The sequence below is a fragment of the Sulfitobacter sp. AS92 genome (genome assembly GCF_038900015.1).
Classification (GTDB): domain Bacteria; phylum Pseudomonadota; class Alphaproteobacteria; order Rhodobacterales; family Rhodobacteraceae; genus Sulfitobacter.
On sequence record NZ_JBBMQL010000002.1, the window covers coordinates 1 to 55319 of the forward strand.

A 55319-nucleotide genomic window follows, 5' to 3' on the forward strand; every position below is an offset into this window, starting at 1 on the left:
CATCCGAACGATGCGCTGCCGTTTTTATGTCTGGAGGGGGGTTGGCGCAAGGCGCTGCTAAGTATCGCTCGCCTCTTGTTCGATATGCCCGCGTTTGGCCAAACTGCGCGCGACGAGAAGACACAGCACCGCCCAAGCGCCGCCGCCCAGCCATCCGGCTGCCACATCAGTGGGCCAGTGTACCCCCATATAGACCCGGCTCATGCCCACCAGCAATGTGAGCATCACAGCGACAGCGAGCGTATAGGCTTTGAGCGCCCATCGCTTTTGCGCCCGCGCCACCATGGCCCCAAGCGTCAAATACGCCACCGCCGCCATCATCGAATGCCCCGAAGGAAAACTTGCCGTATGCACAAGCGACCCATGCGGCACGAGGTCGGGGCGTGGCCGGTCGAAAAATTCCTTGGCGATGCTGCTCAGCACGATTCCGCCGCCCACGGTCGCGAGGATATAAAGCGCAGTGGACCACCGCCGCTGCAGCATGAAAAATACCGCGACCACCACCGTCGTCATCACCAAGACCGCCACGCCGCCCAAGGCTGTCAGGTCGCGTCCGATCTCCTCCACCCACCAAGGGCCGATGGGGTCAGAAAGGTCGCCGGGGGTGCGGAGGAATAGTAGTATCTCGCGATCAAGATTGCTCGTGCTGCCAGCCACGACTTCTTCGGTCAATTCGGCCAAAGTCCAAACCGCGATGATAGATAGGCTCATTAAGGCGAGCGTGGTCACCTCCACATGGCGGCGGCACCACTGGGCGAAGGCGGATATGCGGTCGAGGTTCATATGGTTCAACCTCAGTTTAGGGGGAAGGTTCCAGTAGGAAAAGCAAAGCGCCCCGCCTATTTGCTGGCGAGGCCGCTCCGATCATTCGTCGGTTTCGACGATCATCAATTCACGCTCAGACGCGCCGCGCGCATGGCTCAACGCCGCTTGGTAAGCGTCGGAGTGGTAGCATTTTTCTGCGGTTTCGACATCAGGGAAACGGGCCACAACATTGCGCGGCCGTTCTTTGCCCTCAAGCTGAACAAAACGCCCGCCACGTGCGATGAACTTGCCACCATGGGCAGCAATTGCTTGCGTGGCACCGGCGGCGTATTTCTTATACGCCTCTTCGTCGGTGACGGTGACATGTGCAATCCAAAGTGCGCCCATGGGTCTTATCCTTTCAAAATGTTTTCAGCTGCGGCAATCGCCGCATCCGCATTCTCAACCGAGGCACCGCCGCCCTGAGCCATGTCAGGCCGACCACCGCCGCCCTTGCCGCCCAGTTCCGCGACCGCCGCCTTGACCATGTCGACCGCCGAAAGACGATCTGTCAAATCCTTGGTGACGCCGCCCGCAACTGCCGCTTTGCCACCGGTGTCGGCGATCAACAGCACCGCGCCCGAGCCGAGCTTGGCTTTGTGCTCATCCACCAACCCCGGCAGGTCTTTGCCCGTCACACCGCTCAGAACTTGGCCAACGAATTTAACGCCATTTACCTCGCGGGCCTCTGGCGCTGCTGCGCCGCCACCCGACATCGCCAATTCACGACGCAATTGCGCCACCTCATTGGACAGGCTGCGGCGTTCATCAAGCAAAGCACGCACACGATCAGGAACGTCCGCGGTTGATGTTTTAAGTTCCGCCGCGACACGGCTCAGCGCCGCCTCTTGGTCTCGGAGCCAAGCCAGCGCTTCGGTCCCGGTAAGTGCTTCGATCCGGCGCACGCCAGAACTGCTGGCGCTGTCGCCCAAGAGCACAAAGGCACCGATGTCGCCCGTCTGGCGCACATGCGTGCCGCCACAAAGCTCCAAGGAATAGGTCGATTTGTTACTTCCCTTGCCAGAGCCTTCAAGCTGCCCCATCGACACAACCCGCACTTCGTCGCCGTATTTCTCACCGAAAAGCGCCTGCGCGCCCATGGCCCGCGCGTCGTCCGGGGTCATGATCCGTGTCTCAACAGGCGTGTTCTGGCGAACATAGTCGTTCACCTCACGCTCAACTTGGGTCAACTCCTCGGGCGTCAGCCCTTTTGCGTGCGAGAAATCGAACCGCAAACGGTCATGTGCGTTTAGCGAGCCGCGCTGCGAAACATGATCGCCAAGCGCGTTACGCAGCGCCTCATGCAGCAGGTGCGTCGCCGAGTGGTTAGCCCGGATTGCACTGCGCCGGGCGCGATCGACTTCCAACACGGCAGACTGACCCGGCTTAACTTCGCCTTCGATCACATGCCCGAAATGTACGAAAACACCCGCCGACTTGCGCGTATCGGTCACGTTAACGATGCCGGTCTGCGTGCGGATCACGCCCGTATCGCCAACCTGCCCCCCGCTTTCGGCATAGAAAGGTGTCTGGTTCAATGCGACCTGAACATCGCTCCCTGCAGATGCGGCTTCGACCTTATCGCTGCCCTGCACCAATGCAACGATCTGTCCCTCGGCGCTTTCGGTATCATACCCCAAGAATTCAGTGACGCCGCTTTTATCAGCCACGTCGAACCAGACGGTCGCATCCGCCGCTTCGCCCGACCCAGCCCAAGCCGCGCGGGCTTTGGCCTTTTGCGCCTCCATCGCGGTGTTGAAGCCATCAGTATCCACAGCGCGGCCCTTTTCGCGCAACGCATCCTGCGTAAGGTCCAGCGGAAAGCCAAAGGTGTCGTATAGCTTAAACGCGGCTTCGCCCGGCAAGGTCGCCCCCTCAGGCAGGCCGTGCAGCTCATCGTCCAACAGTTTCAGACCCCGATCTAGCGTCTGTCGGAAACGGGTTTCTTCCAGTAACAATGTCTCGCGGATCAGCGACTGCGCCTGACCCAGCTCGGGATAGGCCGCGCCCATCTGCTGTACCAAAGACGGTACCAATTGATGCATTAATGGGTCTTTAACGCCCAGCAAATGCGCATGCCGCATGGCGCGGCGCATGATACGGCGCAACACATAGCCACGACCCTCGTTCGAGGGCATGACCCCATCGGCGATCAAGAAAGACGTCGACCGTAGGTGGTCCGCAATGACCCGGTGGTGGGTTTTACCCGGCCCATCGGGGTCGGTGGAAGACGCATGGGCGCTGGCTTCGATCAAGCTGCGCATCAGGTCTGTGGCGTAGTTGTCGTTGGTGCCTTGCAAAAGTGCCGCAACCCGCTCGATGCCCATGCCGGTGTCAATCGATTGGTTCGGCAGTGGCTGGCGCGTGCCATCCTCAAACTGCTCGTATTGCATGAAGACGAGGTTCCAGATCTCCACAAACCTGTCGCCATCTTCCTCTGGCGATCCTGGAGGGCCGCCCCAAATGTGGTCGCCGTGATCGTAGAAGATTTCGGTACACGGCCCGCAGGGACCGGTTGGGCCAGCGGACCAGAAGTTATCATCAGTGGCGATGCGGATAATTCGTTCGTCTGGCAGGCCAGTATGGGCTTTCCAGATTTTTACCGCTTCTTCATCTGTGTGGTAGACAGTGACCAGCAAGCGGTTCGGATCAATGCCGAACTCTTTGGTCAACAAGTCCCAGGCAAAGGGGATCGCTTCTGATTTGAAGTAGTCACCAAAGCTGAAGTTGCCCAGCATTTCGAAGAATGTGTGATGGCGTGCCGTATAGCCCACATTGTCGAGATCGTTGTGTTTGCCGCCTGCGCGCACACATTTCTGCGCCGATGTGGCGCGGCTGTAATTGCGCGTCTCGACCCCGGTGAAGAGGTTCTTGAACTGCACCATACCGGCAGCGGTAAACATCAGCGTCGGGTCGTTGCGCGGCACCAGCGGGCTGGAGGGCACAACCTGATGCCCCTGCGCATCGAAGTAATTCAAAAAGGTTGAGCGAATTTCATTCAGCGTCTTCATGGGCGAGGCCTTCCGGGGCAGATTGGGTCGATTCCAAATACCCCTCAGCCCCGGCGCTGTCTACCGTTGCTGCCAACGAAAAAGGGGGCGCAGCCCACGGCCACGCCCCCTTTGTAAGCTCGGAACCCAAAGTAAGTTCAGGCTTCGAGGATATCAGCGTCATCCTTGGCTGGGCCGGCAGAATCCAACCCATGTGCGGCGCGGATTTTGTCTTCGATCTCCGCGGCCATGGCAGTATTCTCTTTTAAGAAGTTCTTGGCATTTTCACGCCCCTGCCCGATCCGCTCGTCGCCATAGCTGAACCACGAGCCCGATTTATCGACCACGCCAGCTTTCACCCCAAGATCAAGTAGCTCACCCATCTTGGAAATGCCTTCGCCATACATGATGTCGAACTCGACCTGTTTGAACGGCGGGGCGACTTTGTTTTTGACGACCTTTACCTTGGTCGCGTTGCCCACGACTTCGTCACGGTCCTTCAGCGCACCAATGCGGCGGATGTCGAGCCGGACAGAAGAATAGAACTTCAGCGCATTGCCGCCGGTCGTTGTCTCGGGCGAGCCGAACATGACGCCGATCTTCATCCGAATCTGGTTGATGAAGATAACCATACAGTTGGATCGGCTGATCGACCCTGTAAGCTTACGCATGGCTTGGCTCATCAGACGCGCCTGCACGCCGACACTGCTGTCGCCCATCTCACCCTCAAGCTCAGATTTGGGCGTCAAAGCCGCAACCGAGTCGACGATGACCATGTTTACCGCGCCGGACCGCACAAGCGTGTCCGTAATCTCAAGCGCTTGCTCGCCCGTATCGGGTTGCGAGATCAGCAGCTCGTCAATGTCTACGCCAAGTTTTTTGGCATATTGCGGGTCAAGCGCATGTTCCGCATCAACAAAGGCACAGACGCCACCGGTTTTTTGCTGTTCTGCAACGCAGTGCAGTGTCAGCGTGGTCTTACCGGAAGACTCTGGGCCATAAATTTCGATAATACGCCCCATTGGCAAGCCGCCAATGCCAAGCGCGATATCAAGGCCAAGCGAGCCAGTGGAGCTCGCTCTAATATCCTGGACTGCCCCTTCGGCGCCCAGCTTCATGATCGACCCTTTGCCGAACTGACGTTCGATCTGGGCCAGCGCGCTGTCGAGCGCCTTTTGCTTTTCTGCGGTTTTCTTGCTGTCCATTGTCAAAAGATCTGCCGTTGCCATTAGGTTCATCCCTTAGTGTCACAGTGGCGTCCCGGCGGCAATCGCCTGCACGCCGCGCTGCGCATGTTCTTCTAATGTTCTCTATGAGGGTAAACGAAGAACATTTCAATCATTTTGTTTGTGCTTTAAGTTTTCTCTGGAATGGTAAAGAAATGGTTTACCCTACAAAAATTGATCCGTGCGCAGCAGGGGATAAGACACGCGTGATAATTTTCTTCAAAGAACGGCTGGCCTTTCTATCGGTGCCCAAGACTGGAACCACCGCGTATGAAAAGGCTCTTGCCCCGCGCGCGGACATGATAATATCGCAGCCCCCGATGCTGAAACATGCGCCCGTTTATCGGTATAACCGTTTCATTCGGCCCATGTTCCTCAAGGTCTGCGATGCAGAGCTAGAGCTCATGGCCGTGATGCGTGAGCCAATTTCATGGTTGGGTAGCTGGTACCGCTATCGCCAGCGCCCCTTTATGGAAGGTAAGCCCAACAATACATTCGGGATTACATTCGATGAATTTGTGATGGCTTATATGAAAGGAGATAGGCCGGGATTTGCCGATGTGGGGAGCCAATTGAAGTTCATGGAAACCCAACCCAATGGCACCGGTATCACCCACCACTTTCGCTATGAAGATCAGCAACGGCTACGCATTTTCTTGGAGGACCGGTTGGAATTAAGTCTATCCCTCGGTCAAGAGAATGTCTCCCCGAAGATGACGCTTGAGCTCTCGCCAAATGTGGAAAAGCGGTTTCGTCGGAAATTTGCGACAGAATTCGAGCTTTACGAGTCGATCCCTTAATCGACGTTAATCACCCTTTGGTTTGATAACAGAGTTAGTGCAGCTGGTTATGTACCGTATTGGTCAGATCGGTCAGCGAGAATGGCTTTGGCAGGAAGACTGAGTTCGGAATCTTTGATTGCTCTTCGCCGAAATTATCCTCCGCATAGCCTGAGACGAAGACGACGCGCACATCTGGACGCTGTTTGAGAGCTTGGCGCACCCAGCTTGGGCCATCCATCCCCGGCATCACAACATCTGTTACGAATACATCGATATCAAGATCCTTATCCTCAAGTGTCTTCAGCGCGGCTTCGGCGGATTCTGCTTCCAGCACAGTATAGCCGCGCAGGCGCAGTGCGCGGCTGGCGAATGCGCGCACCGGGGCCTCATCTTCAACCAGCAAGATCACCCCGTCCGACCGTGGTGGCGGCCCCTTATCGGGTGGGGATACTACTGCACGCGACACGGTCGTGGGTTGCCCTTCAAGTACAGGGAAGTAGAGGGTGAACGACGTCCCCCTGCCCACCTCGCTATCAACAAATATAAAACCGCCGGTTTGTTTGACGATGCCGTAAGCTGTTGAAAGGCCGAGGCCTGTGCCCTCGCCTGTCCGCTTTGTCGTAAAAAACGGCTCAAATATCTTTTGCAGCTTATCCCGCGGGATCCCGGTGCCATCGTCGTTCACCTGCACCGTCACAAATCGCCCGGCTGGGACGCTGACGCGGTCCCGTTCTAGCGGATGGTCAAGAGTGGTCACTTCCGTCACGATACGGATCTCGCCCCCGGCGGGCATCGCGTCGCGCGCGTTTACGACGAGGTTCATCAAAACCTGCTCCAACTGACGCTTGTCTGCGCGAATGGGGGCAAGCACTGGGTCGTGACTAAGGGTGAGGGTCACCTTTTCCCCGACCAAGCGATTTAGCAGATGAGTTAGATCAGCCAGCGTATCGCGCATGTCGAGCGTTTCTGGCCGCAGGGTCTGTTTTCGGGAAAATGCCAGCAATTGGCCCACCAGTGCTGCAGCGCGGTTGGCATTCTGGTTGATCTGGACGAGATCGCTGAAATCCGGATCGCCTTGATCATGGCGCAGCAAAAGCAGGTCGCAATGGCCAGAAATCGCAGTAAGAAGATTATTGAAATCATGCGCCACGCCGCCGGCCAATTGCCCAATCGCCTGCATCTTCTGGCTTTGTACGAACTGGGCCTCTAGCGACTTTAACTCAGTCGCGTCTTGCAGAACCGCAATTAATGCCGCCTCCCCGGACTCGGAAATCCGGTTAAGCGAAACCTGCACGAAAATTTCGCGATCCGTGCGGGTCAGCCTTAGAAACTCTGACTTTTGCACCAGCCGCCCCGCCAGACTGTCGTCTAACCAATCTGAAATTGAGCGCCCTAAACCTTCCATAAGCTGCGAAAGGTGAGCTTCGCGTCGCAACGACACGCCCAGCAATTTCGCGGCCATGCGGTTGAATGCTAGTACGGTCCCGTCCGGGCCAAGTTTGATCAGGGGCACGGGCAGGTCTTGAAAAGTTTCCCATCCGAGTTCGCTGGGCGAGATGATTTCATCCGGGGGCGGCAGGAGGTAGAGCGCGCGGCGGTTGGCACCGGCATCGATTTCCGCCACCAACACCTGTCTACTACCTTCAGATGTTAATAATTCGGTCACCGCACCGGGCGTTAACGGAAGGGAATTGAACAATCTGTCCAGAGACTTCACCCGGTGCCCGACGAGGGTCCGTGCGGCATCATTCATGAACAGTATGGCTCCGCTGCGACCAACCATTACCATCGGTAGAGCCACACCTTCTTGAGAGCTGCGAGGGCCGTCCCGGGCAGGGACCGGGTCAATGCGCCATAAAAATCTTTCGTTGGTAAGTTGGTGTACGGATATTCTGACTGGCCCCTTGCGGGTGATCACCTCTTCGCGCGCATTACCGCTGGCCGTTGCCCGCGACTGCAAGCGATAGAGAAGTCCGACAGGATTAGAAAAATGTGCCTGCAGAGCCCGTGCAAGGGTCTCTGCATTCAGTTCACCAAACTGCACCTCCGCCGCCTGATTGCGGTACAAAATTTGCCTGTCTGTTGTTACAATAAAACTAGGGGTGCCGTCCTTTGCTATGAAATCTGCCACCCCGTTGCTGGTTGCCTGATCCCGCGCCTGAGCGCGCAGGTGCAGGCCCAAGTAACCCAATGATATTATAACAAGTGTTACGGCGGAGGCGGCAAGGCCGATTGTCATTACCGCATCGGTGCTCTGGAGCGCGAGACCGCCGGTAGCCAAAGCCATAATGCCCGGCAACCATAGCCGCCCGAGGCCTGTCTGGCCGCCAATCGCTGAATGCCGGACGTCCTGCTCCACACAAATCCCCTCACAACCGAATCACACGACTATTACGTGCGATAGAGGTTAAGCGGGCTTTAACTCAGATCGCTTTGCACGCATTGGTTGATTATGAGGAAGTTTAGTCGCGCGTCAACTGTGCTGAAAAGAAGCCGTCGCCATCAGGGGTTACATCATAACGGTCCATCCGCGCGATTTTCCACGCCGGATGTCGGGTCAAAAAGGCTTCAACCCGCGCCTCATTCTCTTCGCGGAACAACGAACATGTTGCATAAGCCAACACACCCTGCGGCGCCGTAAGTGCCGCTGCAGTCTCGAGAATCTGATCCTGAATGCCGGTCAGCTCTGCTAGGCGATCGGGGGTCAACGTCCACTTCCCTTCCGCAGCACGTCGCCATGCACCCGAGCCCGAACAGGGCGCGTCACATAGAACAAGATCGTAGGGACCGCCTGCCTTGGCCTGTTCGGTATCGGCCAGAGTAATCGAAACGCCTGCTCGCTCAGCGCGGGGGGTAAGATCGCTCATCCTGCGCGGGTCAATGTCATGAGCGGTGATTTCGCGAGACGGGTCCATTGCCAAAGCCAACGCTTTGCCCCCGCCGCCAGCGCAGTAGTCAAGCACCCGACCACCCAAAGGCAAAGCGGCGACGACCGCCTGGCTCGCAGCATCCTGCAATTCGACATAACCATCACTAAAGGCGCGCGAATTTCGGATGCGGCGGGTGCCTTCGGTAACTGTCAGAGCGGCATCAGCGAGGGGATTCGCGCAGGTTTGAACGCCATCCTCCGCGAGCAATGCCTGTGCGGCAGGAACTTCAATCCGCGCCGTGTTCACGCGCAAACAGATCGGACCGCGTGCCTGTAATGACACGGCGACTGCGTCCGCCTTATCGCCAAGCGCCGCGTCGAAAAGGGGCAAAAGCCAGTCAGGAAGATTGTTCTTTGTAGCGCGGTCTTCGGGCGCGTTCGGGACCTGTCGTTCTTCGTCGCTTAGCGGAGTCGGTGCATGGCCTTCGCCCGTGAACAAAGTGTCAAGATCAGCGCCCTGCCCGTGCAGCACACCAATCATCAGCGCCCGACCAGTGTCACCACATCCAAAATGCGCCGCCGTACGCCTCTGACGTAGTACGTCAAAGACATGGTCGCGCACGGCGGCTCGGTCTTTGGAGCCTGCAAATCGGCTCTGCCGTGCCCACCGTGTTAACGCCTGTTCGGCGGCCAGCCCCCCGGCGATCGCGTCAAGAACTTGTATTGCAGCCGATACACGCGCGCCCGGGGTCATGCCGTCTTCCTTGTATTAAGAACGACCCTTAGGCCGTTGCTTTTGTTGATTAACCGATGCGATAGTTCGGAGATTCCCGGGTGATCTGCACGTCATGCACATGGCTCTCTTTCAGCCCCGCACCCGTGATTTTCACAAAGCTACAGTCGCGGCGCATCTCATCAACGGTGGCACAACCGGTATAGCCCATGGCCGCACGCAGACCGCCCACGAGTTGGTGGAGCACATTGCCCGCGCTGCCCTTATACGGCACCTGGCCTTCGATACCTTCTGGCACCAACTTGTCCGAAGCCGCGTCTTTCTGGAAGTAGCGATCCGCCGAGCCGCGTGCCATGGCGCCCATGCTCCCCATACCACGGTAGCTTTTGAAGCTACGGCCTTGATACAGAATGACTTCACCCGGGCTTTCGTCGGTCCCAGCGATCATGCTGCCGACCATGGCGCAGGAGGCACCAGCGGCAATGGCCTTGGCGAAATCGCCGGAGAACTTGATGCCGCCATCTGCGATGATCGGCACGTTACCCGCCGCCGCCACACAATCCATGATAGCTGTCAGCTGGGGCACACCGACGCCAGCGACCATCCGCGTGGTACAGATGGAGCCGGGGCCGATGCCGACCTTGACCGCATCGGCGCCCGCGTCGATCAACGCGCGGGTTGCGGCACCGGTGGCCACGTTGCCCGCGACAACCTGTACATCACCGAAATGTTTCTTTGCCCGCGTCACCGCAAGGGCCACACCTTCGGAGTGACCATGCGCCGTGTCGATCACAATCATATCGACGCCGGCGTCAACCAGCGCTTCAGAGCGCTCAAAGCCCGCATCGCCCACCGTGGTGGCGGCGGCAACGCGCAAACGGCCAAGATCGTCTTTGCAAGCGGTTGGGTTCAGCACGGCCTGTTCGGTATCGCGCAGGGTCAACAGCCCGGTCAGCTTGCCTTTGGCATCGGTCACCAGCAGCTTTTCGATCCGGCGCGCCTTCATCAGGCTGATCGCCTCGTCGCGGTCGGCAGGCTCTTGCAGGATGGCAAGCTGGTCAGAGGTCATCATCACCGAAACAGGCGTACGGTCGTCTGAGGCAAACCGCATATCACGGTTCGTGACGATGCCCAGCACACGGCCACTTTCATCCACCACCGGAAAGCCAGTCACGCGGTAGCGTTCCTGCAGTTCCTTAGCATCCGCGAGGGTCTGGTCGGGGCGCAGGGTGATCGGGTTGTAAACGATGCCGGATTCAAAGCGCTTGACCCGACGCACTTCGCGGGCCTGCTCTTCAACCGTAAGGTTGCGGTGCACAACACCCATGCCCCCGGCTTGCGCCAATGCAATTGCCATGCGGCTTTCGGTCACCGTATCCATCGCCGAGCTGAGCAGCGGGATGTTGAGCGCGATGCTCTGCGTGACGCGGGTTCTTGTATCTGCGGTAGACGGCAACACAGAGGACGCCGCGGGAACCAGCAGTACGTCATCAAAGGTCAGGGCCTCACGAATCTCCATTTAACACCTCGGTCTGGATGGGTTCATTTGGCGGTTTCCTATTTCACGGATGACCCGGATTGGAAAGACCTATTCCCCGGCGTAAGCCGCAAGGCAAGAATGACGCGCGCGCTGCACGAATTGCCGCCCCGCATCTTTCCCCTGCCGCGCGGAACGCTATGGTGGCGCAAAGCAGTAAAGGACGGCCCCGATGAGCAGCGATCCCCTCGTAATTTTCACCCCCTCTGGCAAGAGAGGGCGCTTCCCCAAAGGCACGCCAGTGCTGACCGCCGCACGGCAGTTGGGGGTTGATCTGGATTCAGTCTGTGGCGGGCGCGGCATCTGCTCTAAATGCCAGGTCTCGCCGGGGTATGGCCAGTTTTCGAAACATGGCGTCACTGTCGCAGCTGATGCTTTAAGCGAATGGAACGCGGTTGAAGAACGGTACGACGAAAAGCGCGGGCTGAAGGAAGGCCGCCGTCTGGGTTGTCAGGCCACGGTGCAGGGCGACGTGGTGATAGACGTGCCGCCAGAAAGCCAAGTCCACAAACAGGTCGTGCGCAAACGCGCCGAAGCGCGAGATATTGTGCTGAACCCTTCGGTGAAGCTGTTTTACGTTGAGGTGACAGAGCCCGACATGCATGAACCCTCGGGCGATCTGGAGCGCCTGCGCACCGCGCTCGCCGAGCAATGGGAGTTAAAGAAGGTTACTGCTGATTTGCACATCCTACAGATGATGCAGCCTGTTCTGCGCAAAGGCGCCTGGAAAGTCACAGTCGCTGTGCATCTAGGCGATCAGGAGAACCCGCCGCGGATCATGAACATCTGGCCGGGGTATTACGACGGCACCGTCTATGGGCTGGCGGTCGATCTCGGCTCCACCACCATCGCGGCGCATCTGTGCGATCTGCAAACGGGCAAGGTCGTGGCCTCCTCTGGTGTGATGAACCCGCAAATTCGTTTTGGCGAAGACCTGATGAGCAGGGTCAGCTATTCAATGATGAACCCCGAGGGCGCGCAAGAAATGACCCGCGCGGTGCGCGACGGGATGAACGCGCTCTTTGCTCAAATCGCCGAAGAAGGGGCTGTTGAGCAAAGCCTGATCGTCGATGCGGTCTTTGTCTGCAACCCGGTGATGCACCACTTGCTGCTTGGCATTGATCCCTTTGAGCTTGGCCAAGCGCCGTTCGCGCTTGCGACCTCTGGCGCGCTGCGACTGCGGGCTGAAGACCTAGATTTGAAAATCCACCCCTCTGCGCGGGTCTACCTGCTGCCCTGTATCGCAGGCCACGTGGGGGCTGATGCCGCCGCCGTTGCCCTTTCCGAAGCGCCCGAGAAGTCCGACGATCTGATGCTGGTGGTTGATGTGGGCACCAATGCGGAAATCCTACTTGGGAACAAGGAAAAGGTGCTGGCATGCTCCTCGCCCACCGGCCCCGCCTTTGAAGGTGCGCAGATCAGCAGCGGCCAACGCGCGGCCCCCGGCGCGATTGAGCGTGTCGAGATTGACCCCGAAACCAAAGTGGCGCGGTTCAAAGTGATCGGGTCCGATATCTGGTCTGATGACGAGGGTTTTGAAGAGGCCGTCGCAAGCACCGGCGTTACCGGCATCTGTGGCTCGGGGATCATCGAAATGGTCGCAGAGATGCGCATCCACGGCATTGTCGACGCCCCAGGCCTGATCGGCAGCGCAGAGCAGACCGGCTCTCCGTCCGTCTTTGCCGATGGGCGCACCAACAGCTATCTGGTTTATGACGGCACCGACAAAGGCGGCCCCAAGATCACCGTCACCAACCGCGACATCCGTGAGATTCAGATGGCCAAGGCTGCGCTTTATTCCGGGGCGCGTTTGCTGATGGACAAATTCGGCGTCGACAAGGTGGACCGCGTTGTGCTCGCGGGGGCTTTTGGCGCGCATATCAGCCCCAAACACGCGATGGTGCTCGGCATGATACCAGATGCGCCACTCGACAAAGTGACCAGTGCTGGCAACGCCGCAGGCACCGGGGCGCGGATCGCGCTGCTGAACACCGACGCACGCGCCGAGATTGAGGCCACCGTGCGCGCGATCCACAAGATCGAAACCGCCGTAGAGCCGCGTTTTCAGGAGCATTTCGTTAACGCCTCTGCCATTCCCAACGCGGTGGAACCCTTCCCCATCCTCAACAGCCTCGTGGCCCTGCCAAACGTTACATTCAACACCGGCGGCGGTGGCGCAGGGGGTGCAGAGGGCGCGCGTGGCGGACGCCGTCGCAGAAGAAAGACGACGTGATGAGTGATCATAACAACAGCGATCAGATCGAATTCTGGACCAGTAAAGCCGGACACAAATGGGTCGCACGGCAGGCAGAGTTGGACACGCTTATGAAACCCGTGCTCGACGGCGTGCTGGCGCGGGCGGAACTGAACTCAGGACTACGCGTGCTGGATATCGGCTGCGGCGCAGGTGCAGCTTGTCTAGCGGCAGCCGAGGCAGTGGGCACCGCAGGCGTGGTGCTGGGTGTTGATGTCTCTGAACCTCTTCTCACCCTTGCGCGGAAACGCAGCGCCGCCCTGCCCCAAATCGCCTTTCACCATGGCGACGCGACGACACTTCAACTTGATCCGCCCTATGACCGCCTGATCTCGCGCTTTGGGGTGATGTTCTTTGCCGACCCTGTCTTAAGCTTTGGACGCATGGCCGCGCAGCTTACTTCCGGCGCACGGATCAGCTTTGCCGCTTGGGGGCAGATCCCTGAAAATCCCTTCTTCACCCTGCCCGCCCGTGCCGCCCGCGCGACCCTCGGCGCTATGCCCAAAAGCGATCCCGATGCACCCGGCCCCTTCGCGTTTCGCGATCCTGAGCGTATCCAAGCGATCCTCACGCAGGCAGGCTTTGCCGAAGTGAGATGCGAGGTAGCCAAGATTGACCTCACGCCCGCAGGGTCGGTCGAAGATCTGGCTCAACAAATGTGCGACATCGGCCCCGCTGGCGGGGCAATCACCCATTTCGAACCAAGTGCAAAACAGGTGAACGAGCTGCGTCAAACAATCGCCGACGCCCTGCGCCCCTTTGCGGAAAACGGCCCTTTCCGCTTGCCTGCCGAGATCAATTTCGCCACCGCCATCAAACCCTGACTTGACCTTCCCCGGCGCGCCGATTATCTGACCTTCAGCGCGCGGGTATGGTGAAAAGGTATCACGGCAGCTTCCCAAGCTTTAGTTACGAGTTCGATTCTCGTTACCCGCTCCATTGAATGTTCCCGAAAAACTTCATAAAAATAAGGCACCTAGCCTTATTTCTGCAGCCTAGTTCCAGCCATCTAAACCACATTGATCTAGGAAGAATCGAGAACGTCTGGGGCGGTTTCGGAACGCGAGTCCCAGAATTTCACCCAGACATCAATGAGGTCCATGACCTTTCGACATCTTCGGTGTAAACAAACGCGGAGCACCGCTAAACACCTAAATTCAATGGATAATCTCTTCCCATTGAGCTTAGGGGAACCACCGCAACTCACTAATGAGTTGCGCGTTTTGGGAAACGGTGTTCTTCAAACTCAGCTATCGAACCCAAAGCTGCATAGACTGGACACAGCAGCCGGACGCAGAGGGCTATAGGATGAACGGCCCGACAGCTAAGAGCAAAGAAACTACTGTGATGGAGGAATGTTAAGGATCATAACTCCATTCGTTCCATCAACCGCGTCCGCAACCTCACGAAGTTGCTCGCCGGTTGCAGCACGCGTGTCCGTTGGGAGGCATTGCAAGTGACGTAGTTGAACGCGTATCTTACTTCCTCGATCTGCGGATCGGTCTCGAGAAAACCCACCGGACAAATTGCTTCCAGTTGTAGTTTGTCCTGATACCCCTGTAACCACAAGACTCCCGGTTCTAGCAACGTTCATAGTATCACTAGCTTGCGCAGCCACAGAGATATCGAACGAGACATCGACAGTGCAGGGTACTAGGCCACGTGGACTATTCGCCGAAGCTGATTCAAACGCAGTGAATCCTCGGCCAAGCTCCGCCATTGCGGCTTCAAAGGTTATCGCTTTGGGCTTGGCAACCGTTAAAAACGGCTCCCCGCATCCAACCAAGATTACGAAGGACCCGACAGAAATATAATGCCTAATACCCATACTTAATCTCATTTACGTAAGCAGGAACCCAAACCGAATTTATTCTGGCAATAAAAACTTTGCGCTAAGCAAGGTCCCACACTTAACCGGACAGTGCTGATCAGAACGTTTCAAGCCATAGTTTACCATCAAATTAATTGCATCGTTTGGCGCAATAGTAGGATCCAGGGCGTAGATGTGAGCTGCCAGTCCTGATACGTGAGGCGCGGCCATCGATGTGCCATTATAGAACGCGTAGTCGTTAGCGACCATACTTAGGATACCATCTGGCAAGCCGTTCCCATCTAAATCTGCATCTATATCTCCGCCAGGTGCCATGATAGAAATTAGGGGGCCATAGTTAGAATACCTGCTAGCGAGTGATCCAGACATATCGCTAGCGGCGACCGCCATCACTCCAGGACACGATGCTGGAATAAAATCTTGGACATTTCTCGCTGAGTTGCCCGCCGCGACGATGATGAGGGTGCCGCTTTCTGCAACTCTTAAAAAATTCCGACCGAATGAGGGGCGGCACCGACCGACGCCTCCTAGGCTCATATTGATGATATCGGCCTTTTTTTGAACTCTTGGCAATCCTAGATCCATAAGAGTTTGGCTATCAAGTAAATCTGCTGACCACAGCACAGCGGTCATTATGTCTCGAAAATCACCTCCACATTTTCCCAAGACACGCACTGGCATGATGCTAACCTTTGGAGTAATTCCAACTGCACCTTTACCATTGTGCCCAAGAGCACCGATTATGCCAGCTACATGAGAACCGTGCCATGAATCCTTTGCAAGGGGGCCGCACGCGTCGCCTGGGTCTTCTGCATCACTATCCCAGCCATCACCATCGTTTGCAGCTGTCAAATCCGACACAAAGTCATAGCCAGGCACGACATTCGCGGCATCTTCATGGTGATACAGGAACCCTGTGTCCAATACAGCGACTACGACTTCATCGCTTCCAGAACTCCATTCCCATAGCGATGAGAGGTCAGTACCACCGGGAAATTTTCCGCCCCCTAAGATCTCGTCATTTGGCGAATAGTGCCATTGCTGAGCGTATAAAGGATCAGTGATTTCTTGACTATCAACACGATAATTCGGAAACCAGTCCTCAATTGTTTCGTCATTCTCAAGGATACCGGCTACTGTCTCTGCCCGCTTTTGCCGTAGAAAATCACCATCAACGTCGAACTCTGATGCAGATATTGGCAAAGAGGAGATCTGTAGTTCAAAAGTATTTGGAGCCAATTGCGTAGCAGTGACACCAAGAGAGGCTGCGGCGGCTAATGCTTGACCATCCACAAATGGGTCATCGGTAGGCTCAGCATACTCAACAATGATAGATTCAAACTCTCCAAGTTCAAGAAAGTCAATCGGCGTATAGCTCTCGATCTTAGAAAGCGCCATTTGATTCCGGCTATTAGCGGCATCTAGAATCGGCGCGTCGTGCTTGGGAAGCCGAAGTCCATCTGCGCTTTGAGCAACTATGGGAAAAGGTATCGAGGCTAACAACAAAGAGATCGAAACCGTGCGTAAACCTACCATCTGAATTTCTCCTCTCGAGAGAAGGCTCACATTCCGTATGCAACCCGTCAGGACGATGTTTCACCAGTCTATCACAAAAAGGTGTAGTCGACCATACTATGTATTTTATTCCTCTGTCGGTCGTGGCTCTACCACTGTTACAAGAACCGCGTTTGAGGTGCCCCTTTGCAAGGGCTGCTCAGTGCTGTCTGGCGGGGCAAGCCAAAGCACAAGGTAATGGTCCATTCTGTTCAAGGCTCCCAGTTCATCGGCAAGGAGTGGCAATCTTTTCTCGATAAGCACAATCTGGATGCAAGAATCAGCCGCTCGAGAATTGTCATGACAACGCGGTCGCAGAAAGCTTCTTCCATCTATTGAAACGGGAGCGGATCAGGCGGCGGACATATGTCACACGCGACGTTGCAAGGCGGGACGTGTTCGATTCAATCGAGATATTTTACAACCCAACACGCAAGCACACAAACAACGGCATGCTGTCGCCGGTTAACTATCAAACAGAACAGAAAAAAAGAACGAGGCAGGCATCTAGGAAACTAAGGGTATCTCAGTTTCCTACAAATGCTGTTTAACTAATGGAGAGTAGCGCAACCCGTCACGCACAGTTGTCTACGCGCGGCGATTATTCTGATACACCCTAAGCTCATGGCAAAGATGAGCCCCAGTTGGCATATCCGCCATATCAAGTGTTACCGTGACATTAAGCCTACTTCCTCCATCTATTTCGCGGGTGATGCCTTCCCAGATTACCTTGTCCGACTTTGCTACATAGTCACCTGGAGCAACGTGGCAGGAAAACACAGCACGGCCCTGATTTTCAAACAAGCCGGGTATAACAATCGCGTTAGTCTTTGGTTTCTGGACAGCAAGAGGCCTATTTATGTATTCTCCTGCACCACCAATCATATGCTGGAAGAGAAGTTTGGGCTCACTCAAAGCTCTTAGTTCATAGCCTAAGTGCCGGACAATTTCTTCTTCATCTCTCAAAAATGATCGTATTTCGCCGCTTCCGTGGATTGAGAAGCGACGCTCTCCACCGTCTGGGAGCGCTTTATCTTTTCTAAATACAATCGCTCCAGATGAAACATCTTGCTCTGTCAGCTCTGTACCTCCGCCGAAATAGGTTGTGTAGAAGCTGCCGTCGGCATTGAATGCTAAATTGAAGAGACGAATGGGACTAACGAGGGCCGGAAGTGGGATCGGAACATCTTCAAGTTTTGTAAAGAAGCTAACGGATTTTCCGTTCCACTCAACGAGCTTAGTCATTCTTAACTCCTACTTGAGTTTTGCAGCAGTACGCTTGCTCTGCGGCACTTGGTGAACACTGTGTGTGTCTACGCTCCGCGCAATATTATTGAGGTGTCCCTAGTTTCTTAGAACTTCGCCTCATTCATTTTCTTCTGTTTCATTTCATAGTCAACCGGTGACAGCATGCCGTTGTTCGTGTGTTCCTACCCGAAGTACTTAATAGGTCACAGCACAGCGGATTACCGCTTCGTTTCTAGCAAGGTCAATGGCGGGACTTGGAAATACCTGCTTCATTTTGGGCCGAATTTTCCTAACCAGTTGCCATCGACAAGCGCTATCGAACTACCTTGAATTTTGCTAACAATGATATCGAAATCGCCTCCGACCTTTGCGGCGACCTTCTGTCGGACCACGCGCTGGAGTTTTTTTCCGTGGCAAATTTCGAATGGAAAAGGATCAGTGCTAACAGCCGGCCGGAATGATTTGCCCGCAGGCCCTTTTCCAGTGGAGGGTAGACCCGACTCTAGCCATTCCTTTTTTTGCCGCAGCCGTGGCGTATCATAGAGCTTTTGCTGCAGCACAGCGCGTGCCTTGTCGAGAGAAGTTACGAATTCATCGCGATTTTCTGCGATCGATGATTCGATGCAAGCCAAGATTTCATCCTTTGTTAACTCTGGCAGCGTTAAGGCTATGTGCTCTGGTGTTGCGAAGAGATGCTCAATATCATTGAGTTTCGTAAATATTTCGCTGATTCCATCTACGTTATTGGCATTGCACCAAGAATTAAATTGCAACTCTTCAAACCTTAGTTCATGTTCATTTCGGTAGTCCCGATCTCTATGGATAAGAACTGAGAGATCAGGCCGAAGGTCCCGAAGTAGGATGCCAAGCCTCCTCGCACCAGAGAGATTCTCACAACCACTGTAGGACAGCACTGCTACATCCGACCCGGCGCCATTCGCTTCGGCATAGATTCTCACAAGATCCGTGTTGAAGTCTTCGGTTAATAGAATAATCTTTTTCTGAGGATCAAATGCTTCAGCGCCTATCCCTAGCGCTCCGAGCCTCATCAGAAGGGGCACCGCTGGCAAATTCTTGTCATCTAGCGCTACTTCTGACCCGTCCTCCATCCAGCATACATTTACACTATCCCTCCTGTTCATCTCCTGGATAATTTGGGGTGAATGACTGGCAAGAACGATTCGTGTTTTGGTCCGGTGCGTCAGACCTATAAGAGCTTCGAGTAACTTTGATTGGCTGTCTGCGTGCAGATGCGAGTCTGGCTCGTCAAGCAAGAGTAAAGCAGGCTTAAAGAAGCATGAATATGCCAAAATTTGAATGACTTGAAGCATTCCGGTTGATGCCAGATCAAGGGGAATTACTTTTCCGTTGATGGATACCCGTATATCAAGGAATTGTTCAATATCCTCATCATGGTCGACTATTATTCTAGCGCCATCATAAATATGGGCTAGCAGTAAGCAAAAAGACTTCCATTTGCTTTCTGGAAGCTCATCGATTTCGCTGTCATTAAAATCAGCTTCTTCCCACTCCTCATCATTTTCCTCGGTCCAGCCTTCTTCATCATGAAACAGATGGTACAAAAGACTACGGAGGTAGGTGTTAGCATCCCCCTGCATTGCTCCTGCAGCTAGAGCCCCCCTAGTTCGCAATTCCTCTTTGATCGAAATGCCAGAAAGTCCGGGTGTGAATATCGACGCTGAGGAGCCATCACTAGCTATTAGCCCCGCAAATTTTTTTTTACCCCTTATGCGCAGGCTGATGTTCGCATTCTTCCCCCTCTTCACTTCCAGTACGAAACTGCCGTATTCCGGCTCCTCCCCTTCTTCGATCACACAATCAAAACCGATCTCGAACCCCTTGCGCTCCGTGGCTGCACCGCCATGCCGTAAATCAAGGATTTTTTGTGTAGGATGAAAAGCTACATCATCATCCCCAACAGAACCGACAAATATTGGCTCCCCCTTCCGATTATTTCCGCGATATGCGGCTTGGAGAAGTGAAACGCAGAGCTGTGCCGCTTTTAGCACGCTACTTTTCCCGCTGGTATTGCCGCCGACTAGGGCGGTCACAGGCAGGACATCAAGTTCTAGTTTTTGTATCCTTTTAAAGTTGGTGATTGATATTTTTGAGACTTCGACCCGGGACAATTGCGCATTCCTGCTAAATGTAACATCGCCTCAACCGAGACGGTCAAATCCCTTCCACTTAAAGGCGGCTCAGGTCAAGTGCTAAGGTCGCGCCATTCGATTCCAACCGACCGTCGGAGCTGCGGTGGATAAACAGTCGACAAGGACCAATATTGCTATATCTGCTTTATCGTGCTGTACGACGCCACTGAGCTAGGCGAACCCTATCCCTGTAGACCAGAAAGTTTTCTCCGATGATGAAATGGCTTTTTTTAGGCTTATACTTGTTAGTTGGTTTAGGAGTTGCGATGGGCAAGCCGCTCACGATGGAACCGAGAGCTCTGCAATTTTCCATCAGAGTGTTGATTTGGCCCGCTACGCTAGCCCAGGAAGTCTCACGAGATTTGATGCGGTAGACGGGAAAATAGTGCAATTAGCAGCCGTCCCCCCCTGAACCGTCGATAACAAAATAACCCAAGCTGGGCGCTCACATCGTCATCAGTGGCTTCTTTGGGAACTTGGTGACATACGGCCATCCAGTACCGCAACGACAGGTCGCGCGTTTCTCAAACTCGTAATCTGTGATACCATCCGGCAAATCAGGCGGCCTAAGTGTGACGCCCTGACCGCAAGCCCAGCATTTCACCTCGATATGCGTAGTACCGGTTTGAAACAGTCGATCATCCAATCTTTGCGGCTCACTTCCGATAGGTTTCCCACAACGGGCATATAGCACTCCCTGAAACGCAAAAAAGCCCGCGCTACCGATCAAGGCAGCGCGGGCAAGTTGGGGTAGCATTACAGACAGGACGAGTTTGAAATGCTGAATATTAGCCTTTCTTTAGTTTAGTGAAATGCAGCTGGACCCCGCTGTCGGGATGCTTTCAAAGGCAGCCATACAAGTCGCACTGCCGTGATTGGTAAACGATCCACTCCGCGACCGGCCGGTCCTGCGCGATCGCATCAATTGTCGCGGGTTGCGCCTTTGGCGGCCGGCGACTGACGTCCCTGAACAACGCCCCGCTGCTCACATTGCTCGGCGGTAGACAGGACCCTGCAGAGAGCACGATCCAGATCGGGATCAGACAGGTTTTCAATTTCATCTTGGGTTCCTTTCGAGTCCTCGATGTGCTGAAGGCGCTCGGCGTTCTGGTTTGCGCGAAGTTCTCGCTCGCGATCATTGGCGGCGTCTGTCCGCAGCCAGATCACCACACCGATCAGGATCGCCACCCCTACCCCACACGCGACCAGTTGCGCCTGCAGGTGACTTAAACCAAACACAGCGTGACCTCTTCAGTGCGGCGACGCACCAGTCCCCGCACCACCTTGCCGCCCGCCTTGTTCCACCAGCTGATCGCCTGACAGCCGCCCTCGATGTCGCCTGCGTTGAGACGGCGGGTCGCAGTGCTCTTGCCCGCGCCAGTCCAGCCCACATTGAACGCGAGGCTCGTGTAGGCAGCCTTACGGGTCGGCGGCAGCCAATAGGTCTTTGCTTTTTCGTTGACATAGGCCAGCCACTCGTCGCGATACTCTGCGATTTCTGCTATCAGCAGCGCCTTGCACTGAGCGTCTGTCTTGTGCTGCCCGGGCCCGGCTGTGCGAGTGTGGCCGTAGCAGATCGTCCAAACACCCACGATATCTCGATAGGCTGTGTGGCGCTTGCCTTCCCATTTGGAGATCAGCTGGAATGCAATCTCATCGAAAGGGTCTTTGGCCACCACTGGCGTTGGAAGCATCGGCGCTAGAGGCTTAGAAGCCATTGCTGGAATGATCTGTGCTTGGATGCTCGCCTGGGCCGGCGGCTCCGGAAGCACCGCTTCCTCATACAGCGCGCCACCGATGGACTTCACCAGCATGAGCGCCCCGAACAAGAAGGCGGTCCAGAAAATCAGCCGGCGCCCCATTCTGGTTTCAGGCACCTGACGCACAAAACGACCGAGGATTCCGAAGGCGAAGAAGACCAACGCGGCCGTGCCAAGCGGATAGGGATCAGCCTCAATCCCGAACAGTCCAAACAAGGCGTTCGGCAAGAGCAGCACCAGCAGGCCCAGCACCATGCTGACAAAGGAATACGAGCGCAGAACAACTCGCCAGTTTTCAATGAGGTATCGGTTCATGGGCATTCTCCAATGCTGGAAACCCCGCTGGCGGGGCTTGGGTGACGCAATGTGATGGGCTGGTTAGGTCGCGATCCTGAAGAAGGCGGGCGGCTGAGTATATTTGAACAGCAAGCCGCCTGGACAGGTGTAGTTCAGATCAACGCGCAGCTGGTATTCGCCCTCTGGCATGAAAGGCAAAGTCGGATATCGGTAGTCGAGATATGGATCGTCGGCGGAGCCACCTGACCATTCCGCATCTGGCAGGTCGTACACCACTCCATCTTGGCTGATCGCGGTGCGTTCGGAGACCACTGGGCAATCGCCACGGGCCTTCTCGCGCCAGATGCGCACAGGCAGAGCCTCACCAGCGCGGATTGGGCTCTTGAGCGTTTCTACCTTGCCGAAACCGCTAATTGGCTGCGTTCGGTCTGTGCGTTCATATCGAAAAGCCGTGAATGCCAAGACAACGGACAGTGCCACACAAACCACTGCGAGAAATCCAAACACCCGGATCATTTGAAAATCACCGATCGATAGGTCCAGAGAACGCCAAACAGTGTCACAACGATACCCCCCAATGTCGTTATACCGACGATGAGCAACTGCCTATCCTTGGCCGCCTCCGCTTCCTTCATCTGCGCGATCTCTTCGTGCAGTGCGCGGTTGTCAGCGCGCCACTCTGCTGCAAGGACTGTGTTTGCCTCACGAAGCTCCGCGACCGACTTTTCGAGCTGCTGGATCTTATAACCCGACAGGGTTGATTGCTGCGGGTCACCGGTCATTCGGCACCTCTCTGACTGGATGGGTTGGAAGCGTCTCTCAGAGCTTTGGCGTATATGCTGTGGTTTCCGTCAGTCGAACGTCCGAACCAAGCATCGAAAGGCCGCCCCTGCCCGTTTATCGGGGTAGCCCACAGCACTCTGCTAGATCGCCAGGACTGTACGTATGGGGCCGCGACAGCCCAATAGCATAGGCGCAAAGCTCACTGCAGAACCAGCCGCGATCACTGTTGATATCGACCGGCAACGCACTCAGCGCAGCCCGGAAGACATCATAGGGGAACCCGATCTCGTCTAGTGCCCTACCCCAAGCCTCGCTCATATCGACGCCGACCCGCGCGAACTCCCAATGTCCACGGTGAAACTCAATGCGCCGCTCACGCACGCAATTGCCGTCGCGCTTCGATGCCGACACCGCCCGAGCGGAGCCGCCCGGCTGCGGCTGGATGGCGACGAGCTCGCAATGCGAAAAACGGCTGCGCGTGATCAAACGCACAGCCGCATCCTGCCATCGCCCCGGCGCCTTGTAGAAGGCGAGCGTAGTGTGCATCAGCCGGTAGGCCAAGCGGCTTCGATTGCATCCCGCCCGGTTTGATCGAGGACACCCTCGGCAAGCAGAGTATCGAGCCCCTGCTGCACCAGCGGATCAGTCAGAACGAAGTTGCCCGAGTGCCGCTCCATAAGCCGCTGCACGAAGTTGACCTCGTCGCTGGCATGAGTGCCGTCGATGATACTAGTCGCCACCGCTGCGGTAAGCCCGCCCGCCACTTTGACCAGCGCCACATAGCGGACGTAATCTAGGGGCACCGGCACCTCCTGCGGCTCGGGCTCCGGCTTTGGTTCAGCGGTAAGTTCGGGGTCAGGAGGTAAAGCCCAAGCCCCGTCCCTAAATTCTGCGCGATATTCCATCCCGTGGACTACCTGCTCAAATTCTTGAGCAATTGCGGGGGGGAGGTGATCTGGATCGTAATCGATGATCTCAGCAACGGTGCGGATACCGTCCGTTTCTATAATTCTAGCCCACATGATAAATCTCCTTAAACCAGATACCAAACGATGACAGCTCCAGCGCCACCGTTTGGCGCGTTGGCTACTGTGTAGGCCGCGCCACAGCCCCCACCGCCGCCTCCATAGCCGCCAACGCCGCCCGGCGAGTTGTAGGCCCCACCGCCGCCACCACCGCCAAAGCCGCCGTTGCCGCCGGGGGTTCCGGCTGTCGTACCGCCACCACCGCCGCCACCGCCGCCAAAGCCGCCACCGCCGCCAAAGCCGCCGGAAGAATCGCCGCCGCCGCCGCCGCCACCACCGCTGGACCCCGATCCCGCAGGCGACACGCCTGTTCCATCTGAACCGCCGCCGCCGCCGCCTCCCGAAATTTCACGGAGGAACGTCCAAAGCGATCCCTCCAAGCCGGACTCAGCTCGAGTCGTACCGTATGCTCCTTTGGCAGAACCATTTAATCCAGCGCCTCCCGCTCCTGTAGCACCGCCCGCGCCAAAGACGCCGCCGCCGCCGCCTCCGTTATCGCCAGACGGGTCTCCCCCACGATTGAGAATTCCGCCCCCGCCGCCACCTTCGCGCGTTAGGGTATCACCACCACGACCGCCAAGGCCGCCGCCCCCGGCGCCCGCATACTCGGTCAGTTGTGTGCCCCCGCGTCCGCCCGACCCGAAGATAGAACCCGCACCACCGCCGCCGTTCCCACCACGCGGCCCGGAACCGCCTGCGAGCGCGCCGCCCGATCCGCCATTAGCGGCGTACCCACCTTTGACGGAAGCATGAACAGAAGCAGTGCCTCCCGGCGGGGGAGTGCCGGTAGTTAGAGTGCCGCCTGATCCGCCCGTGCATGTGAAAAGTGTCGTACCGTTCAAAGAGACAACAGTAGTGCCACCGGCACCGCCGACACCAGTACCACCAACACCAGCAGCACCATAGGTGATGTTAAGAACGTCGCCGGGGTCGACATCTACCAGACCGCCCGCCCCGCCAGCACCGCCGCCGCCGTTAGCCCATGTTCCGCTACCACCGGGTCGACCTCCCGCGCCGCCGCCGCCGACGGCATAAACCTCCAATTGCGTCACGCCTTGCGGCACGGTGAAGTCACCGGAAGCCAGAATTTCTCGACGGATATAGGGGAGCCGGAGGGACCCGCCGCCCGCTGCCGTCGCGCCGCCTTGATTGCCGATAATACCCATTAGGTGATCTCCATGATGCTTAGGTACACGTCAGCCGATGCCGCAGTGTCCGATGTAAGGTGGAGGCTGTCGCCAGCTTCCAGGACCAGCTTGCCGATTTCGTCAGGCGCCCATGCTTGCCCTGCCGCGAGGGACAAACCGAACGGACCGATCTTCGCGTATGCCGCGCCATCGTGATGCTCCAATGTGATCGCGATAGCCGCTTCAACGATTACGTTTGCCACCGACATGCCGATGACGACTGCCGTGGTGTCGGCCGGTACGGTATAGGCTCCGATCTGGGCGCGAGCGGTCCCCACGCCAATCTGCCGAACCCGTTTGAAAATAGATGCCATTTCAGCCTCCTAGTGCGATTGCGAGTGCCACCGCATCATCCGGGGTGGCTTTTTCAGAAAGGGAGGCTTCCACGGACGCGATCCGCGCCTCAAAATCGTTGCCGAGAAGATTGTCGACCTCCTCCTGCGCAGCCGCGAACTGCGCCCGCACCGCTTCCAGCTCCGGCGTGATGCTTTCGCCGATCACGGTCAGCGTCCGCGCGTTGAGCGCATCGATTGCTGCGCCTGCATCCCCGACCACATCTCGGTAAGGCTGCAACGCCGACCACATGCCCCCAAGTATTTCGTTTAGGTTGGCAAGAGATAGATCGTAGTCGAGCGTGGCGCGATAACCGTTACTCGGGCTCGGTAACTCGGACATCCGCGCCTCCATCAATCATGGCCTGCAGCACAGCCCCTTTGATCTTGTGCACATGCCGAGGCATCAGCGGCACATCCGTGCCGGGAATGGGAAACGGCCTGCCTAGACGCACTCGGTACACCGCATCCGCTTGGTAATTTTCCGCCATAGCTGGCCTCCTTAGAATGCAAACATTGCGACGGTTTCAGCGAAGCACTGGTCGATCACCGACGAACTGCTCACCTCCAGCCGATACCGCGCAGACGAAGTAGAGGGCACGGTGAACGAGGCGCGCAGCTTCACGCGTTCCGACTCCGGATAATCGTCGTCAATCTCAGTGACCGTATCGGCGTCGTAGACCGTGCCGCCGACCATCACGCGCGGCGTCACGGTGTGGATCGCCGGGTCAAAATCATCCATAACCGTCTCAGTGATGATCGAGGTGGTCCCCAGCCCGAAGGTTTGATCCTCGCTGATAGCGACCAGTTCCGGCCCCCGGCGATAGGCCCGGTGCCGCGCGGTGTTGTCGATCTGGATCGACGGCATCAGATCAGTGGTGCCTTCGAACACCGCCCGGATGCGGCAGGTATCCGGCACGTCACGCAGCGGCGAGTTGTCGTCGGTCGAGAACGGATGCCAGACGTCCGGCAAGCCGGTTCGCTTCGGAGCATACTCCCACGGCAAGCGAGTGCCGCCCGGCTCCCAGCCGGCATAGGTGAAATGGAACTCGGTCATACCCCCCGTCAGAGTGAGCGGTGCAAACTCCACGACCAAACGCGTGGTCGAGAACTTGGCAACGTTCAGACGGAAAGCGAAATCCTCGGTCGGCGAACCTTGCGCCCAAGCGCCATCGGTAGACCAGAACAGCGAACCCTGCGCGTATTTGTTGCCGGTCACGGTGCGCAGCGCATGGTTGCCGGTTGTGACCGTGAACCAGCCGTACCGCTTGCCGGCTTCCAGCAGCGTGGGGCGGAACTCACATTTTACCCAGCCGGTCTGGATATCAGCAGCGAGGATCGTCCCCTTGCAGATCGTCGTGTCGAAATCCGGCGTGCCGCTGGAATTCACTTGGCAAAGGAACACATGGACATCGCCCGATCCAGCCCGGGCGAAATCGAGCTCAAGCGATGTCAGGATGCGCTCTTGGGAGTTGAGCCATGTCTGCCCATAGACGGAGCCGTTCACGCCGTAGCTCTGTGTGGTGTAGTAGGTGTAGGTTTCAGACCAAGACCGCTGGATTACTTGCCGGGCCCGGAACTCAGAGTGGCCAATCGCATGCTCGGTGTCGTTCCAAGGATTGTCCGTTTTGCCGAGATTTTGGAAGGTTTCGCCGCTCGCGGTCTTGAAGTTCTCCAAATAGGCGGAAGCACCGAGGTTCGCATATTCCTTGGTGTTTTCGCACAGCTTCACGGTTGGCCCATATTCAACACTTGAGCGCGAGATGGTGCCGGTGTTCGCCGTGGTGACCGTATGCGTCTGCTGCGAGATATCCCGAGTGCCGCCCGAGCCAGTCACATCGAGCAAACGCTCTTCGGTCCACGCCGGCAGCAGAACGCCGTCCTTAATCTTGATATCGGGGGAGGCGTCGTCCAGAAGCTCCATCCGATTGTCTGACGCCGCGATTTTCGGGAACTTTACGCCCTCACGCACATCAGCAAGCCATTCGGCCTGACTTTCATCCCATTCCTCGGTCGTCAGCCCCGGATCAAAGAAGCGCGCCACGTAATTGGTCGGGATGCCGAGCAGTTGCTCCACGCGAGCCAAGCCACCCTGCAGCTGCGTGATAATCTCCGGACGGATGATCTTGGGGATCGCCCCCTTTAGGGCAGACAAGTCAGTCTCAATCCCAGTCACACGCTGGAACAGCGCATCAACGCGGACTTCCAGGGCCATCAGGCGTCCATCCACATCGTAAAGCGATTTTACCTTGTCCGAGACGGCCGGCTCAATCGCTTGAGCGCCAGCACCAGACAGCAGGATATAGACAACCGCACAGGAACTCTCTGGCACGGTTGGCTTGGCAGCAGACCCCGGCGCCGCCTGTGTACCTTGCTGCACTACGAACTCGACCAGCCGGACCTCTTCACCAACGACCGACTGCGTGGCCGGCTGAGGATTTTCCGGATCGATACCTGTCCGGACCTTAGCTGAGCGGTTGCGCGTCGTCTGGTTGGACGGCTGCGCAAGGATCGCAATCCACTTTTCGTTGCCGACCGGGGGCAGGTAATCGAGGATGCCGACATCGACCGCCGCTTCAAGCGAGTAGATCGCGTCACCCTTCCACAATTCGCCCGGCGCGATGGTGATCGACTGACCACCCCCGGCGATAGTCACGGTGAACCGCGACCAATGCGACGGGAAGGCAATCGCCCCAGCCGTTACCGCGTCCGCATGGTCGCGCGCGGCGCGGCCGACATCCGACAGCACCTGGCTGCTGACATATTCCTTGTCAGCGATAAGGACGTTCCGGGTCATGCTGATAGCTCCAATCTGTTTAGGTACTGGCCGGTGATCACGGCTGCAGAGGTTGAGGGCGCATCGCCCGACGTTATCGGGCGGCGGGTGTCGAAATGGGCGCGATATTCCGTAGTTGGAGACTTGGCGGCGATCAGCGCTGCGAGTACCCGCTCAATAGGCTGATCATCAGGCGGGGAAACCGCGCCATCACCGGTCGAGGTGTAGCCAACCTTGAACGCCGCGACTGGTTCGACCAAATCGACGTCGATCAGATAATGCGCCGAATGATGCGGTTGGTTCACAAGCCGCGTCCCAACAGCAGTCTCTCCGACAATGAACGGCGCCGGGTAGGTCAAGCGATGGACGACGCTCGCGTCAACAAGCGCCAGAAAGGCATCAACGGCCGACCGGGTGCCGACGAGCCTTGCGTACCCCTGCAGCCAATTCTCGGCAACGTGGCGCTTGCGAGCCTCGGACCAATCGTCGAACCAGAGCACGACCCCTTCTGCGTGGGCAAGGAACGGCAAGAAGGCGGCCGGAGCGGTGGCCGCATCCAACGATTCCTGGATCGGTACCGGCAGGCCTTCAGAGAGACCATGCGCCAACGCCTGCTCGAAGGTCGTCGCGTTCGGCGGAAGGATGCCTTTGGCGCTCACGATGCGACCTCGACAGTTATGGTGATCTCGGTGCAGACCGGCACGGTGTAGGCATCGGCCTCAATGTCGACCATTGGGCTGCTGGTGATGGCTTTGACCACATTCGGCCCATGAGCTGCGCCCGCGATGAAATCGCGCGGCACGGTGCCTTTGATGATCGTGCGCTCATCGGTCAGTTCGCGGATGCGCGCTTCGACATCGGCGACAACCACAGCGGGGGAAGGTCCGCGACGGATAATGATTTTCTGTTCGACCTGGTACTCCAGCCGGATCGCTGGCTTTACAGCAGCCGACGACGCTTCAGGCACAACGCTATCGGCGAGAACTCCCGCCCGTAGGTCGGACAGCTCAGCCTCGGTCAAATCGCGGCCGTCAGGCCCGCAAACGACTATGTCGACGTCGCCGCGGCGTCCGTGCTCGCGCCAGCCTGCAACGAATGCCCCGCCTACCGGTATGACAGGCACTGCGGCATGGGCCTCGAATAGATACCGGTCACGGGTCCCGGCCGCAGCCCGATCGAATGACAGCAGATAACGGTTCAGGAGATTGGCATCCGATTCCAGTACCGCCGGATCAGCCCCCGTGGCCTCAATCACGGTCAGCCGAAAGACAGCATTGCGCGCGACCAAGGCATCGAGGTCCGCGCCCTTCGCGAAAGCAGGCAAAAGCGCTTTGACCGCATCGTTGACCCGTTGGCGATCAAGTAGTCGGATATAAGCGGCCGCCTGGTACACGATCGTTACTGGGTCGGTCTCAAGTGCTCCAACGTTGTAAGCAGGAAGATTGGCGTTCAACGCGCGCTCGGCATCCCAGAAGGCCTGAAACCGATCTTTGAAGTCTGTGAAGAGCGCCTCATAGGACAAGTCTTCAATCGCCAGCGGCGCGGCTAGCGTGGAAAGGTTAATCATAGCTGGTGTCCTTAGACCTTTGCGTGGCCATCAAGCCGGGTTCGGTACCCAGTCTTGCTTACGGTGTGGGTTGCGGTCTCGAGAATGAAGGACTGACCGTCGATCTCGCGCAGCACGCCGACGAACTGGACGGGTGCGCCCGCGCGAAACGCGGTGCTGCCGACAACTTCGAGGCTGAACTTTGCCTGCCGCCGCCGCATATCCTTGGCCTTTGCTTTGGCGGCGCTCGTGGCCTCTGCCTCATCAGCGAACGGCTCACCTATCCGCCAGATCGCCGTGCCAGCGTCATCGCTCGCGACCGTTACTTCCTTGCGTGCCCCGGCCGCCCTATCGGTATAGTGCGCTGCTACCTGGGCATATTGGCTGCGATCACTAAACTCAAACCGGCAGGTGTTGGGCACGATGTTTGCAGACGTGATCGTGCTGCCCGTGAGCTCAGAACCTGAAGGTGACCGCCCTGCCCCGCGCGCTGCGAATATCAGCCGTCCATCCTTGATTGAAAACAACGCATCGTGACGCTTTGCCAACCGCTCAAGAAACGCAACTGAGCTTTCGTTCACCTGCCCTACCCAGTCATAGACGTGGGCACCGACAGCGGGATCGACAGAAGCTGACAAACCGAAGTCATTGGCGATGTCGGCCACGATCTGGGAGAGTTGGGAACTATCCCAGTGACGCTCTCTCGTTTCTTTTTCTTTACCCTTGAACCCGGCGGCCTTGCCCGTCACCTCGATCATATGCGGGAAACATGGGGCAGAGACGGTCTCGGCCGTGTAGCTGCCGAAATAGTCACCGTTAATCCACGCCTCGATCTTCGCACCCTTCGACGGCAAGGGAAAAGCCTGATCCGGATTGGCTATGACGAGATTGATCGTATCCGAGGACACGCCCTCCTTATCCACGATCTCAACCGATTGCAGCCGCGACCGGAAATCCACCTCGCGGCCATCGACGACAATCCTTACTTCGGGTGTCATGCGCTTAGTCCCACAATGTCACGGTCTGACGCACGTCCTGCGCTGGCGTCACATCCGGCAGGCGCACCAATGTTCCAGCGGGCAGCCCCGCGCCCAAAGCAGCCAGGCCGGGGTTCACGCCGAGTACAGCTTCGACATAAGTGCTCTCATCACCGTAGTGCGCTCTGCAGATATCATCGACCAACTGACCTTGAGTGGCGCGTACAGTCTTCATGCGAACAACTTCTGCACAAATTGCGCCGCCGCACCGGTGTAATCCGGCTGTCCCGCGTAGGATCGGATTTTGAGACTGTAGGCATTGCGCGCAGGTCTGCCGTCCGCGTCGATAAAGCCGTGATCTTCTGAAACACCATCCACCACATGCGGACCAAATACATTGCCTGGCGCACGGCCAATCGCGACCAAGGGCAGTATGACCCCCATGCTTGCTGCCCGACTGAGGCCGTCGAGCGACGCTTGCCCCCCAAACTCGCTGAACAGCACGCCACGGATGGTCTCCGATCGGCCACTGCCACCCATCCACTGCAGCTGATCTTCGCCGCCCGCGACCTCGATCGACGCCCATGGCGTATCGAGGCTGCGCCCCCGATCGGCGAGGGAAAACCCCATCGCCTCGAACATGAAGGGACCGAGGGCCATTAAGACTGCCATGTCAGAACTCATCCGCGAAGTGAGAGCCAAAAGCGTTCTGGACCTGACGCCCAAAAGCCTGTGCAAGATCGTCCAAACTGGCATTTGTGCCGCCTTGCACGATGATATTGCCGAAGGTCACACTTGCAGGACCACGAGAACCGCCACCGCGCGAGGAACCGCGCAGCGCCCTGGTCATTGCGAGCTGCGCCTGCGGCACGTTAAGAATACCCCCGGAAGCGGAGGGCACCATGACTTCGGACCGCACGCCTTCATTTACCAGATAGGGAAGTCCGGCGACCACTGGACCGCCGCGGGCCTTCGGACCGCTTTGGGCGTTCTTCTTGATTGCATGCGAATTATTCAGCAGGCCATTGGCGCCCGGGGTCGGGTTAGCGTTGCGCATAGTAGGTTTGGAATAGGTCTCGCCGTTGGTGAGATCGATGCTGCCGATGGCGCCCATGATCATCGAAGGAATCGTTTCCACCCACTTGATCATCGATTTAACCTTGGCTTCCATGCCCTCCCAAAGGCTTTGGATTGCCTCTACACCCGCCTTATACATGGCACCCGGCAAAGCATCGATCGCATCGAGAATGCGGTTCGTTATGTCTCGGGCGTTTCCTGCGACCCGCGCCTTTTCTTCTTCAGTCAAGACGCTCTGGTCGAAGATGCCGCCGGAAAAGAATGTTTTGACAGCATCGACGACTTTTCCGACACCGTCGGCTAACCAACTGAAGGCTTCGGCAACACCCGAAGTTAATGGCTCGAGCCATTCCAGAACCGGCTTAAACCTATCGAGGCTCTCTCGTAGACGCCCACCAATCGCGCCTGCAACACCAGACACGGTAGCTTTGACTTGATCCCAATTCTTATAGATCGAGAAACCAGCTGCACCGACCGCCGCGACAGCAAGTGCAATGGCGCCCCAGACCGGCGCGGAGATCGCAGCCACTGCGCCCACGAAGGCCGAGAAGCCTGCCGCAACGGCTGAAAGGCCAGTCAGGCGGGCGATCCCCGCCACCGATGCCCTGATCTTATCCAAACGCGTAATCTTAACGCCATTCATCGCAGCAAGAGCCTCTTGCAGGCGGCGCGACTCGCGTGCGGCCTTCCCGATGGCTGATGCACCACGCGCAGCCCCGTAGAGCGCCGTCAGCCCGTGCGACAAGGCCCAAAGCGCGCCGCCTTTACCTGTAAGGCCAGCCAGTTTCAGGCCAAGAAATGCAAGCCGCATCCCAGCAAGCGCGGAAGCCATTTTCACGATGTTGCGGACCAGGTCTGGGTTTTCACGCGACCATTTGATCAGGGCTTCGATGAACGGCTTGATCTGTTCCATCGTATCCGAGAGCGCGGGTAAAAGCGCCTCGCCTATCGTGACCGATAGCTCGGCCATGATGTTCTGGAAACGTTGTAGGTCCGAAGAAAAGGTCTTGGAGCGTGCGGCGTATTCTTTAAGAGCGCTGCCTGCATATTGCGATTCATCAGCCACATAGCCCAGGGCCTCACGCAGCAAGTCGGTATTTGTGATAAGGCCGGTCAAGGCCCGCGCCTCATCGCCGAACAGGTCAGACATCGTCGATTGACGCACTTCAGCTGGCAGCTTTCCGATCGCGTCGATGACTTCGAGCGTGGTGCCAACTGCATCCTGCTGAATCCGCTTGGCGACATCCGAACCACTTAGGCCGAGCCGATCGAACGCGGCAACTTGACGTGCTGTCGCACTTTCCCCTCGCGTCAGAGCTTTCGCCATGTTCCGGAAGGACGTGGCTGAGACTTCAGCGCCGTGCCCAGAAGCCTGCATTGCGGCACCAAACGCAGCGGCTTCTTCTGCGACAAAGCCCGCAGCAGTGAGATCACCTGCGATACGCGTCATGAAATTCGTCATCTCAGGCGCGGTCGCGGCCATGTTGTTCGTCAGATGGTTGATCGCATCAGATAGCCCCATGGTTTGATCAAGAGACAGCGCAAGCGCGTTGCGCATGGAGTTCACGAACCCGCCCGCAGATTCCGCACTGATGTCAAATGCCGTACCGATCTTTGCCGTCATCTCGGTAAACTTGATCAGCTGATCGCCTTTGAGACCAGACGAGCCCCCTGCAGCAGCGATCTCGGCCAGTTGCTGAACTGTCATCGGGATTTCACGGCTCAGGGCGAACAGTTCGTCGCGAAAGTTCTGAAACCCGTCAGGCGTTGGAAAATCTACGACCTTTCGGACATCAGCCATCGCCTCTTCAAAGCGCATGGCGGCTTTCACGGGCTGTGCAATTGCGTAGGCCGCAGCTGCAGCGGCGGCAGCGCTGGCCGCGAAGGCACCACGTGTTTGGGCGATGGCGCGGTTGTTCCGCTCGATTGCGCCATCCACGCTTTTCATGGCGCGCTGCACACTTTTGGCCGGACCGGTAACTTGGTCAACCAAGCGCATGATGAGCTGAGAGGTAAGTGTGGCCATGCGTCAGCGCTCCTTTCCAGGTTGTTCGGCTTCAAGGATTGGATTGATTTCTGCGTGGGTCAGAAGGAAGTCGTCGTCAGTCCAGTCACTCACATGGTTGATAGACTGGTTTAGATACCGCCCGATCTCACACATCATGCGTCGGAAGGTTCTTCCGTCTCTGCCTCCGCTTGGGCCGCCGCCGTCTCGGCGTCCTTCACGGCCTTCGCTACCGACTTTCCCATGACGGCGATCGTCTCCTTCGATGCCGCCTCATAGTCTTCGGCATCCAGTTCCTCGATCACGGGGAGCGGCACGCCGGCCATTGAGGCGAGCATCGCCATGTGCTTTCGCATTTCGCCCTTCACGAGGTCCATAGCGACTAGGTCTTTTGCTTTGCGCCGGCGGAAGGTGAGCGATGTGTAGGTCTGCTCTTGGTACGTAACGGGCTCAGTAAGAGTGACCGTCACAGTCTTTGGAGTGTCTGACATAGGAAGATGCCTCAATTATCAAAGTATTGGCGGCTGCGATGGACTTCAGGGCAACCATGCTGGCGTTATCGAACAACACATTGGGTAGCGGGACGGCTCGAAGCCGCCCCGATCAATCAAGCTAGACCGAGTGCGCGCGCCATACCTGGGTTCTGGACCTTGCCGCCGATCCGAACTTCGGTGTCCGTGATGTGCCAGACCTCGCGGTCCTGACCGTCTGTCTCACAGATCAACGTTTGCTCATGAACGGTGAACTCAGTCGAAAGAGAGGCCTTCGACGCAGGTGCATGATCGCCGGGGCTGACCGCCGTTGCCTCGGCGACCATCAGGCATCGGTAGCTATGCTCTGTGCCGTCTTCGCTCTCGGCGTAGCCGCGGGCGATTAGATTGTGAGGACCGTTGCCCATAAGCTCGAGGATGGCGGGGTCAAAGCTGGAGAGCTCTACCGAGAAGCTCTGCGCTTCATAGCCCATGCGAACCAAACGCGGCTTAACCATACCAGCGTTGCGGAACTCTTCGGTGGAAGCTTCCGGCGCTGGTAAGGTGAGCTGAGCCATCTGGCCGATCTGGTTGACACCTGCCATGTTGACGGTGACGTTCTTCAAGACGAAGGCGGGGGAATTTGCCATGTCGTTTCTCCTTATGCCGCTTCGGCGATGACAAACTGACCAGACACACTGTCAAACAGCGCCTCATAGGCCACGATTGGGTTGCGATACGCCTGAATGCGTAGGTCGTAGATTGGTGCCGGCGGCTCATATTGCAGACCAAACCGCACGATGCCCTGCACGCCATCCTCGGCAGTTTGACTGGCAGCGAGGCCAAAGCGCGAACCAGGTAAGAGCACGTTCTCCCCCTCAAGGCGGCGCAAGAGCCGCTGACCTGCGATTGTCATCAGATCGAGCGTGTCGCGGATCATGGGGCGACCCATGAAGCCATAGAAGCCGTCTTCCAGTGTCTCATTCACATAGTCAGCAACGCGAACCACGTTCAGGAACTGCCAAATGGACCCGGCCTCGTTTGCCGCAGTCGTCTTTGGCCCCCAGACTTTGAAACCATCGCCGCGATTGATCACCGTTGAGACGCCGGCTTCATTCAGCTCTGTCACTTCGGTCGCAAAGTCGACGGGACGGTTGACGCCGATCAGCCCCAGAGCCTGAACATTCGTAGCAGGCCAGGCGACGTTCTGCGTGCGATCGAGGTTTGATTGGATTGCGGCGAACAAGGTCGATGCAGATTTCGCGGTTGGCACCCCGCCAATACTCTTGAGGATCTTGTCGTCGGTGACTGTCGCGCGGCGATTGCTCAAAAGGGCGGCGGCAGTGATTGCATCAGCGTTGGTCGTGCCGGGGCCGTCCGCGAACACATAGCCACGCAGGTCATCGACAACCGTCAAAAGCTCGGCAATCACCCCGTCAGCTGTCCCGACACCGGCATAGGCGATCCCCGCCGTGGGAAAAATCTTGGGTTTCGGAAGCCCCAAAGACGTCGCCTTGCGGAAGGCATGAACGCCAGTCTTAGTGGTCGCGTCACCAATCGCATTTGCAGTCAGTTCGGCTGCGTCAGCGCCGCTGTCCACGAACGTCAGCACGACCGTTCCGCCGATATTGTCCCAGACTGTATCTAGCTCTTGCTTCACGGCGTCCGGCAGCTCAGCCGCGTCGGACGGATTGCGCACAGCAATAGGTGTGTTCACCACGATACCGCTCGGCAGGTCCGCTGGCGTGACAGCCTGGATCATGCCAATGGTCGAGGTACTGGTTGGCTGTGGAATAACTGGTTCGTTTGCGTCCTGGATCACCCGGACGCCGGAAAATGGCTCGGCCATGCGTTCTCCTTTCGCGGGCTGTCCGCGTTTCTTGGTTTCACTGATTGGTTGAGGTCGTTTGTCAGGCAGCCAGCGGCAGCGTGTCGCTGACGGCCGTTCCGTTGTAGATGCCGTAGATCGCGATACTGAGCACGCCGTTGGACTTGCCTTGGATCAATTCGCATCCGGTAAGAGTGAAGCGCGGCTCCCAGCGGGAGATCGCCAAGGCAGTCGCGGCATAGACGGTTAGAATATTTGCCTTGGTCATCGGACGGCCGATGAGCTTGTAGAGATGTGACCCGAACTCGCGCCTCATGACACGTGAGCCGATGGGCGTCGTCAATATGACGGCGATCGATTGGCGCACGTGGTCCCATCCATCGAGAGGTTGACCGGTTTCGCGGCTGACCCCCGCCATCGGATCAGTCCTTCGCCTTCTTCTGGGCAGACTTCACCGCAGTAATCTGTTCACCGCGAATGAACGGGGCGGCCTGCGCCGGGGACAGCTCTACGGTCGCACCCTCGGGTTTGTGCTCTCCAAGAATGAACGACGCCTTCGCCACGTTGTAAGTGTTGGTCTTCATGTGCCTCTCCATTATTCCGGCGCACCGGTTTTGCCCGCGCCAGGTTGCGTATCTTTATGTCTGTGGCCTGCCCCGACATTGGTGCCATTGTGCAGCAGTGTGTCGCCCTCAATGGTGACGGGGCCAGAGATGTGAACAGGGCCGGTTAAGGCAAACCCATCCGCAGTCAATTCGAGCCGATGATCGCCCTTTGTGATGATCAGTTCTCCGTTCGCTGCCTTCGGTCGCCCCCTGTCAGCGGTGAAGCTCGACAGCGCGATCACGCCATCGGTCAGGTCTCCGCTCTCACTTGTCACCTTCACCCGCTGACCGAGGACCGGCTCGCCTTGGATCTTCAGTTCGCCGCTTGAGAGTGCCTCGACTGGCATCCAAGGGCTGATGAACCCTTCCGCAAACTCAACACGGTAGCGCCCCGCCTCAGGATCAGCGGCCGTCACAGTGCCCTCTCTGCTTCGGCCCCGTTCGCGGCGCTTCAGTTCAGCGATCTCGCGACCGAGATAGGCAACTTGTTCGCCCAGACGGCTTGGGAAGGTCATTCGACCAGCCACCTGATTTCGGAAACCGGCGCACCCCCTGGATAGAGCGCCGCCGGTACGAGGGCGCTCGCAACATCGCCGGAAAGGCCGTAGCGGGCGCGCACTTGCTCATAGCTCATCGGCGCGTCGGCCGGACCAAGCAAGGCTGCGACGTTTGCCTCGACATCGGTTCCAGCCACTGCGGCCTCAAACCGCTTCGCGTAATGTGCAGGCGCCAATTCCGCGCCCCAAGCGGGGTCGGCTTTCGCGTCTACCCACATCCGGATTTGCCGTGCTGCCAAGCGCGTGCCGCTATCCGACAACGTCGCCCGCTTGCGTTCAATTTTCGTAATGCCATCGTGCAAATGGGCAAATAGCAATGCCCACTCTCCATCGCCGTGTAAGGTCATCGCGACCTGTCGATCGATGATATCGAGCGCAGCTTCCATGCCGGTATCCGTGGCCGGGACGCCATAACCAGTGAAAGTCGTCTCGCCAGTTTCTTCGTCAAAGGAACCCATCGCCGCCGCAATGCCGCTCTCTATCACAAGCTCCACGATGCCGTTTTCCCACAGCGTTGGATGGCCCATGCCGCCAACCGTCGCGTCGTCGGTGTAGATAAGGATGAACGGCTTGTCAGAATTATCCCGCAAAGCGCCATCGGCGGCGATATCGAGTGCCCGAAAGTCGCTGTTTTTCACGTTGTCACCAACGAGGGTCTGGCCGCGCAGCGCTTCAACAGCAGTATGGCGAAGAGCAAAGCGACACAGGCTCATATTTCATCTAGCTCCACGATCAAACGCGAATGATCACGATCACCCACGGAATCCACTTCGAACCATGGGCGCCCTGCCCGCTCGACGGCTCGGAGACGGTCTCCCTGCCGCAGCACGAGGTCAGGATATTTCTCGCGGGATATGTGCGCCCGCGCTTTCCCTGACGCGATGCGCGCCCCCCAGGATTTGCTCTTCCCACTTACGCCATCGTTTTCCTCGACGCCCACGCGCAGAGGCGAGATCACGTCGCGCGCCGTCCGCGCGGGGTCAATCTTGCCTGCGTTTATCGGAAGGACATGGAGAGTTTCCCCCATCAGATCATCGACTGCACGCACGGCAAGGTCGCGATACTTGTGGAAATTGGCCATGGCTAATCCTCAATAATGGTCGGGAACGCGGGAGGACACGCCCCCGACCTCAGAAACCGCCCGCGGGAGGCACGGGCGGATTGCGGAGCGAGGCTTAAGTCGCGCCCTCTTCTTGCACCGCCGCCCAGATCGCATCACGCTCAGCGGCGGTGACGCGGTCACTGCCCTCGGGCATCTCGGCTTTGATTGCATCGGTCTTAGGCTTTCCGTCAACGGTGAAGCCATCGGGACCAAGCGATTGGATGGCTTCGCGGATTAGCCCACTACGGCCCGGACCTTTCGCCTCCATTGATGCTGCAATGGCGTCGTCGGAGGCGTACTGCCCCGCTTTCCTGAAAGCTCCGTCATAGAAACCCGGTTTGACTACGGTCCCCATGATCAGGCTCGACGACCGGGGATGAGCATGCCGGGCTTCGTGCAGATATGCAGCGGATAGCTGTAGATCTCCGCGCGATCCCACGCTTCACGGCCGGAAGGATCAGCCAGAAGCATCGAGTAATACTCTTGGGCCCGTCGGTTCAGGTAGCGTTTGGATTCCTGGCATGGGCCGAAGCCCACTCGGAAGACGCCGCGTGCGCCGATTGGGAAGAACTTCACCTTGTCCGTGTTGATCGCCAGCTTCGATCCGTCGTCCGTGCCGCGATAGTTGATGAAGGTGATGTTCTCGACTTCAATCGCCGAGTATCCTTCGATCCCCTCCAATGAGACCGCGCGCTCGGTGCCCAGCTTCGTCTCTTTGATCTGCGGGTGGTTAACCAGTGCGTCAAAGAATGCGTCACCACAGAGAGCCCCGATTCGGGTCGACGGCGTCCAAGCACCCTTCGAGGCGTTCTGCATGGCGCGAGCGACATCCCGGCATTTCTTGCGAACGTCAGTTGCCTCCGTCCCAAGAGAGAAGTTCACCTCGGCTGGCGGCGTGATGCCCCACTCTGTGTACCAATTGATGATTGGCGTGGTGCCGTCCGCCTCATAGACGATGCCCTGGATCGCCCCAAGGCGGTGATGTTCCCAGGTCAGCTCCAGATCGTCCATGATCGCTGTCGTGCGATCCGCCAGCTCATCAGCAACTTCAACCGTCTGCTGATCAAAGGGCAGCGCGAGGATACCGGCAAGCTCAGTGGAGTAGATCGTCGACCCTTTGGCGAGACGTGGTGCCTTGAAGAGACGGACGTCTGCACCTTCAGGGACCAGCTCTTCAAGAGGCGCGCCGAGCTCTGACGTCGGAATGAGCGCCAAAGTCCCATTCTTCTGCGCGACGGCAATGGCCGAAGAACGCGAGTAGATTGGATCGAACAGATTGAGTGAGCCGAGCAGCTGCGGCTTGAACTCGGTATTGTCCACGATGTTTTCGTCGTATTCGACTACGCCCCAACCATTCTGGTCAAAGACATCTAGTACAAGTGCCATGGGTCACGCCCTCCTTATCGGCCAATGATGCCGCGAGCCGCGAGTGCGGTCATGGCGGTGGATTTCTCGTTGTCGGTCGTGCCGTTTGCGAAGGTCAGCATTTCGGCATGAACCTCAGCATCGCGGACCGTGTAGGTCCGCCGCACATCTGCGCTCGTGGCATCACAGCCCTCGAACAGAATGCCGACAGCCGTTTCGCTGCCATCAACGCCGGCTGGGTCATAGGGCACCAGCTTGCTCGAAGCGGTGACCATGCCCAGCACAGCCCCCGCCTTTAGCACGCCGGAACCCGACGCGATGATCCCTTGCTCGCGCGACCGCATGCCCGAGGCTTCGGATACAAGGTACTGTCCCGGGCGATTGTGAATGTCTTCATTGAGTGTGGGCATTGTCCCTTACCTCTCGATCAGTGGCGCCCGCGGCGCGACAGGTTGCGTTTAGTGGCAGACTTGAGAACCGACGGATCGGTCTTACCGCTCGGCTTCGGCTGGCCGCCCAAGCCTTGGCCAGCGAGGTTTCGCTGACGCTCATAGGCTTCCGGATCGGTGTCTGGTTTGTCATCGCCAGCGGGCTGCTGTTCGACGGCCTGTGGCGCGGCGGCGAGTGCGGCCTTGACCTTCTCCAGATCATCGTCGGTGTTTTCGGCGAAGTGCTGCGCGAGGCTCTCGCGGCCTTTTGCCTCTGGCAAGCCCATGATGTCGGCGCGCCGCTTGCGGTCTGCGGCAACCGCATCTTTAGCCGCTTGGGCGGCGGCTTTATCGATGTCGGCTTGGGTGAGTGCGGACTTGTCATCCGCCGTCGATGCAGTGGTCATAGGATTCTCCTTATGCTGACCTTTTTGGGCGGCGGATGGTGCCGCCAGCTCATCATGCGCCGCAGTGCGGCGCCGATCCTTCACCGCGGGGGCCCGCGGGAAATCTGTCTCAGTGGCAAGGCGCGCCAGCGTACCCTCGAAAGTGTCGACCCGGTCTGCCATGCCGATCACCACAGCCTCTGTGCCGACGAGGACGCCACCTTGCCCAAACTCGGCCGCGACATCCTCAGCAGTGACGCCACGATGCTTTGCAACCGCATCCAGGAACACTGCTGCGAGAGCATCCGCCCGCTTCTGATAGGAAGCGGCCCCGGCCGGCGCATCGGGATCAGGGTTCTTCATCGGTGACTGCGAAGAGACGAACTCAATGTCGCGAACACCACGGGCGCGATCCTGTTCGCTTGTGTCGGTTATCCCAAGAATGACCCCGATCGATCCGACCTCAGCGCTATCGTCGATCACGACCTGCCGCGCCGCCGTTGCCAACCAATACGCGGCCGATGCGCCCATGCCGCCAACGTAAGCCACCACCGGCTTTTCAGCAGCGTAGATCGCCTTGGCGAGCTCGCCGCACCCGTTGACGGCCCCGCCGGGGCTGTCGATGTTCAGCAGGATCGACCGGATGTCGCGATTGTCGAGCGCGACTTGCAAGTCGCGGCGCAGGATTTCGTAAGACGTGGCCCCGCTGAACTCTGTAAACATGTTCGCTCGGCGAAAGAGTGGCCCCTGCACGTTGAGGATCGCCACTGGTCCGCGTTGCTCAAGAGTGGCAGAGCGGCCGACTGCCTCCGCGCGGTAAGCCTCCAAAGCTTCCGGCGTGACCTCGTGATCCCGGGCCGCAATTGTCAGAAGTTGCTCCAGCGCATCAGGCTGGATCGCCCACGGTGTCCCGAGGGCGGCGTCAAATGCATTCATGTTTGCTTCCTCAGTGGGGCCGAAAACGAACGCCCATGGCGTAGCGTTTGCGTCTCGGGGTCTTGCCTTCCGCAATCGCGCAAAGCTTATCCGCCTCAGCAATCAGCCCGTCGAGACGCGGCAAGTCCGCCTTCGTGAGACGAACCTCATCCTCACCAAACCTGACGGTCGCGGCCTTCTCACCCGTTATCAGGTCCCGGCGGATCGCTTTGAGTTCCGCTGCTTCAACGCAGGGGTCTTTAGTCATTGCTCGGCTCTCTCATTCCGTCGGCTGCGCCACCAAGTGGGCCAGCGCCTTCCCCACCGGACATGCGTCCGTGGGGCGGCGTCACCCCGGCTTCTCGGAAACGCTCTACCTCTCGCGTGATTTGATCGAGGTCTTCTTCCCAATCGCGCCCTTCTTCAGATGCAATCTGCTTCAGCGTGGTCTGTCCGGTTTCGAGCTGCACCTTGCGGGCGATGGCGTCCTTATACGGGTCTGCACTTGGCTTGGCCGGTCCGCGCCATTCGGCGTCGACAACCTTTTCGCGGTTTGCAGCGAAGGCCTGGTAGCCGCCTTTCAGCGGAATACGACCAGTGCCGATGGCCTCATCAAGCCAAGCTTCATAGATGCCCTGCGCCATAACTGACGGAATCCGCTCGCGACGCCGCGCAATTGTTGGCCAAATAGTCGCAACAGCCATGCGCACGCTCGAGTAGCTTGCGCGCGAATGGTCCATGGTCAGGCTTTCGAGCGTGACACCCAAACACCGGGCAACTTCTTGCATCAGGCCCATCTGGAACGGTTGGTATTGGGGCCCTGGCGTCGCGCTACTGTGCAGCTCCAATTCTTCGCCGGGCCCAAGGTGGTTCACCTGACTGGTGTCGCCACCGATCGACAGGCTTTTCGTCTTCAATGCATCAAGTCGATGCCCCCAGACGGACATGAGGTCCGTCGCCAAGTCTTTATTGCCTTGGAACCCGTCCATGTCATTCAGCTGCTGCAAAGCTTCGAACGCCGTTTCCGAAGGCTCGGGGCTTTTAATCGTCGCTGCAAAAGCGGTCTGCAACAGCGCCGTCGTCAGCGTGGCGTCGGCGAATTGATCTGACTGAGCGATGACCTTGAACGCGGGTGCCATGGGCGTGATGCCGCGCGGGCTGTTCGGCGTCGCGCCCCGATCCATCACGTGGATGACCTGCGCCACCGACCCCGCGCGGGCCATCACGTCGATGTCACGCTCCAATCCGCCTTCGGACCGCCGGAACCGATACGACATCGGTCGACCTAATTCATCGTGATAGATCCCCTGATCCCACCCTTCCATCGGGCTCGAATAGCGTGTCAGGCGGTGAGGCGAAACAAGCCGGACCTTTGTGCCCGTCTCCAATCCGTAGCGCCGCCGATCCCCGCGTCCCAGAAAATCGATCGTTGCGAGTGCCTCGCCGCCGGCCAGATAGTAGCGGACCGCACCGTCGAGCATTTCCTGAACACTGGCTTTGCCTTCGAGATCACATTCCCAAGGGTTCCAGGACCAGCGCCGCCATTCCCGTTCGACCATCCGGCACCACGCCGCTTTCTCTGGATCGTCATATCCCAGCGACGCAAGATCGGGCTGGCAGTTGAGCTTGAGCTCAGGGCCGATCATGTCAGCGATAATCTGATCCGTCGCACCAGCGATCCGCCCGCTGTTCTGCATGAAGTCAAAGGCGAGAGCGAAAGCCCGGGACGCGGCCTCGCGAACGTCGACCTTGACGTCGCGCGTGACGGCGCGACGCATGGAGAGGATGCCACTGCGATCGTGCCCCATATAGCGGGCTTGCGGCGCAACCTCCCGCGAGGGCATCGGCACGCCGCGATGATCGAGGAGTTTCATCATCGGTAGGCTTTCCATGAAGATTTGACGCGGGGTGTCATTGGCTCATTCTCTTTCGGCGGTGTCGCCTCAGTTTGTGTTGCCTTCACGACGGGTATTTCAGCATCGAAAAGATCACCCTGGGGGGCTTCAGGCGCGATACCGCGTTCAGCCGCTAGAGAATCCCATTGATCATCTGTCATTGAGGCCCACCCCTTTCGAAGTGCTGCAGCCTCTGCATAGTTCATCGTGTCCAAGGCTTCGTTTCGACGGGTTGGCTCGACCAGCAGCCAGGCGCTGGTCATCACGCCCACTTTATTGCGCCGCACGACCCGGGTCTCTGCAGTCAACATTCTGTAGTATTCGTCGCCAAGGTTTCTGGCAAACTGCGTGAAGCCGCGTTCGGTCGGCAACTCCTTATCCAGGTGCCCGTAAAGTCCCGCCTTCATGGAAGACACATTGAGGTTGAAGGCACGTTTCTGCGCCCTCTTAGCCTTCCCGTCCTTCCGGCGCTCAAAACGCTGCGGCATCATCAGCGGGCCGTTCTGCGTCGAGGCCCCTTTCACAATAATCACGCGGCTCCATGGATGGGTTTTGGCCCAGCTCCACACGTCGTCGGTATAGGCCCCGCCATCGATCGCTAAGATATCGAGCTGAACCGGCAATCCCAGTTCAGTCCGCCACTTCTGTTTCAACAGGGCATTGAGGTGAGCTCTGCCCGTCTCATCACTGATGTGATGCGGGATCACTTTGTAATCGATCACCCAACGGCGTCGGTTGGGACCAAACGCGACCAGCTGCGCTTCCATCCGATCATCTTGGCAATCCACACCAGCTGCAAAGATAAACCCAGTTGCCGGCAATATGCCGAGCTCCAAAACTTCATCCTGTTCTGCGTTCTCTGTCCGATCACGCAGCTGCTCCCAATCAGGGGCATCGGTGGCTTGCTCGTAAGGCAACCCTAGAACGTCATTCCAGAACACTTGCTCAATGGCAGAGCTTACTGTCGGGGTCGTGGCTTTACTCTTGGGCGCGACATCCGCATCCTTTGTTGCCGAGCCACTGCCGGAGGCCGCAAGGCGCGACCAGCCCATCACCTGCGCGTATTCGCTGGCGATGGAAGCCCAGTCTCGCTGCGGCGCATAGGCCCGCCAGAGATGAAAACCGGGATGACTTCCGGCGGCGTTCTGCGGCACCCATTTTCCGAGGCGAACAATGCGTTCTTTATCCTTGTGCCGGATCGCATCACCGCACTTTTCACAAGTGAAGTGGGCCGCGTGAAGAGCCTCCGGATTAAGGTTCTTCAAAAAGTTCTCCCAAGTCAGCGGTTGTTCATGCCCGCATTGCGGACAGGGCACATAGAAAAGCCGCTGATCTGACCGCTCATAGGCCAGCGTGATCCGGCACGTGCCTTTGATCATCGCGGTCGAGACCCGCAGGATTTTTGCGTCCTCGTAACCCGATGCCCGGCTTTCGGCCAGTTTCTCAGGGTCCCCCTTTTCAGACGGCTCAAACTTGGCAACATCATCCATGACGACCAGGCGTCGGCTTGTCCCTGTCAGGTCAGCCGGCGAACCGGCGGATGCGACCTTGATTGAACCGTTGCGATCAAGCGTTTCTTGGTTGAACGTGTTGTCCCGATTTTCGCCGCGACCTGACCCGAATACCCTGATCAGCCCCGGCGCTTGGCGGCGCATGGGCATCCACTTGTTGTTGACCCACTCGCTTGCCGCACTCCCAGTCGGATGAACAATCAGCGAGTCGAGCGGGGTATATTCGTGCCATTCCGCGATCGTCGGCTGGATCACCGAGACCGTTTTCCCCCATTGGGCCGATCCTCTGAGCGTGACTTCCCGACAGGGATGCTCCGGCGACAGCACCTCGTGGATCTCTCGCAAGAATGCGAACCGGGACACGTCGAATGGACCCGGCATCGGCGAGCGTGCATCGAACACGATGTTCTCTTCGCACCAGCGCGTGATGTCCGGCGGTGGTGGTGGCGCAATGGCTTGGGCGATGGCGCGCGCCACCACTGCCTGCGCCGGTGCCAAGAAACCCATTAGAAGTCCACCTCATCCTCTGATGGGGATAGCGCCGCAGCGTCAGCTTCAGCCGTTTTCTGTTCTGAGCGTTGCCCGCGATACTCCCGCCAAACCTGCGTCAGGATCGCGCGCGCTTCTTTAAAGTCGACACCCAGCTCATCAGCGATCCGCCGCGCGCCACCGCGCAGCACAGAACTTTCGATCGAGGCGATTTCCATTTGTATTTGCCGAGCCGTCTCCGAGTGCACCTCACTGGCAAGCACCCAGTTGCCCTCTTCGGATTCGTTCTGACGTCGGGCGCGTCGGGCGCGTTCCTCGAGTTCCTGTGTTCGCGCCAGCTCGTAACGGCTTGGGTCCTTGGCTGACAGTAATGTTGCGCCTTCGCCGTAGCGGGGAGGCTTCCCGGCATCGTCGTCGGATGTATCCTCGATCTCATCCAGGCTGCGCCGGGTCTTCGCTCCGTTGCCCAACATCTGAGCGGGATCGAGGCGCTGGCCCAGCTTTTCTGCGGCCGAGACCAGGTCAAAGCGGCGCGCACGCCCGTCGCCTTTGAAGCAGCCGTCCAAGCGCCCATCTCTTACCAACTGGCTGATCCGGCCTTTCGAAAGGTTCAGCTCATTGGCCAATTCAGTCGTGTTCAGCTGCCTGCTCATAACGCCCTTCCTGGCACCGGACAGCGCCGTCGTCTCTCCTGTCTCAAAAGGCTATGCCTAACCCATCCTATACGACCCTAAACAACCTATCGTTTAGGCTTTGGGCGTTGTTTATAATGACCTAAACCCCGGGCTGCTGCGCCCCCGTATGCAGCCAGATCGCTGGTACGGTCCCTGAATGGGGGGGGCACGGTGGGGCCTCCGCCAGCACGCCCATCGGTCAGCCAACCACCCCATTCGTCAGCCGGCGGAACTCATGCTCGATCCGTCCCGGCAGGTCATCTGCAATTCTGGTGAATGCATCAGCGGAAGCATCCTTGATCATCTCTTTCGGCACGCTGGGACCGTAGAGCTTTTCGATCGGCGTTGAGTTGCTACCGTCCGTACGCTTGAAGACGTGCCCACCTGCGACAGGCTGTCCGCTTCCCGGCGTGCCAGCAAAGATAAACGCGCCTTCGAACCGACCGGAGTTCCCCCAAGGCTTTGCCCGGACGCCATATCCGAACTGCTTGGCGCCGAATACTTTCAGCGACAGTTCTCGACCAGATGCGGTGATCGTGTATTCGAGCTTATCGAAGTTGGCGCGCCGCACCGCGAGGCCGCTACGCACCAGGGCCTGCTTCACGCCCATCTGCTTGGCAAGCGCTCGAACCACTTGGGTCTTGGACTTCGACCCAGTGTGATTGATTGCCTGGCGAAAAGCATCATGCGCTTTCTTCGTGTCACCAACTCGCGCAACACCATCCTGAAAGCGGACGGCGTTCTGATCCATGAACTCCAAACGAAACATGGCTCACCCCTTGAAACGCAAAGCGCCCGGAGAGGGTGATCCTCGCCGGGCGCGGTGGTGGTGTTGGCTCAATGTCTAGAGGGGCTAGAATTATTCAGCAAGAACTTTTTTCCAAGGTGTACGCGCAGGCAGCTCATGCGTCACATTCCACCGCGACATATCATTATGAATTTGCAGGCAAACCCGAAGCTCCAACAGAGCCGACCACCATTGCAAATAGTTCCGACGTGCCACTGCGATCTGATCGGCGGCTGGTCGAAACACGACCGGACAAACCCGAATGTCATGCCGCTTCACCTTCCGACCACTACAGTCCGCCACTTGCCCGAGTGTTTCGGTTACAGCCCGCCGACCATGCGGGTTCACATGCCAGCCGACCGGCTCACATCTCATCACCGCGCCGACATAGGCATCGGGCACCGACCGCGCACGCGCCAACTCGGCTATCTGAACGGCCATGCGTCGGCCACCGCAGCCCTCAGGCAGCACCGCAACAGCAGCGGCGACGATGTCAGCATCATGATCCGGATTGGACCGCCCGCCGCCATCGACCTTGCAGCCGAGCAGACCGCGCTGCGCCATGCGGTAAGCGTTTCCAACAGATCCATAGCCCTGCGCCAATGTGCCCTCGTCTTCAAAGTCGATCGATGCGCATTCATCAGCAAAGGCCCACTCAAGAAGGCGTTGGATGCTGATGTCCTGCCGAACGCGGCCTTGGACATCACGCGACAAGGGGCGCAACTCGCTCATGCGTCACCCCCAGCATCCTTCAACCAGCCACGCAGCATTGCTTCGGTTTCGTGGTACCGCCGCAGCCAGTTCCGCTCTTCGCTGGTTACCAAGACTTGGCGCGCGATCCGATCCTCTACCAACTCGACCCGGCGCGCATAACCAGCTGCCTTTTCGTGAACCCCCGCCCACTCGCGATCCCCGAGCGGTGGCCGCTTGTGTCCCTTCCAGAACACATATTCAGCGATCAACCGCCCCGGCACAGAGGCGGCCTGACGTCCAGCCGCCGAAACAAACCACGATCGCAGCCCCGGTACATCCTCCAGCGGCATACGCTCACGCGCTTCGGCAAACCCTAGAATGCTAATCCGGCTCGGCCAGAAAACTTTGTTCGTGCCCTCGCCCTTGGTGCGCATGCAGGCCGCCATAACCCGCAGCGACTGGTCTGAGAGGTATCCGAGGTCATCGGCCATCTGGTCCAGCTTGCGCCGCTGATCGTCTGGAGAGGTGTGATGCTTGAAGCGCATCCCATCCTTCACCAGCGGATCGATGAAGAGCCTGCGCACCCGGGCCCGATTGGTTTCCTTTGGCGCAGCGGCTTCATGCGCGCCGTCGACAGTCGTGATCTGGTCCATTTGCCCCATTCCCCTTTTCTCAGCTTCGCAAGTTATCCACAGGCAATTCGGCTGCTTTGGCGCGCAACGGTCTTTGTCTGTGTTATGTCTCTGTCTATGTCCCTGTCGTGTAGGACACTTCGGGACAGATTAACTAAGTATCTGGCGCAAAACGATAATCTCGAAAGAGTGTCCTTGAACTGTCCTGCAACTGTCCCAAGAGTGTCCACCGGACACTTTACGACACTCACGATCTCACCCCGCGCCGAATGCCCTGCCGGATATCCAGCATGTGATCGGACCACGCGAGCATTGCCTGCTCGACCCATGACGTATTCCGGTATCCAACATCTTGCTTAACCAACCACTCATCCATCCAGCGCACGGCAGCGTCATTCTTCGCCAGATCAGCCTGCAGGCCAGCAACAGTGGTGCGCAGTCGCTGGACACGCTTGACGGTGTTGGCGGCCTCCATCTTGGCCCGGTTGTCCTCTTTGCGGGATACGGCCTCGATCAAGCTGTCCAGCACTACTGGATGCATGAGCCGCAGCTCATCACCACAGCGACAAACGCGCCACTTGTGCAGTGGCCCATACTCCAATTGGCAGAGGCCTCGGAGATCAGCCTCAGTGACCATCAGCAGCTTCGAGAGGACTTCCATATCGTTTGGAAGCGTGCCCACGGGGGATTGGTCATATGCGATATTGATGAGATCGAAATAGAGCGCTCGGCACTCCGGCCGCGCTTTCAGGCGCATATCGGAGTTCAACCAACGTCGCCGCTCCCACACCATGAAAAAATGGCTGTTCAGTCGATCCTCTCGGCTCAGCGGATACTCATCGATCTCAGAGGTATCCACCAATTCGAAGGCTGCTCGCCCCACTTTCAAATCCATCAGGCTTCCCTCAAATTCGAATTTTCCAGCGCTTTGCGCGCTTGTCGCTCTCGCCGGTTCTGCTCACGCATTACCGCGCCGAGGATGGCTTGCATCGCAGACAGAGATTTCCGCCGCAGCGCGAGCGAGACGTAGTTGCGCTTGAAGCCCAACACCCGATCCGCCTCTACCATGGAGGCGAAGCGCATCCCCGCCAGCGTCACGGATTTGGAGTTACCCCCATTGTAGCGTTGAGGAAGGCCCAATGTGTCGAGCGTACCGCGCATCATGGCGGTATGAACGGCTGAGTGGGTGACGCCGAGGTGCGCCGCCGCCAGCCTTGAATTCTCAAAGCGCTGGCCGCGGATCAGCACTGGCATTGGTTCGACGCCAGGCCTACCCGTTCCAACGCGGTGCAGTGTGCCTTTGCGAGCGGCAACACGGACCGCCTGTGCGCTAACGCCGAATGCCGCAGCTACAGCCTGCGGTGTCGGATAGGTCTTACCTCGCACGTCAAGGTTGGTGTATTTCCGCCGCCCATCCATCACGCGATCTCCGCCACAGCAGCCTGGACGCGTTTGCAAGCCGCCTCGAAATGCTCTGGGCTCTTTTCAATACCCACGGCCCGGCGGCCCAGCTTTGCAGCCGCCACCAGCGTGGTACCGGACCCCATGAATGGGTCGAGTACGAGGTCGTCAGCGTCGCTGGAGTTCGCAATATACTGCGCCATCAACTCGACCGGTTTTTGCGTTGGATGAACGGCACCCTTTGGCCGCGCCATGCGCGTGATGCGCTTGTCACCACCATTGGTGATGTCGCGCGCCGCTCCCTTCCATAGGTAGAGCGTGAACTCGCTATCCTTCATGTAGTATCGCGTCCGCGATGGGCTGATCTTGTCCCAGGTCAGCAGGCTGTGAAACTTGAAGCCCGCCCCAAGAAAGCCGCCATGGGCAGCAAACAGGTTCTTATCCTCGCACATGACGTAGGCGTCACCATTGGGCCCAAGAGCGCGATAGATCGGCCCCCCGATTTCCTGCCACTTCACGACATCCATCAGCAGGCCGGTGTTGTCATAGACCTCAGACGCCATTTTGCCGCCCATCGCGCCAGACGTGTTGCCACCAGATGTCAGCTTGTATGGAGGATCCGTGACCACGAGATCAGCTTGACCACGCAAGGACGGAAGGATGTCCAGCGCATCGCCCAGATACAGCGTGCAGGGTCCAATCTGAACGCGGCACTCGGCGCCCATTTCAGCGAGAGCTACGGTGGTCGGCTCGACCCGTTCATAGCATCGGCTCGGGGTCATCGCTCATCTACCTCAATTTTGCCTTGACCATGAATCCCCTTAATGATGGGGCGATGGATTAGACCACATATCTCAACCAGATTTTTGAAGTCCTCGGAAATGGAGCTCGCAGCACTCAAGCAGCCGCCGATCTCGCTGCGCGGATCAAGAGCCTTCTCCGCGCGCCGAAGAACGCGAGCGACCCTGACCTGACCGGACTTGTCGTTGATCTTCTGAACGAGGTTGCGGACGCGAAGCTCGCGAATGCGGACTTGAAGCTGAAGTTGGTTGCCCTTCAGAATGCCGCTCTTGCTGCACAGCAAACGGAGATGCGCGCGCAAAAGTATACCATCTTCAAAACGTCCGCCGGAAATTTCGTGCGCCGTTACCAGCGCGGCGTAGATGACCCAACGCCAGACCATGACGCCTGTCCAAAATGCCTTGTGCACGGCGAAATTCATCCGCTGCATAAAGAGGGTGGAAAGCGCGTATGCAAAATGTGTAGCGCCAAGTTTTACTACGGCGAACCGCCTGAAGATGGCACAGAGGCATCGAAGGGACAAAGGTGGGCTCACTACAAGTAACGTTGAACTGCCAAGCATCTCAGGCTTCCCAGCAGGTTGTCTCCTCTCTGCGTTGCCATTCATCCTTGGCACTCCCGAAAAAGGGGCGCGCAGCCTTCTTTTGCCACGCGCCCGAGTTCAACAGGGAGGTAGTAACTGCGCCGATCAAAAGATGATCGACTGGTCGGTTGGGGCTTCGCGCGGCACCGCGCCCCATCAGCAGCAGAGGGCCATTTGATAACCCCGCCACGCGAATTGGGTGAGGCGGTGCGCATCCCCAGACGCTGCACACCGCCCCGGAACCGCGGCTCAACGGCAGGCAGATGCCGTGCCGGAGCCTGCGGATAGGAACATCTCGAACCACTCCGAGGCAGACACTGCCCAGCGGGCGAAAGTAATTGCCCGACAGTCTCGGTTCGATATGTTGAAAAAGTGCGCAACGGGAGGTTGGGTTCCCGTCGCGCGCGTCCACCAACACGAGAGGAGATCGCGATGACAGACGGTTCGAATAAACTGACAAAGTTGCTAGGTGACCAAGCGACCAACACATATGCGTTACAAGTGCAGGTAACCGCCCTGCAGCAGGTAGTCGCATCGCTGGTAGGGTTCACCGCCAAGAACTCAGCGGACCCAGAAAGCGCAGTAACTGCGTTTCTCAATCCCATCAAAAAAATCTCCGAAGAGATGCAAGAAACCAGCGAAGGGGAAAAAAAGGTGAAGTCGCAAATTGAGAAACAGTTCCACCAGATGGACAAGCAAGCTCGAGCTGTCGCTGCGACTGGCTAGCCATACCGTCTATCAGGGCCATAACCTCACGGAACTGGCCCTGATACTTCCGAATTAGCTCGATAGCGGAATCCGAAAGTTCACGAATGGCTTCGCATTCTTGAAGATTCAGTTGAGCATTCATGCTGCACCCCCATTCCGTACAACAGTCGGCTTCCCGCCAGCGGCTATGGGGGCCAGCAGTTCCATCAGCTCAACCGCAATGGGTCGCAACCCAGCAGCTTCGCGATGATCGACATGACCATCCGTGAGTGCGTCAGCCAGAAGCGAAGAAAATGCGGTTGCAGCGCACAGCGTGGGCATGTGCTCCGGCTCGTTGTCGTCACCTTTGCGCGCAGACTGGCTAATCATGCTCAGGATGTCAGAAGTGAACCCCGGCCCCAGTGCAGCGAAGAGCGAGAGAAGACCAGCAGCGCTTGGCGTACCGCCCTCCACGTAGCTGCGCAGGGTGCGAGTCTTTATACCCGTAACCTCCTCCAGCGCTTCAAACGAATATGTCTTGCCATGGCCTACGCGGAGGCGAAGAGCCGCATCGATCTTGTCCGAAAGTGCATCAGTGGAAATTTTCATCAGTGTTCCCATAGATTTGATGCGGTGTCCTTTGCAGGCTCGGCGCATGACAAAGGTTTTTGACAGAGTGGAAGGGAGGGGGGCAGCATCAGGCGGCATCCGAAGATGCAGACATATAGTCCCGCAGACGTTCTGCGATCGAAAGCGTGCAGCTACTCCCCGCTTTGAGGCGGTGGTAGAGGCGACTGTTGCCAACTGCTCGACTAGTAACGGTTGCTGGTGCAATACCGTTGTTGGCCGCAAATGTCTCGATCTCGGATATGAGCTTCTCTCTGGTCATATCTATGTATAGGGACAATAATCCCCTCACCGCAAGGGATAATCGTCGCCTAGTTTGGTCCTCAGTAGCGGAATATTGTCCCTACATGGCCCTCACGTTCTCAGAAGCACTTTCGGCTGCGTTAAGCTCCACGAAAACGCCCCTCCGTCAGATCTCTGAGAGGGCGGGCGTTTCTTACGAGCAATTGAAAAAGGTAAAACAGGGAAAATCGCAATCGACCAATGTTGATGACGCGCAGCGTGTGGCTGCGGCCTTAGGCCTCACTCTTGACCAGTTCCTAAACGGTGATTTTGAGAAACGCCCCACAGTCGCCATTGCCGGCGCAGTGGGCGCTGGCGCTATGGTGCCAGTGTTCGACGCCTATGTTAAAGGCGATGGCCCGCAGGTTGAGTGCCCACCGCAGCTATCGCCGCACGGGGTTGTTGCTGTCGAGGTGCAAGGTGACAGTATGGAGCCAATTTACTCTGCTGGCGATCTACTATTCTACACGCGCGAGGCTCCTAACGGGGTGCCAACTGAAGCTATCGGCCACCGCTGCGTTTGCGAAGATGTGGATGGCATGGGGTGGGTCAAACAAGTACGCGACGGATCGGAGCCAGGGCTGTTCAACCTGATCTCGCTGAACCCGGGCGCTGACAACCAGCATGACGTGAAACTGAAATGGGCTGCGCGGGTGCGGATGCATCTGCCGGCGGATATGGCGCGGCGAGTGTGATGGATACGAAGGTAGAACTTGAGATAGCGAAGCTCCAACTCGAGCTTAGCAAAACCCGGCTAGCGATTAGTCGACTTGCTAGCGCTGATATGAAGATACTGAGAATAGCATTCAATCTTAACGGTGATGGAACGAAGGCCGACCAGCTTTTGGATGAAGTGCGAGAGCTTCATGTAGCAATTTTCAATGACATAGGTGGATTGGAAGATGAGTGATTCACCGAGATTAGTTTGGGAACAAGACCTTGATAAGGTGACTTCGTTCTTGAAACGCGAGCACGAACTATCACATGGTGATGGAGGAGGCGATGGTGGTATGATCGAACGCATTGTGAAGCTTGAATCGGCCATGGACCACGTGCAGCGGGACGTGACAGACCTGCGCGGAGACATGAAGGACGTGAGAGACCGGCTGAAGGGCTTGGAGGTCAAAGTAGACCACCTGCCCTCCAAAGGGTTCATCGTGTCGGCTGTTTTGGCCGCGTTAGCAGTTATTGCTGCACTGCTTACTTATCAGGATAAATTACAAGCGCTACTGAACGCCGGGTAGCGCCGCATAATCCGACCTCGCCAGCCCACCAGTACCCGCCCCAGTGGCGGGTTTTTCTTTGCCCGCTGCCGGGCCGGTGGGGGTTGTATAGCATAGTGTAGCTTTCCAAAGCATCCCTTATTGGGGACATTAATCCCCTTTCTCCTTGACAGGGATTTTTGTCCCCAATAACGTCCCTCCACACCAACCCGGTACTGGAGATGACCATGCAAGCCAGCAACACCGAAACCGCCCGCGCGGTTGTCACTAACCCCGATCACTTCCACAGCCGCCCAACGATCATCGCCTGCGCGTGGGAAATCCTCATGGCCGAGCGCGGCAAGCGCGTTGATCTCAACCGCCTTGGCCGACCGGCCCATATCGTCGAGACCAAAGCTCTGAACCAAGTGTTGGCCGACTTCGACTGCCGAGCGGAACGCCTCCGTGAGCGCATTCGCCATCATGTTGCTCAGACCAGCGGCGGGGATGCAGCATGAGGCTTTCGTTCCCCGACCTTGATGCGGCAATAAACACGGCACGGGCCGCGGGCTTCAGCATCGACACACCCCACCGAAACGAACCAATCGCGCTCATGCATGGCAGCTTTCACATTGCGAAGTGGCGGAACCATTTGCGCTGCGATCGCAAGCTTTGCCACGGAGTGATCCACCAAAGCTACCCGGGCGAAGTCACTGTGCTGATACAGCCAACCTGCCCAAAAGAGCCTGCCGCCGCGCTTTGCGTCGCCGGAACCGCGGCTACGCCCCAGAAGGTGGCGTGATGTCAGAACTGCCTAAATTCGCCCGCTTCTGGATGATCTGCCGCAAACCAACTGGCCCCGTTGCACGGACTGAGCCGCGTCAACGCTACAGCACCTTCGACGATGCTGCGAGACCAGCTAGCCAGCTGGCTGAAAGCACCGGCGCGCAGCACCTCATTCTTGAAACCGTGGCGATCATCCGACCGGGCGACGATACCCAGAAAGGATTGTTCTAATGCTGACCAAGGATGAGACCGACCTCGCCCACGCGCGCGGCATTGTTGCTGACTGCTGCCAGCATTCCGACGCCGCCGTAATCGCTGCCTGTGCGACGATCCTGATCCTCGATCGAAACGGCGAGGACGCACACCGCGTGAAAGAGCTGCGCGAAACCCTCGATAAGTCAGCGGCATGAACACGCCTGCGTCACCGAACAATACAGAAACATTGGAGAACGAAGCAATGCAGGACCAGCACCCATTTTCTCTTGAGAAACTCCGCGGGCTCGACGGCAGTGGACCTTGGCTCCATGAACCCACGCGGAGAACACAATCCCGACGCTGGCCTGCGTATCTGATTGTTTTCCTCTGCGCCATGCTGCTCGCCGCCTTACTGGCCAGCATCGCCACTGCTGCAAGCACCGCGATAGCACAAATCCAGATCACGCCTCACTGTGGCGCCTGCTGATCAAGACGAGTCATTTCACACATTCCTACGCGGAGGCCACGTGACTGAACCAGCCATCCTTGCACGGCGCATCGTTACCGCGATCAATCGCGCCCGTATCAACTTGACGACTGAGGCGGCGGCACATCGGGCAATCAGCACGGCAATGACTGATGCCGGGATAGAGC

The 55319-nt window shown here is 58.0% G+C and carries 62 protein-coding genes, 1 tRNA gene and 1 pseudogene (1 of these 64 running past the window's edge); 13 read left to right on the plus strand and 51 right to left on the minus strand.

Annotated features, from left to right (window positions below; translation table 11 throughout):
- Positions 1-57: 57 nt before the first annotated feature.
- From WNY61_RS03125 to recA, 4 genes are all read right to left on the minus strand, one after another.
- On the minus strand, positions 58-783 hold the full coding sequence (locus WNY61_RS03125) for a phosphatase PAP2 family protein (RefSeq protein WP_342850000.1): 726 nt from the start codon (positions 781-783) through the stop codon (positions 58-60).
- 81 nt (positions 784-864) lie between these two features.
- Positions 865-1152 (minus strand): DUF1330 domain-containing protein, encoded by a 288-nt coding sequence (locus WNY61_RS03130; RefSeq protein ID WP_007119573.1) that lies wholly within the window; start codon positions 1150-1152, stop codon positions 865-867.
- Between the two features lie 5 nt (positions 1153-1157).
- Positions 1158-3815, minus strand: a complete 2658-nt coding sequence (gene alaS / locus WNY61_RS03135; RefSeq protein WP_342850001.1) for an alanine--tRNA ligase — start codon at positions 3813-3815, stop codon at positions 1158-1160.
- A gap of 137 nt (positions 3816-3952) precedes the next feature.
- The gene (gene recA / locus WNY61_RS03140; RefSeq protein ID WP_342850002.1) at positions 3953-5023 is read right to left on the minus strand and encodes a recombinase RecA; all 1071 of its coding nucleotides are present in this window, start codon (positions 5021-5023) and stop codon (positions 3953-3955) included.
- Between the two features lie 203 nt (positions 5024-5226).
- Between recA and WNY61_RS03145 the strand changes: the two genes are divergently transcribed.
- Positions 5227-5820: a gamma-glutamyl kinase gene (locus WNY61_RS03145; protein WP_342850570.1), complete on the plus strand. Its 594-nt coding sequence runs from the start codon at positions 5227-5229 to the stop codon at positions 5818-5820.
- Between the two features lie 34 nt (positions 5821-5854).
- On the opposite strand, the gene WNY61_RS03150 is transcribed toward WNY61_RS03145, so the two are convergent.
- From WNY61_RS03150 to guaB, 3 genes are all read right to left on the minus strand, one after another.
- Positions 5855-8089, minus strand: coding sequence for an ATP-binding protein (locus WNY61_RS03150; RefSeq protein ID WP_342850571.1), 2235 nt, complete (start codon positions 8087-8089; stop codon positions 5855-5857).
- A 175-nt stretch (positions 8090-8264) separates the two neighbouring features.
- Entirely contained in the window at positions 8265-9425 is a 1161-nt protein-coding gene (locus WNY61_RS03155) for an RsmB/NOP family class I SAM-dependent RNA methyltransferase (RefSeq protein ID WP_342850003.1), read from the minus strand.
- Between the two features lie 49 nt (positions 9426-9474).
- Positions 9475-10923: an IMP dehydrogenase gene (gene guaB / locus WNY61_RS03160; RefSeq protein ID WP_342850004.1), complete on the minus strand. Its 1449-nt coding sequence runs from the start codon at positions 10921-10923 to the stop codon at positions 9475-9477.
- A gap of 190 nt (positions 10924-11113) precedes the next feature.
- Here guaB and WNY61_RS03165 point away from each other — a divergent pair, with 190 nt between their 5' ends.
- The 3 genes from WNY61_RS03165 (at position 11114) to WNY61_RS03175 (ending at position 14134) form a co-directional block, all read left to right on the plus strand.
- Positions 11114-13174 carry an ASKHA domain-containing protein gene (locus WNY61_RS03165; RefSeq protein WP_342850005.1) on the plus strand — a complete coding sequence of 687 codons (2061 nt, stop codon included), beginning with the start codon at positions 11114-11116 and terminating at the stop codon, positions 13172-13174.
- Positions 13174-14019: a methyltransferase domain-containing protein gene (locus WNY61_RS03170; protein WP_342850006.1), complete on the plus strand. Its 846-nt coding sequence runs from the start codon at positions 13174-13176 to the stop codon at positions 14017-14019. Before WNY61_RS03165 ends, WNY61_RS03170 begins: the two co-directional genes overlap by 1 nt.
- Positions 14020-14060: 41 nt before the next feature.
- A tRNA-Gly gene (locus WNY61_RS03175) sits at positions 14061-14134 on the plus strand.
- Between the two features lie 928 nt (positions 14135-15062).
- On the opposite strand, the gene WNY61_RS03180 is transcribed toward WNY61_RS03175, so the two are convergent.
- Positions 15063-16562, minus strand: a complete 1500-nt coding sequence (locus tag WNY61_RS03180; protein WP_342850007.1) for a S8 family serine peptidase — start codon at positions 16560-16562, stop codon at positions 15063-15065.
- Between the two features lie 174 nt (positions 16563-16736).
- On the opposite strand from WNY61_RS03180, the pseudogene WNY61_RS03185 reads away from it, so the two are divergent.
- Positions 16737-17131, plus strand: a pseudogene (locus tag WNY61_RS03185) (IS3 family transposase); the annotation flags it as partial.
- Positions 17132-17168: 37 nt separating this feature from the next.
- Here WNY61_RS03185 and WNY61_RS03190 read toward each other — a convergent pair.
- From WNY61_RS03190 to WNY61_RS03395, 42 genes are all read right to left on the minus strand, one after another.
- A complete protein-coding gene (locus WNY61_RS03190; RefSeq protein WP_342850008.1) occupies positions 17169-17825 on the minus strand; it encodes a hypothetical protein in 657 nt (218 codons plus the stop codon).
- A 272-nt stretch (positions 17826-18097) separates the two neighbouring features.
- Positions 18098-19978: an AAA family ATPase gene (locus WNY61_RS03195; RefSeq protein WP_342850009.1), complete on the minus strand. Its 1881-nt coding sequence runs from the start codon at positions 19976-19978 to the stop codon at positions 18098-18100.
- A 942-nt stretch (positions 19979-20920) separates the two neighbouring features.
- Positions 20921-21238 carry a hypothetical protein gene (locus WNY61_RS03200; RefSeq protein WP_342850010.1) on the minus strand — a complete coding sequence of 106 codons (318 nt, stop codon included), beginning with the start codon at positions 21236-21238 and terminating at the stop codon, positions 20921-20923.
- Entirely contained in the window at positions 21226-22074 is an 849-nt protein-coding gene (locus tag WNY61_RS03205; protein ID WP_342850011.1) for a lysozyme, read from the minus strand. The genes WNY61_RS03200 and WNY61_RS03205 overlap by 13 nt, the downstream gene beginning before the upstream one ends.
- Positions 22075-22137: 63 nt before the next feature.
- Positions 22138-22572, minus strand: a complete 435-nt coding sequence (locus WNY61_RS03210; RefSeq protein WP_342850012.1) for a hypothetical protein — start codon at positions 22570-22572, stop codon at positions 22138-22140.
- A complete protein-coding gene (locus tag WNY61_RS03215) occupies positions 22569-22838 on the minus strand; it encodes a hypothetical protein (RefSeq protein WP_342850014.1) in 270 nt (89 codons plus the stop codon). The genes WNY61_RS03210 and WNY61_RS03215 overlap by 4 nt, the downstream gene beginning before the upstream one ends.
- A gap of 115 nt (positions 22839-22953) precedes the next feature.
- Positions 22954-23385, minus strand: coding sequence for a hypothetical protein (locus tag WNY61_RS03220; protein ID WP_342850015.1), 432 nt, complete (start codon positions 23383-23385; stop codon positions 22954-22956).
- On the minus strand, positions 23385-23861 hold the full coding sequence (locus WNY61_RS03225) for a hypothetical protein (protein WP_342850016.1): 477 nt from the start codon (positions 23859-23861) through the stop codon (positions 23385-23387). Before WNY61_RS03225 ends, WNY61_RS03220 begins: the two co-directional genes overlap by 1 nt.
- A gap of 11 nt (positions 23862-23872) precedes the next feature.
- Positions 23873-25030, minus strand: coding sequence for a hypothetical protein (locus WNY61_RS03230; RefSeq protein WP_342850017.1), 1158 nt, complete (start codon positions 25028-25030; stop codon positions 23873-23875).
- Complete coding sequence (locus WNY61_RS03235) at positions 25030-25365, minus strand: hypothetical protein (RefSeq protein ID WP_342850018.1); 336 nt, start codon at positions 25363-25365, stop codon at positions 25030-25032. The genes WNY61_RS03230 and WNY61_RS03235 overlap by 1 nt, the downstream gene beginning before the upstream one ends.
- 1 nt (position 25366) lies before the next feature.
- Entirely contained in the window at positions 25367-25726 is a 360-nt protein-coding gene (locus WNY61_RS03240) for a hypothetical protein (RefSeq protein ID WP_342850019.1), read from the minus strand.
- Complete coding sequence (locus WNY61_RS03245; RefSeq protein WP_342850020.1) at positions 25701-25874, minus strand: hypothetical protein; 174 nt, start codon at positions 25872-25874, stop codon at positions 25701-25703. Before WNY61_RS03245 ends, WNY61_RS03240 begins: the two co-directional genes overlap by 26 nt.
- Positions 25875-25885: 11 nt before the next feature.
- Positions 25886-28180, minus strand: coding sequence for a hypothetical protein (locus WNY61_RS03250; RefSeq protein ID WP_342850021.1), 2295 nt, complete (start codon positions 28178-28180; stop codon positions 25886-25888).
- Entirely contained in the window at positions 28177-28818 is a 642-nt protein-coding gene (locus WNY61_RS03255; RefSeq protein ID WP_342850022.1) for a phage tail protein I, read from the minus strand. The genes WNY61_RS03250 and WNY61_RS03255 overlap by 4 nt, the downstream gene beginning before the upstream one ends.
- Positions 28815-29726, minus strand: coding sequence for a baseplate J/gp47 family protein (locus WNY61_RS03260; RefSeq protein ID WP_342850023.1), 912 nt, complete (start codon positions 29724-29726; stop codon positions 28815-28817). Before WNY61_RS03260 ends, WNY61_RS03255 begins: the two co-directional genes overlap by 4 nt.
- An 11-nt stretch (positions 29727-29737) precedes the next feature.
- Positions 29738-30703: a contractile injection system protein, VgrG/Pvc8 family gene (locus tag WNY61_RS03265; protein ID WP_342850024.1), complete on the minus strand. Its 966-nt coding sequence runs from the start codon at positions 30701-30703 to the stop codon at positions 29738-29740.
- Positions 30704-30707: 4 nt separating this feature from the next.
- On the minus strand, positions 30708-30917 hold the full coding sequence (locus WNY61_RS03270; protein WP_342850025.1) for a tail protein X: 210 nt from the start codon (positions 30915-30917) through the stop codon (positions 30708-30710).
- The gene (locus WNY61_RS03275; protein ID WP_342850026.1) at positions 30914-31354 is read right to left on the minus strand and encodes a phage tail protein; all 441 of its coding nucleotides are present in this window, start codon (positions 31352-31354) and stop codon (positions 30914-30916) included. Before WNY61_RS03275 ends, WNY61_RS03270 begins: the two co-directional genes overlap by 4 nt.
- A gap of 1 nt (position 31355) precedes the next feature.
- Positions 31356-33785, minus strand: a complete 2430-nt coding sequence (locus WNY61_RS03280; protein WP_342850027.1) for a phage tail tape measure protein — start codon at positions 33783-33785, stop codon at positions 31356-31358.
- A 134-nt stretch (positions 33786-33919) separates the two neighbouring features.
- Positions 33920-34255, minus strand: coding sequence for a phage tail assembly protein (locus WNY61_RS03285; RefSeq protein ID WP_342850028.1), 336 nt, complete (start codon positions 34253-34255; stop codon positions 33920-33922).
- 116 nt (positions 34256-34371) lie between these two features.
- Entirely contained in the window at positions 34372-34884 is a 513-nt protein-coding gene (locus WNY61_RS03290) for a phage major tail tube protein (RefSeq protein WP_342850029.1), read from the minus strand.
- A gap of 11 nt (positions 34885-34895) precedes the next feature.
- Positions 34896-36083 carry a phage tail sheath subtilisin-like domain-containing protein gene (locus tag WNY61_RS03295; RefSeq protein WP_342850030.1) on the minus strand — a complete coding sequence of 396 codons (1188 nt, stop codon included), beginning with the start codon at positions 36081-36083 and terminating at the stop codon, positions 34896-34898.
- 61 nt (positions 36084-36144) lie between these two features.
- Positions 36145-36480 (minus strand): GPW/gp25 family protein, encoded by a 336-nt coding sequence (locus WNY61_RS03300; protein ID WP_342850031.1) that lies wholly within the window; start codon positions 36478-36480, stop codon positions 36145-36147.
- 4 nt (positions 36481-36484) lie between these two features.
- Positions 36485-36646 carry a hypothetical protein gene (locus tag WNY61_RS03305; protein WP_342850032.1) on the minus strand — a complete coding sequence of 54 codons (162 nt, stop codon included), beginning with the start codon at positions 36644-36646 and terminating at the stop codon, positions 36485-36487.
- 11 nt (positions 36647-36657) lie between these two features.
- Positions 36658-37182: a hypothetical protein gene (locus tag WNY61_RS03310; protein ID WP_342850033.1), complete on the minus strand. Its 525-nt coding sequence runs from the start codon at positions 37180-37182 to the stop codon at positions 36658-36660.
- The gene (locus WNY61_RS03315) at positions 37179-37937 is read right to left on the minus strand and encodes a hypothetical protein (protein ID WP_342850034.1); all 759 of its coding nucleotides are present in this window, start codon (positions 37935-37937) and stop codon (positions 37179-37181) included. Before WNY61_RS03315 ends, WNY61_RS03310 begins: the two co-directional genes overlap by 4 nt.
- A complete protein-coding gene (locus tag WNY61_RS03320) occupies positions 37934-38305 on the minus strand; it encodes a hypothetical protein (protein ID WP_260009294.1) in 372 nt (123 codons plus the stop codon). Before WNY61_RS03320 ends, WNY61_RS03315 begins: the two co-directional genes overlap by 4 nt.
- 94 nt (positions 38306-38399) lie before the next feature.
- A complete protein-coding gene (locus tag WNY61_RS03325; RefSeq protein ID WP_342850035.1) occupies positions 38400-38681 on the minus strand; it encodes a hypothetical protein in 282 nt (93 codons plus the stop codon).
- Between the two features lie 2 nt (positions 38682-38683).
- Positions 38684-39712: a major capsid protein gene (locus tag WNY61_RS03330; protein WP_342850036.1), complete on the minus strand. Its 1029-nt coding sequence runs from the start codon at positions 39710-39712 to the stop codon at positions 38684-38686.
- A 14-nt stretch (positions 39713-39726) separates the two neighbouring features.
- Complete coding sequence (locus tag WNY61_RS03335; protein ID WP_342850037.1) at positions 39727-40101, minus strand: head decoration protein; 375 nt, start codon at positions 40099-40101, stop codon at positions 39727-39729.
- 17 nt (positions 40102-40118) lie between these two features.
- On the minus strand, positions 40119-41441 hold the full coding sequence (locus WNY61_RS03340; RefSeq protein ID WP_342850038.1) for a S49 family peptidase: 1323 nt from the start codon (positions 41439-41441) through the stop codon (positions 40119-40121).
- A gap of 10 nt (positions 41442-41451) precedes the next feature.
- Positions 41452-41688 carry a gpW family head-tail joining protein gene (gene gpW, locus WNY61_RS03345; protein WP_342850039.1) on the minus strand — a complete coding sequence of 79 codons (237 nt, stop codon included), beginning with the start codon at positions 41686-41688 and terminating at the stop codon, positions 41452-41454.
- Complete coding sequence (locus WNY61_RS03350) at positions 41681-43297, minus strand: phage portal protein (protein ID WP_342850040.1); 1617 nt, start codon at positions 43295-43297, stop codon at positions 41681-41683. The genes gpW and WNY61_RS03350 overlap by 8 nt, the downstream gene beginning before the upstream one ends.
- Positions 43294-45333 carry a terminase gpA endonuclease subunit gene (locus tag WNY61_RS03355; RefSeq protein WP_342850041.1) on the minus strand — a complete coding sequence of 680 codons (2040 nt, stop codon included), beginning with the start codon at positions 45331-45333 and terminating at the stop codon, positions 43294-43296. The genes WNY61_RS03350 and WNY61_RS03355 overlap by 4 nt, the downstream gene beginning before the upstream one ends.
- Positions 45333-45968 (minus strand): hypothetical protein, encoded by a 636-nt coding sequence (locus WNY61_RS03360; protein WP_342850042.1) that lies wholly within the window; start codon positions 45966-45968, stop codon positions 45333-45335. Before WNY61_RS03360 ends, WNY61_RS03355 begins: the two co-directional genes overlap by 1 nt.
- 220 nt (positions 45969-46188) lie before the next feature.
- On the minus strand, positions 46189-46758 hold the full coding sequence (locus WNY61_RS03365; protein WP_342850043.1) for a phage tail protein: 570 nt from the start codon (positions 46756-46758) through the stop codon (positions 46189-46191).
- A gap of 90 nt (positions 46759-46848) precedes the next feature.
- On the minus strand, positions 46849-47508 hold the full coding sequence (locus WNY61_RS03370; RefSeq protein WP_342850044.1) for a hypothetical protein: 660 nt from the start codon (positions 47506-47508) through the stop codon (positions 46849-46851).
- Positions 47505-48122 (minus strand): hypothetical protein, encoded by a 618-nt coding sequence (locus tag WNY61_RS03375; protein WP_342850045.1) that lies wholly within the window; start codon positions 48120-48122, stop codon positions 47505-47507. The genes WNY61_RS03370 and WNY61_RS03375 overlap by 4 nt, the downstream gene beginning before the upstream one ends.
- A 226-nt stretch (positions 48123-48348) precedes the next feature.
- Positions 48349-48996, minus strand: a complete 648-nt coding sequence (locus tag WNY61_RS03380; protein ID WP_342850046.1) for a hypothetical protein — start codon at positions 48994-48996, stop codon at positions 48349-48351.
- On the minus strand, positions 48996-49520 hold the full coding sequence (locus WNY61_RS03385) for a hypothetical protein (protein ID WP_342850047.1): 525 nt from the start codon (positions 49518-49520) through the stop codon (positions 48996-48998). The genes WNY61_RS03380 and WNY61_RS03385 overlap by 1 nt, the downstream gene beginning before the upstream one ends.
- Positions 49520-50284 carry a site-specific DNA-methyltransferase gene (locus WNY61_RS03390; RefSeq protein WP_342850048.1) on the minus strand — a complete coding sequence of 255 codons (765 nt, stop codon included), beginning with the start codon at positions 50282-50284 and terminating at the stop codon, positions 49520-49522. Before WNY61_RS03390 ends, WNY61_RS03385 begins: the two co-directional genes overlap by 1 nt.
- The gene (locus WNY61_RS03395; protein WP_342850049.1) at positions 50281-50865 is read right to left on the minus strand and encodes a hypothetical protein; all 585 of its coding nucleotides are present in this window, start codon (positions 50863-50865) and stop codon (positions 50281-50283) included. Before WNY61_RS03395 ends, WNY61_RS03390 begins: the two co-directional genes overlap by 4 nt.
- A 453-nt stretch (positions 50866-51318) precedes the next feature.
- On the opposite strand from WNY61_RS03395, the gene WNY61_RS03400 reads away from it, so the two are divergent.
- Complete coding sequence (locus WNY61_RS03400) at positions 51319-51612, plus strand: hypothetical protein (protein WP_342850050.1); 294 nt, start codon at positions 51319-51321, stop codon at positions 51610-51612.
- 120 nt (positions 51613-51732) lie between these two features.
- Here the strand turns inward: WNY61_RS03400 and WNY61_RS03405 are convergent, their stop codons facing one another.
- On the minus strand, positions 51733-52182 hold the full coding sequence (locus WNY61_RS03405; protein ID WP_342850051.1) for a hypothetical protein: 450 nt from the start codon (positions 52180-52182) through the stop codon (positions 51733-51735).
- A 365-nt stretch (positions 52183-52547) separates the two neighbouring features.
- Here WNY61_RS03405 and WNY61_RS03410 point away from each other — a divergent pair, with 365 nt between their 5' ends.
- From WNY61_RS03410 to WNY61_RS03440, 7 genes are all read left to right on the plus strand, one after another.
- The gene (locus tag WNY61_RS03410; protein WP_342850052.1) at positions 52548-53177 is read left to right on the plus strand and encodes a S24 family peptidase; all 630 of its coding nucleotides are present in this window, start codon (positions 52548-52550) and stop codon (positions 53175-53177) included.
- Complete coding sequence (locus tag WNY61_RS03415) at positions 53177-53392, plus strand: hypothetical protein (RefSeq protein WP_342850053.1); 216 nt, start codon at positions 53177-53179, stop codon at positions 53390-53392. Before WNY61_RS03410 ends, WNY61_RS03415 begins: the two co-directional genes overlap by 1 nt.
- Entirely contained in the window at positions 53385-53726 is a 342-nt protein-coding gene (locus tag WNY61_RS03420) for a hypothetical protein (RefSeq protein ID WP_342850054.1), read from the plus strand. The genes WNY61_RS03415 and WNY61_RS03420 overlap by 8 nt, the downstream gene beginning before the upstream one ends.
- A gap of 206 nt (positions 53727-53932) precedes the next feature.
- A complete protein-coding gene (locus WNY61_RS03425; RefSeq protein WP_342850055.1) occupies positions 53933-54202 on the plus strand; it encodes a hypothetical protein in 270 nt (89 codons plus the stop codon).
- 283 nt (positions 54203-54485) lie between these two features.
- Positions 54486-54701 carry a hypothetical protein gene (locus WNY61_RS03430; RefSeq protein WP_342850056.1) on the plus strand — a complete coding sequence of 72 codons (216 nt, stop codon included), beginning with the start codon at positions 54486-54488 and terminating at the stop codon, positions 54699-54701.
- Positions 54701-54880: a hypothetical protein gene (locus WNY61_RS03435; RefSeq protein WP_342850057.1), complete on the plus strand. Its 180-nt coding sequence runs from the start codon at positions 54701-54703 to the stop codon at positions 54878-54880. Before WNY61_RS03430 ends, WNY61_RS03435 begins: the two co-directional genes overlap by 1 nt.
- A gap of 312 nt (positions 54881-55192) precedes the next feature.
- A protein-coding gene (locus WNY61_RS03440) for a hypothetical protein (protein ID WP_342850058.1) crosses the window boundary here: on the plus strand, positions 55193-55319 show its beginning. 236 nt of this gene lie beyond the right edge of the window; only the first 127 of its 363 coding nucleotides appear in the window; the start codon lies at positions 55193-55195; its stop codon lies off the right edge, out of view.

What these genes read in the sequence shown, in the direction of transcription:
- WNY61_RS03125 (WP_342850000.1), bottom strand. Translation starts at nt 783, where the DNA reads ATGAACCTCGACCGCATATCCGCCTTCGCCCAGTGGTGCCGCCGCCAT.
- WNY61_RS03235 (WP_342850018.1), bottom strand. Translation starts at nt 25,365, where the DNA reads ATGGCATCTATTTTCAAACGGGTTCGGCAGATTGGCGTGGGGACCGCT.
- WNY61_RS03400 (WP_342850050.1), top strand. Translation starts at nt 51,319, where the DNA reads ATGACAGACGGTTCGAATAAACTGACAAAGTTGCTAGGTGACCAAGCG.
- WNY61_RS03150 (WP_342850571.1), bottom strand. Translation starts at nt 8,089, where the DNA reads ATGGCTTTGGCTACCGGCGGTCTCGCGCTCCAGAGCACCGATGCGGTA.
- WNY61_RS03410 (WP_342850052.1), top strand. Translation starts at nt 52,548, where the DNA reads ATGGCCCTCACGTTCTCAGAAGCACTTTCGGCTGCGTTAAGCTCCACG.
- WNY61_RS03165 (WP_342850005.1), top strand. Translation starts at nt 11,114, where the DNA reads ATGAGCAGCGATCCCCTCGTAATTTTCACCCCCTCTGGCAAGAGAGGG.
- WNY61_RS03290 (WP_342850029.1), bottom strand. Translation starts at nt 34,884, where the DNA reads ATGGCAAATTCCCCCGCCTTCGTCTTGAAGAACGTCACCGTCAACATG.
- WNY61_RS03320 (WP_260009294.1), bottom strand. Translation starts at nt 38,305, where the DNA reads ATGGCCAATTTCCACAAGTATCGCGACCTTGCCGTGCGTGCAGTCGAT.
- WNY61_RS03275 (WP_342850026.1), bottom strand. Translation starts at nt 31,354, where the DNA reads ATGGCAGTCTTAATGGCCCTCGGTCCCTTCATGTTCGAGGCGATGGGG.
- WNY61_RS03325 (WP_342850035.1), bottom strand. Translation starts at nt 38,681, where the DNA reads ATGGGGACCGTAGTCAAACCGGGTTTCTATGACGGAGCTTTCAGGAAA.
- WNY61_RS03220 (WP_342850015.1), bottom strand. Translation starts at nt 23,385, where the DNA reads ATGCACACTACGCTCGCCTTCTACAAGGCGCCGGGGCGATGGCAGGAT.
- WNY61_RS03215 (WP_342850014.1), bottom strand. Translation starts at nt 22,838, where the DNA reads ATGACCGGTGACCCGCAGCAATCAACCCTGTCGGGTTATAAGATCCAG.
- WNY61_RS03315 (WP_342850034.1), bottom strand. Translation starts at nt 37,937, where the DNA reads ATGAGCCTGTGTCGCTTTGCTCTTCGCCATACTGCTGTTGAAGCGCTG.
- WNY61_RS03225 (WP_342850016.1), bottom strand. Translation starts at nt 23,861, where the DNA reads ATGTGGGCTAGAATTATAGAAACGGACGGTATCCGCACCGTTGCTGAG.
- WNY61_RS03130 (WP_007119573.1), bottom strand. Translation starts at nt 1,152, where the DNA reads ATGGGCGCACTTTGGATTGCACATGTCACCGTCACCGACGAAGAGGCG.
- WNY61_RS03340 (WP_342850038.1), bottom strand. Translation starts at nt 41,441, where the DNA reads ATGAATGCATTTGACGCCGCCCTCGGGACACCGTGGGCGATCCAGCCT.
- WNY61_RS03380 (WP_342850046.1), bottom strand. Translation starts at nt 48,996, where the DNA reads ATGGATTTGAAAGTGGGGCGAGCAGCCTTCGAATTGGTGGATACCTCT.
- WNY61_RS03205 (WP_342850011.1), bottom strand. Translation starts at nt 22,074, where the DNA reads ATGAACCGATACCTCATTGAAAACTGGCGAGTTGTTCTGCGCTCGTAT.
- WNY61_RS03310 (WP_342850033.1), bottom strand. Translation starts at nt 37,182, where the DNA reads ATGACCTTCCCAAGCCGTCTGGGCGAACAAGTTGCCTATCTCGGTCGC.
- WNY61_RS03430 (WP_342850056.1), top strand. Translation starts at nt 54,486, where the DNA reads ATGTCAGAACTGCCTAAATTCGCCCGCTTCTGGATGATCTGCCGCAAA.
- WNY61_RS03295 (WP_342850030.1), bottom strand. Translation starts at nt 36,083, where the DNA reads ATGGCCGAGCCATTTTCCGGCGTCCGGGTGATCCAGGACGCAAACGAA.
- gpW (WP_342850039.1), bottom strand. Translation starts at nt 41,688, where the DNA reads ATGACTAAAGACCCCTGCGTTGAAGCAGCGGAACTCAAAGCGATCCGC.
- WNY61_RS03425 (WP_342850055.1), top strand. Translation starts at nt 53,933, where the DNA reads ATGCAAGCCAGCAACACCGAAACCGCCCGCGCGGTTGTCACTAACCCC.
- WNY61_RS03330 (WP_342850036.1), bottom strand. Translation starts at nt 39,712, where the DNA reads ATGGCACTTGTACTAGATGTCTTTGACCAGAATGGTTGGGGCGTAGTC.
- recA (WP_342850002.1), bottom strand. Translation starts at nt 5,023, where the DNA reads ATGGCAACGGCAGATCTTTTGACAATGGACAGCAAGAAAACCGCAGAA.
- WNY61_RS03180 (WP_342850007.1), bottom strand. Translation starts at nt 16,562, where the DNA reads ATGGTAGGTTTACGCACGGTTTCGATCTCTTTGTTGTTAGCCTCGATA.
- WNY61_RS03365 (WP_342850043.1), bottom strand. Translation starts at nt 46,758, where the DNA reads ATGTTTCGTTTGGAGTTCATGGATCAGAACGCCGTCCGCTTTCAGGAT.
- WNY61_RS03170 (WP_342850006.1), top strand. Translation starts at nt 13,174, where the DNA reads ATGAGTGATCATAACAACAGCGATCAGATCGAATTCTGGACCAGTAAA.
- WNY61_RS03240 (WP_342850019.1), bottom strand. Translation starts at nt 25,726, where the DNA reads ATGTCCGAGTTACCGAGCCCGAGTAACGGTTATCGCGCCACGCTCGAC.
- WNY61_RS03245 (WP_342850020.1), bottom strand. Translation starts at nt 25,874, where the DNA reads ATGGCGGAAAATTACCAAGCGGATGCGGTGTACCGAGTGCGTCTAGGC.
- WNY61_RS03270 (WP_342850025.1), bottom strand. Translation starts at nt 30,917, where the DNA reads ATGAAGACTGTACGCGCCACTCAAGGTCAGTTGGTCGATGATATCTGC.
- WNY61_RS03370 (WP_342850044.1), bottom strand. Translation starts at nt 47,508, where the DNA reads ATGAGCGAGTTGCGCCCCTTGTCGCGTGATGTCCAAGGCCGCGTTCGG.
- guaB (WP_342850004.1), bottom strand. Translation starts at nt 10,923, where the DNA reads ATGGAGATTCGTGAGGCCCTGACCTTTGATGACGTACTGCTGGTTCCC.
- WNY61_RS03280 (WP_342850027.1), bottom strand. Translation starts at nt 33,785, where the DNA reads ATGGCCACACTTACCTCTCAGCTCATCATGCGCTTGGTTGACCAAGTT.
- WNY61_RS03385 (WP_342850047.1), bottom strand. Translation starts at nt 49,520, where the DNA reads ATGGATGGGCGGCGGAAATACACCAACCTTGACGTGCGAGGTAAGACC.
- WNY61_RS03355 (WP_342850041.1), bottom strand. Translation starts at nt 45,333, where the DNA reads ATGGGTTTCTTGGCACCGGCGCAGGCAGTGGTGGCGCGCGCCATCGCC.
- WNY61_RS03305 (WP_342850032.1), bottom strand. Translation starts at nt 36,646, where the DNA reads ATGAAGACCAACACTTACAACGTGGCGAAGGCGTCGTTCATTCTTGGA.
- WNY61_RS03260 (WP_342850023.1), bottom strand. Translation starts at nt 29,726, where the DNA reads ATGATTAACCTTTCCACGCTAGCCGCGCCGCTGGCGATTGAAGACTTG.
- WNY61_RS03350 (WP_342850040.1), bottom strand. Translation starts at nt 43,297, where the DNA reads ATGATGAAACTCCTCGATCATCGCGGCGTGCCGATGCCCTCGCGGGAG.
- WNY61_RS03230 (WP_342850017.1), bottom strand. Translation starts at nt 25,030, where the DNA reads ATGGGTATTATCGGCAATCAAGGCGGCGCGACGGCAGCGGGCGGCGGG.
- WNY61_RS03265 (WP_342850024.1), bottom strand. Translation starts at nt 30,703, where the DNA reads ATGACACCCGAAGTAAGGATTGTCGTCGATGGCCGCGAGGTGGATTTC.
- WNY61_RS03285 (WP_342850028.1), bottom strand. Translation starts at nt 34,255, where the DNA reads ATGTCAGACACTCCAAAGACTGTGACGGTCACTCTTACTGAGCCCGTT.
- WNY61_RS03405 (WP_342850051.1), bottom strand. Translation starts at nt 52,182, where the DNA reads ATGAAAATTTCCACTGATGCACTTTCGGACAAGATCGATGCGGCTCTT.
- WNY61_RS03190 (WP_342850008.1), bottom strand. Translation starts at nt 17,825, where the DNA reads ATGACTAAGCTCGTTGAGTGGAACGGAAAATCCGTTAGCTTCTTTACA.
- WNY61_RS03395 (WP_342850049.1), bottom strand. Translation starts at nt 50,865, where the DNA reads ATGCTTGGCAGTTCAACGTTACTTGTAGTGAGCCCACCTTTGTCCCTT.
- WNY61_RS03250 (WP_342850021.1), bottom strand. Translation starts at nt 28,180, where the DNA reads ATGACCCGGAACGTCCTTATCGCTGACAAGGAATATGTCAGCAGCCAG.
- WNY61_RS03420 (WP_342850054.1), top strand. Translation starts at nt 53,385, where the DNA reads ATGAGTGATTCACCGAGATTAGTTTGGGAACAAGACCTTGATAAGGTG.
- WNY61_RS03210 (WP_342850012.1), bottom strand. Translation starts at nt 22,572, where the DNA reads ATGATCCGGGTGTTTGGATTTCTCGCAGTGGTTTGTGTGGCACTGTCC.
- WNY61_RS03335 (WP_342850037.1), bottom strand. Translation starts at nt 40,101, where the DNA reads ATGCCCACACTCAATGAAGACATTCACAATCGCCCGGGACAGTACCTT.
- WNY61_RS03300 (WP_342850031.1), bottom strand. Translation starts at nt 36,480, where the DNA reads ATGGCGGGGGTCAGCCGCGAAACCGGTCAACCTCTCGATGGATGGGAC.
- WNY61_RS03360 (WP_342850042.1), bottom strand. Translation starts at nt 45,968, where the DNA reads ATGAGCAGGCAGCTGAACACGACTGAATTGGCCAATGAGCTGAACCTT.
- WNY61_RS03155 (WP_342850003.1), bottom strand. Translation starts at nt 9,425, where the DNA reads ATGACCCCGGGCGCGCGTGTATCGGCTGCAATACAAGTTCTTGACGCG.
- WNY61_RS03435 (WP_342850057.1), top strand. Translation starts at nt 54,701, where the DNA reads ATGCTGACCAAGGATGAGACCGACCTCGCCCACGCGCGCGGCATTGTT.
- WNY61_RS03415 (WP_342850053.1), top strand. Translation starts at nt 53,177, where the DNA reads ATGGATACGAAGGTAGAACTTGAGATAGCGAAGCTCCAACTCGAGCTT.
- WNY61_RS03390 (WP_342850048.1), bottom strand. Translation starts at nt 50,284, where the DNA reads ATGACCCCGAGCCGATGCTATGAACGGGTCGAGCCGACCACCGTAGCT.
- alaS (WP_342850001.1), bottom strand. Translation starts at nt 3,815, where the DNA reads ATGAAGACGCTGAATGAAATTCGCTCAACCTTTTTGAATTACTTCGAT.
- WNY61_RS03375 (WP_342850045.1), bottom strand. Translation starts at nt 48,122, where the DNA reads ATGGACCAGATCACGACTGTCGACGGCGCGCATGAAGCCGCTGCGCCA.